Origin of the sequence: Kitasatospora sp. NPDC059648 (genome assembly GCF_042734825.1) — a bacterium.
In the GTDB taxonomy this organism is placed as follows: domain Bacteria; phylum Actinomycetota; class Actinomycetes; order Streptomycetales; family Streptomycetaceae; genus Kitasatospora.
Genome location: NZ_JBHWDU010000061.1, coordinates 1 through 49,857 on the forward strand (window position 1 = coordinate 1; position 49,857 = coordinate 49,857).

Consider the following 49,857-nt stretch of genomic DNA (forward strand, 5'->3'; position numbering starts at 1 on the left):
CGTTGGCAGTCTGAAAATCACCCGTCACGCCCCCTTCCGCAGCCACCCCCTCCACCGCCCCTCCCGCAGCGCGTCCCTCTCGCCTGGGTCGGGTGTGGGAGAGGGGGTGTGTTGGGCGCGCGGGGCGTCGCCCGCGCGCCCGTGGAGGGGGCCGTGCGTCCTGGGAGGGGGGCCGTGCGCCTGGGAGGTGGGAGGGGGTGTGGTGGGTGCGCGGGGGTGGACTGCGCCTACGGGTACGGCCCCGACGTGGGGTGTCGGGGCCGTTGGGTCAGGCGACGATCTGCCAGGAGGTGGTGGGTACCGGGGGCCTGAGGGAGACGTCGTGCCAGCGGACTCTGCGGGCGGCGGGCTGGGGTCTGGTGGCGGCTTGGGCTCTGTGGTGTTGGAGGAGGAGGACGGTGAGGGCGGCGATCTCCTCGGGGGTGAGGTCGCTGCGGTCGGTGCGGAAGAGGGGCGTTCGGTCGGTCATCCGGGGCCTCCGGGAGCGGGAACCCCGACGGCCCCGACGCGGGGCGTCGGGGCCGTCGAGGGGGGTGGTGAGAGGGGGTATCAGGCGTGCTTGACCAGCAGGAGGCGGTGCATGGGGGTGTCGAGGAGGGCGACGCGGCGCAGGCCGGCGTCGGCGAGCCACTGGTCGTAGTCCTGGACGGTGAAGGCGTCGCCGCCGCCGGTGGCGAGCATGGAGGCGGCGAAGAGGCGGAAGAAGCGGTTCTGGGTGTTGCCGTCGGTGCTGTCCTCGTCGACGATGTGGTCGGCGATGGCGATCACGCCGTCCTCGGTGAGGGCCTTGGCGGAGCGGAGCAGGAGCTCGCGGGCGGACTCCGGCGTCTGCAGGTGGAAGATGTTGACGAAGAGCGCGACGTCGACGCCGGTGCCCCAGTCGTCGGCCCAGAAGTCGACGACCTCGGGGTTGAAGCGGTCCGCCACGCCGAGGCGGTGGGCCTGGGCGTTGGCGATCGGGATGATCCGCTCGGCGTCCAGGGCCCGGGCGTTGAGGCCGCTGAACTCCTGGAGGAGGAGCTGGCTGTAGATGCCGGTTCCGCAGCCGACGTCGAGCAGGGTGCGGCCGGTGCCGTCGGTCCAGCCTTGCTCGCGCAGGGCGGTGGCCAGGGTGGCGGCGATCGGCGGGGCCCAGAAGTTGATGCCGCGGACGAGGGAGGTGTAGTCCTCCTCGGAGATCTGGTTGAGCTGCTGGGAGCCCTCGGAGTTGCGGGCGCCGGTGCGGACGTTGGTGGCGAGGTTGCGCCAGGCGTTCCAGGCGACGTTGCGGTCGTGCCGGATCTTGCCGACCAGGCTGTACAGGCCCTCGGGGGCGAAGATGTCGTGCATCTCCGGGGGCAGGGTGTAGACGGCCTGGCCGTCCGCCGCGCGGCTGCGCTCGACCACGTCGTAGGCGGCCAGTCCGTCGAGCAGGACGCGGGTGGCGCGCAGGTCGGTGCCGAGCTTGCCGGACAGCTCGCCGGCGGTGGCCGGGCCGCTGATCAGGGCAGTGAAGGCGCCGAGGTCGTGGGCGGCCTCGATGACGCCGGTGGCCCAGATGCCGATGAGGTGCTCGTACATCCGGTGGGCGGCGTTGACGCCGGTGCCGCGGCCGGGGAGCAGCTCGGTGTCGACCAGCGGGGTGTGGTTGTCGAAGGTGCGCACGGCGGGAGTGGCCATGGTCGTTTCTCCTAGTCGAGGTTGACGGTGCGTCTGGTGCGGTCGATCACAGGACGATTCCGCCGTCGATCTGCAGGACCGAGCCGGTGAGGTAGGCGGACTGCGGGCCCGCCAGGAAGGCGACCGAGTCGGCCACCTCGTCCGCCGTGCCGAAGCGGCCGAGCGGGATGTTCTTGAGGGCCTCGGCGCGCTGGGCGTCGGTGAGCACCGAGGTCATGTCGGTCTCGATCATGCCGGGGGCCACCGCGTTGACCCGGACGCCGTAGCGGCCGACCTCCTTGGCCAGGGCGCGGGTGAGCGCGATGATGCCGGCCTTGGAGGCCGCGTAGTTGCTCTGGCCGGGGTTTCCGTAGACGCCGGAGACCGAGGAGAGCGTGATGATCGAGCCGCCGCGGCGCTTGACCATCGGGAAGGCCACCGCGCGGCAGAGGTTGGCGGTGCCGGTGAGGTTGGTGTCGGTGACGGCCTGCCAGTCCTCGTCGGCCATCAGGAGGAGCGGCTTGTCGCGGGTGATCCCGGCGCTGGCGACGGCGACGGTGATCGGGCCGAGTTCCTGCTCGGTGCGGGTGACCCAGGCGCGGACGGCGGCGGCGTCGGTGACGTCCACCCGTTCGGCCAGGACGCCCACGCCGAGGGCGTCGAGCTCCTTGGTGAGGAGGTCGGCGGCCTGCTGGTCGGACTGGTAGCAGAAGCTGATCGCGTACCCCTCGGCGGCCAGCCGCAGCGCGGCCGCCTTGCCGATGCCGCGGGAGCCGCCGCTGATCAGGGCGGTGGCGGGGGCGCTCACCGGCCACCGCCGGTGAGGCGCAGGACGGCGCAGGCGGCCAGGCCCTGGTGGTCCAGCGAGGCGATCACGGCGACGCGGCCGGTGGCCGTGGGGTCGTTCTCGGCCAGGGACAGCACGGTGGTGAGGGAGAAGACGGTCCCGGCGGAGCCGGTGTCGCCGAGCAGGGCGGGGACCCGGTCGACGGCCTCGGCGCCGACCAGCGCGGCGAGCTGGTCGCCGGCCGGCTGCCCGGTGACGGCCGCGGCCCAGACCTCGTCGGGGGTCGCGTCGGCCTGGTCGAGGGCCGCGCGGACGACGTCGGCGAGGGCCTGCGCGGGGTCGTCGTCGATGTCCAGCCGGACGTCCAGGGCGAGCAGTTCGGCCAGCACCCGGCGGCCGGGCGGCACCGTCCTGGCGGTCTCCAGCAGCAGGACGACGCTGCCCTCGCCGAGGGACTGCTCGGTGTCGCCGGCCAGCCACTCGCGGGTGGTCGACTGCTCCTCCACCGCGCCGACCACGGCGCGCTCGGCGCGGTCGGCCGCCAGCAGGCGGCGGGCGTAGCCGAGGGCGAGCAGGCCGCCCGCGGCGCCGCCTGCCAGGGTGGTGTTGGGGCCCTTGAGGTCGAAGCGGATGGCGGTGGCCGCGGCCGGCCCGTTCATCAGCACGTTCGGCATCAGCTGGGCCGGCACGTCGTAGGGCTTGTCGCCCTCGAAGGAGGCCCGGCTGAACCCGGCGGAGCTGTGGGCGCTGCCGAGGGTGGTGCCGAGGACGAGGGCGGTGCCGCCGCCGGTGGCGATCGGGCTCTGCGCGGCCTCGGCCTCGTCGAGCAGCTCGCGGACGGCGGTGACGGCCAGGCCGGTGGCCCGGTCGAAGGTGCGGGTGCCGGCCTTGCCCAGCACCTTGCGGGGGTCGAAGTCGGGTACTTCGTGGGCCGGTTCCCCCCGGCCGACCCCGGCCGCGAACGCTTCGCGGCCGAGGCCGAACGGGGAGACGGCGGACCACGCGGTGATCAGCGGCGCATCCCGGTGGATGGTGCTGGGACTCATCGGGTGGGCTCCTCGTCGTGGCGCCCCAGGACGACGGAGGCGTTGTTGCCGCCGAAGGCCAGGCCGTTGTTGACCACCACCCGGAGGTCCGCGGGGACGGAGTGGTTGGGCACGCAGTCGATCTGGCACTGGGGGTCGGTGGTGCGGTGGTTGACCGTGGGCGGGACGAACCCGTGGGCCAGCGCGAGCGCCGAGGCGGCCGCGCCGAGCGCGCTCGCCGCGCCCATCGAGTGGCCGAGCATCGCCTTGAGGGCGACGGTGCGCGGCGGGGTGTCGCCGAAGACCTCGCGGATCGCCCGGGTCTCGGTGATGTCGTTGGTCGGGGTGCCGGTGCCGTGGGCGGAGACCAGGTCCACCTCGTTCGCCTTGACCCCGGCGTCGGCGAGCGCCAGCTCCATGCATCGGGCGACGCTGGCCTGGTCGGGTGCGGTCGGGTGGTGGGCGTCGCAGTTGAGCCCGTAGCCGAGCAGCTCGGCGTAGATCCGGGCGCCGCGGCGCCGGGCGGACTCCAGCGTCTCCAGGACGAGGACCCCCGCGCCCTCGGCCGTGAGCAGCCCCTCCCGGTCGGCGTCGAACGGACGGCAGAAGTCCGAGGAGACCAGGCCGAGCCTGCTGAACCCGGCGAAGGTGCGGCGGCAGATCGCGTCCGCGCCGCCGACGACGGCGATGTCCGCCTCGCCGCCGCGGACGGCGTCGAAGCCGTCGCCGATCGCGTAGTTGCCGGCCGCGCAGGCGGTCCCGAGGACGGTCGGGACCGCCCGGGGGAGCCGCAGCTCCCGGGCGATGGCCAGGGCCAGCTGGTGGGACGGCAGCCGGCCGGCCATCAGCTGGTCCGCCGGGTGCTCCGGCCCCTTCGCCACCGACTCGGCCATCATCTTGTCGAGTTCGGCGGCCTCGCCGTCGGTGGTGCCGACGGTGACCTGGGCGCGCAGCCCGGCGAGCTCCTGCTCGTCGAGGCCGGCGTCCTGGACGGCCATCCGGGCCGCCGCGACGGCGAACTGGGTGGCGCGGCCGAGCTGTTCGACCGGGAGGCGGTGGATCCACTGCTCCGGCTCGAAGCCGTCGACCTCGTGGCCGGAGGTCCGCAGGAAGCCCGTGGTGTCGAAGCTGGTGATCGGACCGGCGCCGCAGCGGCCCTCGCGCAGGGCCGAGGTGAACTCCTCGACCCCGTTGCCGATGCTCGACAGGACGCCGATGCCGGTCACCACCACGCGCTGGGGCTCGCTCATCGCGCGTTCGCCCGGGACAGGACCTCCAGCACGGCGGACAGGTTGACCATGTTGGCCAGCTCCTCCTGCGGGATGGTGACGTGGAACTCCTTCTCCAGGCGGGCGAGGACCTCGATGGCGTTCAGCGAGTCGGCGCCGTAGTGGTCGATGAAGTGGTCGGTCAGGGTCAGCTCCTCGACTTCGAGGTCGAGGCAGTCGGCGACGATCTCGCGGACCTTGGCCTCGTCGATGGCGACAGCGCTCATGGTGTGCTCCTCAGTGGTGTTGGGTGGGTGGTGCTCAGGCGGTTGCGTCGATCAGGCTCTGCGGCCGCAGGTCGGTCCAGGTGCGCTCGATGTGGTCGAGCGCCTCCTGCCGGGTGCTCGCGCCCTTGACGGTCCGCCAGCCGGCCGGGACCTCGGCGAAGGCGGGCCACAGGCTGTGCTGGTTCTCGTGGTTGGCGAGCACGAGGAAGGTGCCCTGCTCGTCGTCGAACGGGTTGCTCATGATTCTGGTCCTTTCGGAATTCCCGGGAATCGTCTTCTCGCCGGGCGCGGCGGCCCCGGGGCGGAATTGTCCGGGGCGGTCGCCGCCTGTTTTCAGTCCGACTTCCGCAGGGTGGCCGACAGGGTCTTTCCGATGAATGCGGCCGGGGTCGGTTCGAGCATCGAGTCGTGGTCGCTGTCGACCGGGTACCGGAGGATCCGGCCGGTCACGTGCTCCCGCCAGGACTCCTCGTCCGGGTCGCCGGGGGTGACGCCGCGGGTGGCCGCGAACAGGAGCAGGTCGCCCTGGTAGCGGCCGGGGCGGTGGGCGTCGCCCAGCAGGCTGTGGGTGCGGATCACCCCGAGCAGCCTGGTCAGCTCGGTCTCGTCCAGCTCCGCGAGCGCGTTGCCGGCCTCGGCGAGGCGCTGGCGTGCGGCGCCCAGGTCGACCGGGCCCTCGCCGGGGAGGCCGGCCCGCTGGAGCAGTTCGGCCAGGACGGCCCGGTCGTCCGGCGCGTCCCCGGCGGGCGAGCCGCTGCCGGGGTAGCCGTCCAGGTCGGCGAGCAGTTCGACCTGTTCGCCGCGGGCCTGCAACTGGACCGCGATCTCGTGGGCGACGAGCCCTCCGAACGACCAGCCGAGAATACGATAGGGCCCCTGCGGCTGGATTTCCAGCATTTCGCCGAGATATTTTCCGGCGATTTCCCGGACGGACTCCGGGGACTTTTCCGGGGAGCGCACCCCGCCTGCCTGGAAAGCGTACACGGGAATGTCCGCGTCAATTTCCGCGGCGAGCGTCAGGAATGGCCAGCCGAGTCCGACCGCGCCGTGCACGCAGAACACCGGACGGCGGGTGCCGGTCGGCCGGATCGCCAGGACGGGTGCGAACGGGTCCTCCGGCGCGCCGGTGCCCTCGGCGGTGCCGGCCACCAGGGCCAGCCCGGCCACGGTGCGGTGCGCGAAGACGTCGGCCGGGGTGAGCTCCAGCCCGGCCGCGCGGGCCCGGCTGACCAGCTGGATGGACTTCAGGCTGTCACCGCCCAGCTCGAAGAACCCGTCCTCGGCGCCGACCCGGTCCAGCCCGAGCACCTCGGCGAACACCCGGCTGAGCGCGAGCTCCACCGGTCCGCTGGGCGCGCGGCCGTCCGAGCGGGCCACCGCCCGGTCGTCGGCACCGGGCGCGGGCAGCGCCTTGCGGTCCACCTTGCCGTTCGGGGTGAGCGGCAGCGCCTCCAGCGGGACGTACGCGGCCGGGAGCATGTACTCCGGCAGTACGGCCGCCAAGTGGGCGCGCAGCGCGGCGGGTTCGGGCTGTTCGGGGCCGACGGGCACCAGGTAGGCGACCAGCCGGCGCTCGCCCGGGGAGTCCTCCCGGTCGGTCACCGAGGCGCGCTCGACCAGCGGATGGTCCGTCAGTACGGCCTCGATCTCGCCGAGTTCGATCCGGAAGCCGCGGATCTTCACCTGGTGGTCGATCCGGCCGAGGTAGTCGATCGAGCCGTCCGGCCGCCAGCGGGCGAGGTCCCCGGTGCGGTACATCCGCGAGCCGGGCGGCCCGTACGGGTCGGCGGTGAAGCGTTCGGCGGTCAGGCCCGGACGGTCCAGGTAGCCCCGGGCGAGGCCGGCGCCGGCCAGGTAGAGCTCGCCGACCACGCCCGGCGGCACCGGGCGCAGCGCGGAGTCCAGCAGCAGGGCCTGGTTGCCGGCCAGCGGGCGGCCGATGGCCGGAGTGCCGGTGTGGTCGGGCGCCAGGTCGACGCCGACCGAGTAGATGGTGGTCTCGGTCGGGCCGTACAGGTTGCTGACCTTCGCCGCGGCGCCGGTCAGCGCCGCCGCCAGGGCCGGGCTGAGGGCCTCGCCGCCGGTCATCACGTGCACCCCGGCCAGCGAGTCGGGCCGGGCGGTGACCAGCGCGTGCCACAGCGTCGGGGTGGCCTGCATGACGTTCGCCCCGGTGGCGAGGGTCAGCTCGGCCAGCAGCTCCGGGTCGCGGACCGTGTCGTGCGGGGCGAGCACCAGCCGGGCGCCGCTGAGCAGCGGGCCGAACAGCTCCAGGTTGGCGATGTCGAAGCCGAAGGTGGTGACGGCCAGCAGGGTGCGTCCGGGGGCCAGGCCGACCCGCTCGATGAGGTCGTACAGGTGGTTGACCAGGGCCCCGCGCGGCACCACGACCCCCTTGGGGCGGCCGGTGGAGCCCGAGGTGTAGATGACGTACCCGCCGTGCTCGGGCCTCACCGGCGCGGCCAGTTCGGCCGGGCGCAGGTGCTCCGGGGCCTGGCCGTCGACCAGTGCGCGGGTGGCCGGGTCGTCCAGCAGCAGGAGCAGGCCGTTGGCCAGGCCGGGGACGGCCGCGGCCACCCCGGTCAGGGTCACGGTCAGCACCGGCCGGGCGTCCTTGGCCATCCCGGCGATCCGGTCGGCCGGGTAGGACGGGTCGATCGGCAGATAGGCGGCCCCGGTCTTGACGACCGCGAGGGCGGCCACCACCAGGTCGACCGAGCGCGGCAGCGCGATCGCCACCAGCCGGTCCGGCGCCGCGCCCTGGGCGACCAGGGTGCGGGCGAGCCGGTTGGCCCGGCGGTGCAGCTCGGCGAAGTCGAGCCGCTGGTCGGCGTATTCGAGCGCGACGGCGTCCGGGTGGGCGTCCGCGGTGGCCTCCAGCAGGGCGGCGAGCGGCTGTCCGTCGCCCCGGGCGGGGGCGCCGGCCCCCAGGGCCAGCAGTTCCTCCTGCTCGCCGGGCAGCAGCAGCGGGGCGGCGCCGATCGGCCGGTCCGGCTGGTCGACCAGGACGCCCAGCAGGTGCACCAGCCGGTCGGCCAGCCGCTGGGCGCCGGCCGCGCTGAACAGGTCGGTGCTGTACTCCAGCCGCCCCTCCAGCCCGCCGGGTGCGCCCGGTCCGGAGACCTCGGCGAGTTCGAAGCAGAGGTCGAGCCGGGCCACGCCCAGCTCGGCCGCGCCCGCCTCGGCGGTGACGCCGGGCAGCTCCAGCCGCGCGGAGGCGTTGTTGTGCAGGGCCAGCAGGGTCTGGAAGAGGGGGTTGCGGGCCGGGGCGCGCTCGGGGCCGAGGGCGTCGACCAGCTTCTCGAACGGCAGGTCCTGGTGGGCGTACGCGGCCAGGTCGGTCGCCTTGACCCGCTCCAGCAGCTCGCGGAAGGTCGGCGCGCCGGACAGGTCGGTGCGCAGCACCAGGGTGTTGACGAACATGCCGACCAGGTCGTCCAGCGCGTCGTCGGTGCGCCCGGCGATCGGGGTGCCGAGCGGGATGTCCTCGCCCGCGCCGAGCTTGCCGTACAGGGTGGCCAGCGCGGCCTGGAGCACCATGAACAGGCTCGCCCCGCTCTGTCGCGCCAGCGCGACCGCCCGGTGGTGCAGTTCGGCCGGGACGGCGAAGCGGACGCTGTCGCCGCGGTAGCCGGCGGTCGCCCGCCGGGGGGTCTCCACCGGCAGCTGCAGCTCCTCCGGCAGACCGGCCAGCTGCTCCTTCCAGTAGGCGATCTGGCGCGCGATGACGGACTCCTGGTCGCCCTCCTCGCCGAGCAGTTCGCGCTGCCAGAGCGCGTAGTCGGCGTACTGCACGGGCAGCGGCGTCCAGGCGGGCGCGCGGCCGGCCAGCCGGGCGGCGTAGGCGGTGGAGAGGTCACGGGCGAGCGGGCCGTTGGACCAGCCGTCACCGGCGATGTGGTGGATCACCACGACCAGCAGGTGGTCCTCGGGGCCGGCCGCGAGCAGCGTGGCCCGGATCGGCGGACGGTTCGCCAGGTCGAAGCTCCGGGTCGCGAACTCCTCGGCGGCCGAGATGAGTTCGGACTCGTCGAGCTCGCGGACCGGCAGGCCGACGGCAGCCTGCCCGACCGGCAGGACCTGCTGGTGGGGCAGCCCGTCGCGGTCCGGGAAGACGGTGCGCAGGCTCTCGTGCCGCTCGACCACGTCGGTCAGCGCGGCGGTCAGTGCTGCGCGGTCCAGCGGGCCGCGCAGCCGCAGTGTCCAGGGCAGGTTGTAGGTGGCGGAGGGGCCCTCCAGCCGGTCCAGGAACCACAGCCGCTGCTGGGCGTAGGACAGCGGCAGCAGGTCCGGGCGCTCGCCGGCGGTCAGCGCGGGGCGGTCGGCGTCCTGGGTGAGCCGCCCGGCCAGCGCGGCCACGGTGGGCGCGTCGAACAGGGCGCGGATCGGCAGTTCGGCGCCGAGCAGGGTGCGCACCCGGCTGACCAGCCGGGTGGCGAGCAGCGAGTGGCCGCCGAGCTGGAAGAAGTCCTCGTCGATGCCGACCGCGGGCAGGTCCAGCACCTCGGCGAAGGCGGCGCACAGCACCTCCTCCTGCGGGGTGCGCGGGCCGCGGCCGGTCGACGCGGCGAGGTCGACCTCGGGCAGCGCCTTGCGGTCCACCTTGCCGTTGGGGGTCAGCGGCAGGGCGTCCAGCACCACCAGGGCGGAGGGCACCATGTACTCGGGCAGGATCGCGGCGGCCGCCGCCCGGCCCCAGGCCGGATCGAGGTCGCCGGTGACGTAGCCGACCAGCCGGGCGTCGCCGGCCCCGCCGTGGCGGACCACCACCACGGCGTCGCCGATCCGCTCGATCGAGCGCAGCGCGGCCTCGACCTCGCCCGGCTCGATCCGGTGGCCACGGATCTTGACCTGGTGGTCGACCCGCTCCAGGAACTCCAGCTGGCCGTCCGGCCGACGGATCACCCGGTCGCCGGTGCGGTACATCCGGGCGCCCGGCAGCGGGCTGAACGGGTCGGCGACGAACACCGAGGCGGTGCGGCCGGGCTGGTCCAGGTACCCGCGGCCGACGCCGCGCCCGCCCACGTACAGCTCGCCGGGGGCGCCGTCCGGCACCGGGCGCAGCGCGTCGTCCAGGACGTACAGGCCGGTGCCGCGCACCGCCCGGCCGATCGGGGCGCGCACCGAGTCCAGCTCCGCGGGGGAGCCGATCACGGCGTGCGTCACGTCGTCCGAGCACTCGGTGGGGCCGTACGCGTTGACCAGCGGGATCGCCGGGTAGCGGGCGAACCAGCGGTGGGCCAGGTCGGCGGGCAGCGCCTCGCCGGTGACCACCAGCCTGCGCAGGCCGTCCAGGACGGGCGGCTCGGCGCCGTCGTCCCAGCTGTCCAGTGCGGCGCGCAGCAGCGAGGGGACGACCTCCAGCACGGTGACGCCCTCGGGGGCGACCAGGCCGAACAGCGCCTGCGGGTCGGCGGCGAGCTCGCGGCCGGTGACCCGCAGCCGCCCGCCGACGACCAGCGCGGCGAGCATCTGCCAGACCGAGATGTCGAAGGTGACCGGGGCATTGTGGACCAGCACGGTGTGCCCGTCCAGCTCCAGGTCGTCGATCTTGGCGAACAGGTGGTTGACCATGCCCGCCCGGTGCACCATGGCGCCCTTGGGGCGGCCGGTGGAGCCCGAGGTGAAGATGACGTACGCCAGGTCGTCGCCCGTGCCGCGCGGGGCCGGCGGCTCCTCGGCGACGGTCGTGCCCAGCTCCAGCACCGGCACGTCCAGCCCGGCCTCGGCCAGCAGCTCGGCGGCCGTGGCGCGCTCGCCCGGGCCGACCAGCAGGGCGCTCAGGTGCGCCTCGGCGGCCAGGACGGCGCCGCGCTTGACGGGCGCGGCGACGTCCAGCGGCAGCCAGGCCGCGCCCGCGCCGAGCACGCCCAGGACGGCGGTGACGAAGCCGCAGCCGGGCCGGGCCAGCACGCCGACCGGTCCGGTCCCGGCGCCCGCGTCGAGCAGCGCCCGGGACACGGCACCGGCCCGGCCGGCCAGCTCGCGGTAGGTCAGCCGCTCGGTGCCGTCGGAGACGGCGACGGCGGCCGGGGTGGTGCGGGCGAACTCCTGGACCCGCGCCACCACGTCCGTCCACGGGTCGGTCTCGGCCGGCTCCGGGGCGGTGACGGCCAGCCGGGTGCGCTCGCCGGGCAGCAGCAGGTCCAGCTGCCCGAGCGGGCGGTCCGGCTCGGCCTGGGCGGTGCGCAGCACGTGCAGCAGCCGCTCGGCGACGACGGCGGCCTCGGCCGGGGTGAACCGGGCGGTGTCGTAGCCGATCTGGAGCCGCAGCCGCTCGCCGGGCAGGGCCATCAGGCTGAGCGGGTAGTGGTTGGCGTCGCCGGCCCGAAGGCCGGTCAGCCGCAGCCCGGCGACCTCGCCGGCCAGCGCCTTCGGATCGAGCGGGTAGTTCTCGAAGACCAGCACGCTGTCGAAGAGGTCGCCGACGCCGGCCAGGCGCTGGATGGTGTTGAGGCCCAGGTGCTGGTGCGGCAGCAGGGCGGACTGGCGGTCCTGGAGGGCGGACAGCAGCTCGGTGAAGCTCTGCGCCGGGTCCAGGTCGACCCGCACCGGGAGGGTGTTGATGAACAGCCCGACCATGCCCTCGACCCCGGGCAGCTCCGGTGGGCGGCCCGAGACGGTGCCGCCGAAGACGATGTCGCGCAGCCCGGTCAGGGTGCCCAGCACGGTCGCCCAGGCGCCCTGCACCACGGTGTTGACGGTCAGGCCGCGGCTGCGGGCCCAGCCGGTGAGCGCGGCGAACTCGCGCTCGTCCAGCTCGACGGCGTGCTCGCCGGGCATGCCGCGCCGGGTGGGCTCGGTGCCGGCGGTCGCGCCGGACAGCCGGGTGGGCTCGGTGAAGCCGTCCAGCGCGGCCGTCCAGGCCGCCTCCGCCGCCGCCTTGTCCTGCCGGGCCAGGTGGGCCAGGTAGGACTTGTACGGGGCGGGGCGCGGCAGCGAGACGCCGCGGTCGGCGTAGCAGGCGAACAGCTCGCGCACCACGATCGGCATCGACCAGCCGTCGAAGAGGATCTGGTGGGCGGTCAGCACCAGGCGGTGCTCCCGCGCACCGAGCCGCAGCAGGCTGAAGCGCAGCAGCGGCGGGCGGGCCAGGTCGAAGGGGCGCAGCCGGTCGTGCTCGGCGATCCCCTCGCCCTGCTGCTCGGCGTCCTCCTCGCCCCGGAGGTCGACCTCCCGCCAGTCGAGCGCGACCTCGCGCGGCACGACCTGCACCGGGTCGCCGTTCCTGCGGTAGCGGAAGGCCGCCCGCAGGTTGGGGTGGCGCTCCAGCAGGGCGGTGACCGCGGCGCGCAGCCGCGCCGGGTCCAGCTCTCCGGCCAGGTCCATCACCAACTGCACGGTGTACACGTCGAGTTCCTCGCGGTGGTACTGCGCGTGGAACATCAGCCCTTCCTGCAGCGGTGCCACCGGCAGGATGTCGCTCAGATTGGAGCTCCGTCCGGGTCGTCGCCCGGCACGGGGCTCGGCCGAGGCCGTGGTCACAGCTCGTCCCCCCAGTCGTCCATCTCGTCCTCGAATTCGTCGATCTCGTCCTGGCTGAGTGCCACCAGGTCGAGGTCGGACGGCGTCCAGCCGCCGGCGCCGGGCTCCCGGGTGTGCCGCACCAGGGCCCGCAGGGCCTGGAACCAGCCCTCGGCCAGGTCCTCGGCGTCGGCCTGCGGCAGCGCCTGGCCGGCCCAGGTCCAGCGGGCGCTGAGCCGCGGGCCGTCCGGGCCGTCCTCGGTCACCGCGTTGACGTCCAGGACGTGCGGCAGCGGCATCTCCGGGTCGGCCCCGGCGGCCAGGGCGGCGGACTGCTCGGTCAGCGACCAGTCCTCGCCGGTGGGCGCGGGCATCCGGCCCAGGTAGTTGAAGCCGAGCTGCGGCCGGGCCGTCCCCGACAGCGCCTCCGCCCTCGCCAGGTAGCGCAGCTGGCCCCAGCCGAGCCCGTGCCCGGGCACCATCCGCAGGTGCTCCTTGACCAGCTTGAGGCTGTGTCCGGCAGCCGGGCCGCCGGACAGCGCCTCGGCCAGGTCGACCGGGCCCGGGTGCAGCCGCAGCGGGTAGGCGGTGGTGAACCAGCCGACCGTGCGGGACAGGTCCACACCGGGGGCGAACTCCTCGCGCCCGTGGCCCTCCAGCTCGACCGGCACCGGCCCCTGCGGCCGTCCGGTGCGCCGCCGCCAGTCCGCGACGGCGAGTGCCAGGGCGGTCAGCAGCACGTCGTTCACCTCGGCGTGGAACGCCCCGGTGACCTCGGTGAGCAGCGCCGCCGTGGTGTCGCCGTCCAGGGTGCGGTGCAGCGTACGGGCGGTGGCGAAGGTGTCCACCGCCGGGTCGGCGGGCCGGTGGCCCAGCGGGGCCTCCTCGCCGGCCGCCTCGGTGCGCCACCAGTCGAGTTGGGCCTGCAGCTCGGGCGTGCCCGCGGTCCGCTCCAGCAGCCCGGACCAGTGCCGCAGCGAGGTGCCGACCGGCTGAAGCCGCACCGGCTCACCCGCCAGGACGGACGCGTGCGCCTCGGCCAGGTCCGGCAGCAGCACCCGCCAGGACACCCCGTCCACCACCAGGTGGTGCAGGGTGAGCAGCAGCTTGCCGCCCTCGCCGGGAGCGCCCGGGTGCCAGAGCGCCTGGACCGTCACGCCCTCGCCGGGCGCCAGCCGCTGCCGGGCGGCGACCGCCTCGGCGGGCCAGTCGGCGGCCGGGCCGTCGAGGATCCGCAGCAGCGCCCCGGCGTCGACCGTGCCGGGCTCGGTGATCAGCAGCGACCAGTCCGGCAGCAGCCGCATCCGCAGCCCGTCGTGGTGGTCCAGCAGCGCCTGCAGGGCCGCGGTGAGCGACTCCCGGGTGGCGTCGGCCGGGGTGCGGACCAGGACGGCCTGGTGGAAGCCGTCCACCGGTCCGCCGAGTTCGCGCAGCCAGTGCCCGATCGGCAGCTGCCCCATCGGGCCGACGCCGTCCTCGGTGCCGACCGTGGCGACGGCCCCCTCGTCCTCGCCGTCGCGGGCCACCACGGCCAGTGCCGCCGGGGTCCGGTGGGTGAAGACGTCCTGCGCGGTGACCACCAGGCCGGCCGCGCGGGCCCGGCTGACCAGCTGGATGGAGACGATGCTGTCGCCGCCGAGGTCGAAGAACCCGTCGTCGGCGCCGACCTCGGGCAGTCCGAGCACCTCGGCGAAGACCGCGCAGAACGCGGCCTCCCGGGCGTCGGCCGGGGCCCGGCCGGTGGAGGCGGCGGCGTAGTCGGGCGCGGGCAGCGCCCGGCGGTCCAGCTTGCCGTTGCCGGTCAGCGGCAGGGTCTCCAACGGGACGAACGCGGAGGGCACCAGGTAGTCGGGCAGCTCCGCCGCGAGCGCCGCCCGCAGCTCGCCGACCGGCAGGTCGGCCGGGGTCACGTAGGCGACTAGCCGCTTGTCGCCGGGGCGGTCCTCGCGGACCACCGCGGCGGCCTGCTCCACGCCCGGCCGGGCGAGCAGCGCGGTCTCGATCTCGCCGAGCTCGATCCGGAAGCCGCGCAGCTTGACCTGCTCGTCGACCCGGCCCACGTAGTCCAGCTGGCCGTCGGCCGTCCAGCGCACCAGGTCGCCGGTGCGGTACATCCTCCCTCCTTGCCCGCCATCGGGCAGGAGGGGCCCACCTCCTTGCCCGCCATCGGGCAGGAGGGGCCCGTGTCCGGGCCCGCCGTACGGGTCGGCGGTGAAGCGCTGGGCGGTGAGCTCCGGCCGGTGCAGGTAGCCCAGGGCCACCCCGGCGCCGGCCACGTACAGCTCGCCGATCACGCCGGGCGGGGTGGGCCGCAGCGCCTCGTCCAGCACGTACACCCGGGCGCCGGCCAGCGGCCGGCCGATCGGCGGCTTGACCGCTCCGGCCAGCGGCTCGCTGACGGTGGCGCAGACCGTGGTCTCGGTCGGGCCGTACGCGTTGAGCATCCGACGGCCCGCGGACCAGCGCTCCACCAGCTCGGGCGGGCAGGCCTCGCCGGCCGTGATGAGGGTCAGGCCCTCGGGCATCGGCAGCCCGACCGGCCAGGCGGCGAGCACCGTCGGCGGCAGGCAGAGCACCTCGATGCCGGCCTCGGCGACCAGCTCGGCGAGCGGCTCGCCGGGCGCCCGGTCGGCCTCGGCGGCCAGCACCAGGACGGCGCCGTTGAGCAGCGCGGTGAGCAGCTCCCAGGCGGCGGCGTCGAAGCTGAACGAGGCGAACTGCAGCAGCCGGGTGCCCTCGCCGACGCCGAAGCGGCCGTGCTCGGCGGCCAGCGCGGCCACCGCCCGGTGCGGCACCAGCACGCCCTTGGGGCGGCCGGTGGAGCCGGAGGTGTAGATCACGTACGCCGGGTGGTCCGGGCCCAGCGGGGTGACCCGCTCGGCGTCCTCCGGGTCGTGCGCGGGGGCGCCGGCGATCGCGGCGGCGGTCGCCGGGTCGTCCAGCAGCAGCACCGGCGCGCTCGCCTGCTCCGGCAGCCGTCCGGCCACCGAACTGTGGCTGAGCACCGCCAGCGGCCCGGAGTCCTCCAGCAGGTAGGCGATCCGCTCGCGCGGGTACGCCGGGTCGACGGGCAGGTAGGCGGCGCCCGTCTTGAGGACCGCGAGCACCGCGACGACCGCGTCGACCGTGCGCGGCAGCGCCAGGGCGACGATCCGTCCGGGGCCCGCGCCCAGGGCGATCAGGTGGTGGGCGAGCCGGTTGGCGCGCTCGTTCAGCTCGCCGTAGCCGACCTCGTCGCGCACCGCGCCGTCCTCGAACCAGCGCACCGCGGGCCGCTCGGGCGCGCGGTGCGCCTGCGCCTGGAACAGCGCGGGCAGCTGGACGGCGCCGACGGTGCTCGGGGTCGCGGCCCCGCTCCAGGAACCGAGCAGCAGCTCGCGCTCCTCGGGCAGCAGGGCGTCCAGCCCGCTGAGCGGCCGGTCGGGCTCGCCGGTGAGCAGGCCGATCAGGTGGGCCAGCCGGTCCGCCAGGCCGCGGGCGGTCCGCTCGGTGAACAGGTCGGTGCTGTACTCCAGGGTGCCGGTGAGGCCGTCCGGCTCGCCCGAACCGTCGTACTGCTCGACGAGTTCGAAGGCCAGGTCGAACTTGGCCGTCCCGGTGCCGACCGGGCTGACCTCGGCGGTCAGGCCGGGCAGCTCGGGGCGGGCCCCGGCGTTGTTCTGGAAGGCCAGCATCACCTGGAAGAGCGGCTGGCGGGCCAGCGAGCGGCCGGCGCCGAGCCGGTCGACCAGCTTCTCGAACGGCACGTCCTGGTGGGCCAGGGCGGCCAGGACGGTCTCCCGGGCCCGGCCGACCAGGGTGCGGAAGGACGGGTCGCCGGAGAGGTCGGTGCGCAGCACCAGGGTGTTGACGAAGAAGCCGACCAGGCTGTCCAGCGCCTGGGCGGTGCGCCCGGCCACCGGGGTGCCGAGCGGGATGTCCGTACCGGCGCCGAGCTTGCCGAGCAGCACGGCCAGCGCCGCCTGCACCACCATGAACGGGCTGGCGCCGGACTCCCGGGCCAGCGTGGCCAGGGCGCGGTGCGTCCGGGCGTCCAGCCGCAGCGGCACGGTGGCGCCGCGGTAGCTGGGCACTGCCGGGCGCGGGAAGTCGACGGGCAGCGCCAGCTCCTCCGGCAGGTCGGCCAACTGTCGTGCCCAGTAGTCGAGCTGGCGGGACATCAGCGAATCCGGGTCGTCCTGATCGCCGAGCAGTCGGCGCTGCCAGAGGGTGTAGTCGGCGTACTGGACGGGCAGTTCGGCCCATTCCGGGGCGCCGCCGGCCAGCCGGGCGCGGTAGGCGGCCTGGAGGTCCTCGACCATCGGGCGCACCGACCAGCCGTCGGCCGCGATGTGGTGCTGCACCAGCAGCAGCACGTGCTCCTCGGCGCCGGTCTCGAACAGCACCGCGCGCAGCGGCGGTTCGGCGGCCAGGTCGAAGGGCGTGCCCGCCCGGGCGGCCAGCTCGGCGTCCAGCTCCTCGGCCGGGCGGCCGGCGAACGGGACGACCGGCAGCTCCGGCCCGGCCTCGCCGACCGGCAGCACCCGCTGGTGCGGGCGCCCGTCCTCGGCGGGGAAGACCGTGCGCAGGCTCTCGTGCCGGGCCACCACGTCGGCCAGCGCCTCGGCGAGTGCCGCCCGCTCCAGGGCGCCGGTCAGCCGGACCGCGTGCGAGAGGTGGTAGGTGGCACCGGCGGCGTCCAACTGGGAGAGGAACCACAGCCGTTGCTGCCCGGGGGAGAGCGGGATCCGCTCCGGTCGCGGGCCGGCCACCAGCTCCTCGCGGGCCGGCTCGGCGCCGTCCAGGGCGAGCGCCAGGGCGAACGGGGTGGGCGCCTCGAACAGGGTGCGGATCGGCAGCTCGACGCCGAGCCGGGCGCGCAGTCCGGTGACCACCCGGCCGGCCAGCAGCGAGTGCCCGCCGAGCGCGAAGAAGTCCTCGTCGGCGCCGACCTCGTCCAGCTCCAGGACCTCGGCGAACAGCGTGCACAGCAGGGCCTCGCGCTCGGTGGCCGGGGCCCGCCGCTCACGGCGCAGTGCGCTGAGGTCCGGCACGGGCAGGGCCTTGCGGTCCACCTTGCCGTTGGGGGTCAGCGGCAGCGCCGCCATCGGCACCAGCACGGCCGGGACCATGTAGTCGGGCAGCGTCCGGGTCAGTTCGGCGCGGACGGCGGCCGGGTCGGCGTCACCGGCGAGGTGGGCGACCAGCCGGGCGCCGCCGGAAGGGTCCCGGGCGACGGTGACCACCGCGTCGGCCACGCCGGGGACGGCGCGCAGCGCGGCCTCGACCTCGCCGGGCTCGATCCGGTGGCCACGGATCTTGACCTGGTGGTCGACCCGCTCCAGGAACTCCAGCTGCCCGTCCGCCCGGTGCACCACCCGGTCGCCGGTGCGGTACATCCGGGCGCCCGGCAGCGGGCTGAACGGGTCGGCGACGAAGGCCCCGGCGGTGCGCCGCGGGTCGTTCAGGTAGCCGCGGCCGACGCCGCGCCCGCCGACGTACAGCTCGCCGGGCCGGCCGGCCGGGACGGGCTGCAGCGAGTCGCCGAGGACGTAGAGCCGGGTGTCGCGGACCGGGCGGCCGATCGGGGCGCGCACCGAGTCCAGCTCCGCGGGGGAGCCGATCAGGGCGTGGGTGACGTCGTCCGAGCACTCGGTCGGCCCGAAGGCGTTGACCAGCGGGATGCCGGGGCGCAGCGCGAACCAGCGGCGGCCCAGGTCGGCGGGCATCGCCTCGCCGGTGACCACCAGCCTGCGCAGCGCGGACAGCGGGGGCATCGGAGCGCCGGCCTCCCAGGAGTCCAGGGCGGCGCGCAGCAGCGAGGGGACGACCTCCAGCACGGTGACGCCCTCGGCGTCGGCGAGCGCGAACAGCGCGCCCGGGTCGGCGGCGGTCTCGCGGGAGACCACCCGCAGCCGCCCGCCCGCGACCAGCGGGCTGAGCATCTGCCAGACCGAGATGTCGAAGGTCACCGGGGCGTTGTGCACCACGGTGTCGGCCTCGGACAGCTCCAGGTCGGCGTGCTTGGCGAGCAGGTGGTTGACCATGCCGTCGCGGTGCACCATGGCGCCCTTGGGGCGGCCGGTGGAGCCAGAGGTGTAGATGACGTACGCCAGCTCCGCGGGGCCGCCGGCGGTCGGCAGCAGCTCCTCGTCGCGGGCGTCGTCGAGGACCAGGACGGATGGGGCCGGCCCGCCCCCGGGCAGCGCGCCGAGCAGGGTGTCGACGTACGGCCGCTGGTCCTCGCCGTGCAGCAGGACGACGGCGCCCGCCGCCTCGGCCAGCGCCGCGCCGCGGGCGGGCGGGGCCTGGACGTCCAGTGGCAGCCAGGCCGCGCCCGCGCCGAGCACGCCGAGGACGGCGGTCACGAAGCCGGTGCCGGGGGCGGCGGCGACGGCCACCAGCCGGTCCGGCCCGGCGCCCGCGGCGACCAGCCGGCGGGACAGGGCGCTGGCCCGGGCGACCAGCTCGGCGTAGTCGAGCCGGCTGGCGTCGTCCTGGACGGCGGTCGCTCCGGGCCGCGCCAGGGCGAGTTCGCGGATCCGGGGCAGCACGTCGGTGAAGACCTCGGGCTGCTGCCCGTAGCCGTTCCCCGCGGCCAGGACGCGCTCGCGCTCGGCCGCCGGCAGGGCGGCGATCCGGCCGACCGGCAGCTCGGTGGAGACGGCGGCGAACTCGGTGAGGTAGCCGAGCAGGGCGTCGCGGAAGAGGTCCAGGCGCTCCTGCGGGTAGCGGTCGGCGTCGCCGTCGATCCGCAGCTCGCAGCCCTCCTCGCCGCTGTCCAGGAACAGGATCTGCAGGTCCGGGACGGGGCCGGTGGACAGGTTGCGGACCCGGGCGCGGCACTCGCCGAGGGCGAACTCGCCGCCGGTCTGCAGCACGTTGACGGTCGGGCCGAAGGTCCGGCCGGCGTCGCCGGTCAGTCCGAGCTCGCGGCGGATCTCGTCGTGGCGGTGGCGCTGGTGGCGCAGCGTGCCGCGCAGGGTGGCCGCGACCTGGGTGAGCAGGCCGTCGCGACCGAGCGCGGGGTGGGCGGCGACCGGCAGGGGCAGGAAGTTGGCGCGCATGCCGGGGACGGACTGCGCCAGCGGGGTGGTCCGGGCGGCGACCGGGAGGGTCAGCACGACCCGGTCGGTTCCGGCCAGCTGGGCCAGGCAGCCGGCGGTGGCGCCGATCAGCAGGGTCTGCCAGGTGACCCGCTCGGCCCAGGCGGCGTCCTGCAGCCTGGTGACGGTGTCGGCCGGGATCAGGCCGGTGCTGCGCAGGGTGCTGCGGGCGGGCGCGCCGAGGTGGGCGGAGAGCACGGTGGGCTCGATGCCGTCGGCCAACCGCTCGGCCCAGTAGGCGCGGTCGCGCTGGTGGGCGGGGGAGGCGAGGTACTCGGCCTCCTCGGCGAGCAGCTCGGCGAGGGTCGGGTCGGCGGCCGGCGCGGCGTCGGGCAGGTCGTACTCGGCGGCGAGACGCGCGTAGACGAGGGAGCGGCTGAAGCCGTCCACCAGGATGTGGTTGGCCTTCACGTGCAGCCAGGCGAGCTCGGGGCCGATCAGCAGCAGCGTGGCGGCGAAGGCGTCGGGGCCGAGCGTGGACGGGAGCTGCCGGTCGGCGTCCAGGAACGCCTTGGCGGCGGCGAGCGGGTCCGGTTCGCCGGTCAGGTCGAGCACCGGGAGGGGGCGCTCGTGGGGCGGCTCGACGAGCTGCACCGGCTGCCCGTCGCGCTCGACGAAGCGCACCCGCAGCGCCTCGGTGCGGTTCCGCACGCGCTGCCAGGCGGCCCGCAGCCGTTCGTGGTCCAGCGGGCCGGTCAGCTCCAGGCAGTCCGCCATGGTGAACACCGGGTTGCCCGGGTCGAGCTGCTGGGCGAACCACATCTCGCGCTGGGCGGCGGACAGCGGCAGTTCTTCGGGACGCGCTGTCTCAAACGGACGCGCATCGTGACGCATCGTCATCTTACCCCCGTGACAATGGCATTGGGCGGCGTGAGGCGCTCGACCGCATCCAGTGCGTCGGCTCCGTAGATGTCGCGCACCCAGGCGCTCTGATAGATGGTGTCGAGGTAGCGGTCGCCCAGGTCGGGCGAGACCGCGACGGCGACGACGTCCTTGCCACCGCGGTGCTTCGCCAGCCAGGCCGCGGCGCCGCTGACCACCGTGCCGGTGGAGCCGCCGAACAGGAAGCCGCCGCGGGCGAGTCGGTGACAGGTGCGGACGGTGTCGATCTCGGGCACGTGCACCACGTCGTCGACGAAGTCCTCGTCCAGCAGGGCCGGCCGGACGCCGGCGCCCAGGCCGGGGATCATCCGCGGGCCGGGCTCACCGCCGAAGGTGACGGAGCCGACGCTGTCCACCGCGACGATCCGGGTGTCCGGCCGGTGCTCCTTGAAGTAACGGGCGCAGCCCATCAGCGTTCCGGTGGTCCCGGCGCCGACGAACAGCACGTCCACGTCGGGGAACTGGCGGTGGATCGACGGGCCGGTGGTGCGGTAGTGCGCCCGCCAGTTGTCCGGGTTGGCGTGCTGGTTGAGCCACACGTACCGCGGGGAGGAGGCGCACAGCTCGCGGACGTAGTCCAACCGGGCGCCCAGGAAGCCGGTTTCCGGGGACGGCTCGGTGATCATGTGAACATGGCCGCCGAGGGTTTCGATGAGCTGGCGGGTGGACAGATTGGTACGTGGGTCGACAACGCATATGAACTGGTAACCCCGGACGGAGGCGATCATGCTGAGCGCCATCCCCAGGTTGCCCGAGGAGGACTCCACCAGGATGGAGTCGCGGTTCAGCCGCCCGTCGCGCTCGGCGGCGTCGACCATGCTGAGGGCGGCTTTGAGCTTGACGGATCCGGCGAAGTTGAAGCCCTCGCACTTGAGGTACAGCGGGTAGTCGAACATCGCCCGCAGGTCGACGAAGAGTTCGTCCTCGTTGAACTCCTGCGGTGTTCTGATGATGGGCATCGGCCCGTCCCCCTTCGCGTCGAGTGACGGGACGTCAGTCCCAGATGATGTCGTCGCCGTGCACGGTGGCGGTGTGGGCGCCGGCCGGGGCGGCGGCGATGGTGGCGGCGCCGACGGCCGGCGCGGCGAGGGTGAAGCCGGCGGCCAGCAGGCCGAGGAGGGCGGCGGCGCGGCCGGCGTAAACGGTGATGCTGCTCATGGTGAACCCCCGGTGGCAAAGACGTCGCGGGCCGCGGAATAGGCGGCGGCGAAACAGCTGAAACGGATGAGTGCTCCGCCGGGTTCGAATCCTGCGCTGAATGGCTAGGCGAGCCCGGCTCTCTAATCCTGCGGGAAGGGGGTTCCGGCCCCCTTCCGCATGACCAAGTCTGTCTCGCACACACGTTCCGTGCCATGGTTCGCCGCTGTCAGGGTCCTGCTATGGCAGCACCCTGCACAGCCTCCGTCCCCGGCGTCACTCATCCAGCAACGGGAGCCGGTCGTCACTGAATTGGGCCGCCAGCCGCCATCCGCGCAGTTCGGGCGCGTCGCGCAGGCAGCGGCTGGTGATTCCCCGCGCAGCGGAATCCAGGTCTCCGGATTTCGGTGGTCCGAGAAAGAAGACGAGATCGGCACCGAGGGGATCGATCTCGACGTACACGTGCTCAAGACGCTCGTCCGGAAGGGCGGCTTTCCGGAGCAGTTCGACGAGTTTGTCGGGCGTGACCTGTTCCGGCCCGACCATACCCCGAACCAGACGTCCGACAGTGATATACATGTCAAATCCTCTCGTGGGTGGACCCGCTCGAAGCCCGCAGGAAAGGGCCCTGTCCTGAAACCTCGGGTGGCTCCGGGCCAGGTGTCGTAGCATGCCCCCGAGATCCGGCAATGACGTGGCGCTTTCAACAGGTTCGAAATATCGGGGGGCAGGCGGTGCTGTCAGTGTTAGGACTGGATCCCGACGCCGAGGCCGTGTACCGGACGGTGCTGGCCCGGCCGGAGCTCGGGATCGCGGGCGTCGCACAGGATCTCAACTGGCCGGAACAACGCGTCCGGAACGCCCTGGACGGGCTCGCCCGGCTCACCCTGATCAGACACTCCGAGCTGGAGCCCGGGCACCTCCTCCTGGTGAACCCGGAGGTGAGCCTGGCGATGCTGATCGGCCGGCAGGAGGCCGAACTCGCCGAGCGGCAGCGCCAGATCGCGCAGAGCCGGCTGGAGGCCGCCAAGCTCGTCGCCCAGTACGCCGAGAACCGCAAGGGCGAACGCGGTCTGGGCGTCGAACAGTTGGAGGGTGTCGACCAGATCCGGCTGCGGCTGGAGGAGCTCTCGCACTCCTGCACCAGCGAGATCATGGGCTTCGCGACCGGCGGCGGGCAGTCCCAGGCCGCCCGGAGGGCGAGCCAGGCCGCCGACCAGGCGGTCTTCGACCGCGGCGTGCAGATGCGCAGCATCTACCTGGAGAGCGCGGCCAACGACGGCGGCACCATCGCCCACCTGGACTGGCTCACGGAGAAGGGCGCCCGGGTGCGGATCGCGCCCGCGCTCCCGATGCGCCTGGTGATCTTCGACCGCACGGTGGCGGTCGTCCCGACCGATCCGGACGACACCAGCGTGGGGGCTCTGGTGCTGTCCGGTCCCGGACTGGTCTCCGCGCTCTGCGCGCTGTTCGAGTACGTCTGGGAGAACGCCGCCCCGTACGGAAAGACCCCGGCCAGGGGGGCCGAGGGCCTCAACCCGCAGACGATGGCGGTGCTCAGCCTGCTCGCGCAGGGCCACACCGACGAGGTCGTGGCCCGCAAGCTCGGTGTCTCGGTGCGCACCTCGCGCCGGATCACCGCGGAGCTGATGGCCTGGCTCGGCGGCCGGAGCCGCTTCCAGGCCGGGGTGATCGCCGGCGAGCGCGGTCTGCTGCAGGGCGGCGCGTCGGCGCGCGAGGGCCGGGGCCTGTCCGGCTCCTGAGCCCACGCGCCCACGCGAACGGCCGGTCCGGGCGGGACACCTACTGCCTCGCCCGAACCGGCCTGCCCCGTGCTCCATCAACGCGTCACCGCGGTGCGGTAGACCCGCAGGTTCACCGGGACCAGGACCGCGAGCAGGGCGGCCACCACGATCACCGAGAGCAGCACCGGGTGCCGGTCCGGCAGGCTGGACCCGACCACCGCCGGGGCGTTGCCCCACAGCTCGCGGCAGGCCGCGGCCACCAGGCTCACCGGGTTCCACTCGGCCACCGCGCGCAGCCAGGCGGGCAGTCCGGACAGCGGCATGAACGAGTTGGACAGGAACGACAGCACGACCAGGAACAGCGCCGAGATGCCGTTGATCGCCTCGGCGTTGCGCATCAGCATGCCGACCAGCGCGCCCAGCCAGAGCATCGCGTAGGCGAAGGCCAGCACCAGCACGAAGCCCAGCACCGCCGAGCCGGCGTCCTTGTGGATCCGCCAGCCGACGCCGAGGCCGGCCAGGGTGACCGCGAAGGTGGCGGCCGCGGCGGTCAGCAGGTCGGCCGCGGTGTGGCTGACCAGCACGGCGGAGCGGCCCATGGGCAGCGAGCGGAAGCGGTCGATCAGGCCGGTGCGCAGGTCGGTGGCCACACCCAGCGCGGCCACGCCGACGCAGGTCAGGCCCACCTGGGCGAACACCCCGGCCATCACGTAGTCGTGGTACTCCCCGGAGCCGGCCACGGTCACCACGCTGGCGAACAGGTAGCCCAGCACGACCACCATGGTCACCGGGGTCAGGGTGATCGCGATGACCTTCTCGGGGGTGCGGCGCAGGTGCCGCAGGTGGCGGCCGATCAGCGCGGCCGTGTCGCCGAGGGCCGTGCCGAGGCCGGCCGAGGCGCCGATGTCACTCACTGCTCGTCTCCCGTCCGTGCGGTGGCGGCGGCCACCGGCTCCCGCTCGGCCGTCCCGGTCTGCCCGGTCTGCCCGGTCTGCCCGGCCTGCCCGGCCTGCCCGGCCACGCCCTCCGCGCCCGGTGCGAGCTGCTGGGTGTCCTCCTCCGGGGCCCGGCCCACCTGGGTGCCGCGCCCGGTCAGGTGGAAGAACACGTCGTCCAGCGACGGGCGGCGCAGTGCGAAGTCGGTCACCGGCACGCCGGCCGTCTCCAGCGCGACCGCCGCGGCGGCGATCGTGCCGATGCCGTCGGCCAGGTGGACGGTGATCCGGCGCCCGGTGCGGTCCACCTCGGGCCGGGTGGAGGCCACGGGGGCGAGCACGGCCAGGGCCTGCGGCAGGGCCGCGTCGGTGGCGACGCCCACTTCCAGCCACTCCTCGCCGACCTTGCGCTTGAGCTCGTCGGGGGTGCCCTCGGCGATCACCCGGCCGGTGTCGACCACCAGGATCCGGTCGGCCAGGAAGTCGGCCTCCTCCAGGTACTGGGTGGTGAGCAGCACGGTCACCCCCTGGGCGACCTGCTCGCGGACCATCTCCCAGAGCACCAGGCGGCTCGCCGGGTCCAGCCCGGTGGTCGGCTCGTCCAGGAAGAGCACCTCGGGCCGTCCGATCAGCGCGGCGGCCAGGTCCAGCCGGCGGCGCATGCCGCCGGAGTAGGTCTGGGCGGGCTTCTCGGCGGCGCCCTCCAGCTCGAACCGGGCGAGCAGTTCGGCCGCCCGCTCGCGGGCGCCCTTGCGGCCCAGGTGCAGGAGCCGGCCGAGGAGTTCGAGGTTCTCGCGGCCGGTGAGCAGTCCGTCCACGGCGGCGTACTGGCCGGCCAGGCCGATCCGGCGGCGCACCTGGCGCTGCTGGCGGACCACGTCGAAACCGGCCACCTCGGCCCGCCCCTGGTCCGGCTCCAGCAGGGTCGCCAGCAGCCGGACGGTGGTGGTCTTGCCGGCGCCGTTGGGCCCGAGCAGGCCGAGCACGGTTCCGGCCGCCACCTCCAGGTCCACGCCTCGCAGCGCGTGGTGCTCCCCGTATCTCTTGCCGAGACCGGTCGCCCGAATAGCGGTGTCCATCATTCATTCCCCCTTTCACGGAGGTAGGTGGATCGTTCGGAAAGCAGACGCCGGAGCGCATTCCGGCGCGGAATCAGGGAATTCGGTGGAATAGTTCGGCGGCCGCTGGGCGTTCCCGCGTCTTCGGCCCGGCTTCACTCGAAGGTGGCCCGCTCGAATGGTCGTCCCTCAACGGGAACCGACCGTAGCACCGGGGAAACGGGCGCGGTAAGGGGCTTCGGCCGGGCTCGGCTGGCAGCAGCTTGCCACCGCAGGTTGCTGCAACTCCCGGAGGCGCCACGGGGGTTCGGGAGGGCCTACGGTCGTTGTATTCCTCCGGTCCCCCTCATGCCGGTGAGGACACATCCGAACCCGACTGTCGCCACTGCGGCTTGATCATGCCGCCTATCGCAGGAGAGGTAATGGCACGTCAAAGCAACTTCGCGGCCAGGCTGGGCGAGTGGAGTGCCCACCACCGCAAGACCGCCGTCATCGGCTGGGTCGTCCTGGTCGTCCTGGTCACCGTGCTCGGTGGCATGGCCGGCCAGAAGAGCCTGACCCAGGCCGACTACGGGACCGGGGACTCCGGCCGCGCCGCCCAGGTGCTCAAGGACGCCGGGATCAACGACCCGGTCAACGAACTGATCCTGATCCACAGCGACGGTCTGACCGCGGACTCCCCCGAGTTCCGCGGCGCCGTCCAGGCCACCTCCGACGCGGTCAACAAGACCGGCCTCGCGGAGAACCTGCGCGACCCGTACGCCACCCAGGCCTTCTCGGCCGACAAGCACTCCGCGCTGATCATGTTCGCCGTCACCGGCGACCCGGACACCGCCGCCGACCGGATCGACCCGGTGATCACGGCGGTGAAGGACACCGCCAAGGCCCACCCCCAGGTGACCATCGGCGAGTTCGGCGGCGCGACCGCCCTCAAGGGCATCAACGACAGCCTCGGCGACGACTTCACGCGCGCCGAACTCACCGCCCTGCCGGTCGCGTTGGGCATCCTGCTGGTGGTCTTCGGTGCCTTCGTGGCGGCCGTTCTGCCGGTCGCCCTGGCGGTCACCGCCTGCATCGGCGCGCTCGGCCTGCTCTCGCTGAGCAGCCAGCTGGTGCCGGTGGACGCCATGACCAACTCGGTGATGTTCCTGATGGGTCTGGCCGTCGGCGTCGACTACTGCCTGTTCTACCTGCGCCGTGAGCGCGAGGAGCGGGCGGCCGGCCGGGACAAGGCGACCGCGCTGCGGATCGCCGCCCACACCTCCGGCCACTCGGTGATGGTCTCCGGCCTCACCGTCATGGTCGCGATGGCCGGCATGTTCCTCTCCGGGCTGACCGTCTTCGAGGGCTTCGCGATGGCCACCATCGAGGTCGTCGCGGTCGCGGTGGTCGGCTCGATGACCGTGCTGCCGGCCCTGATGTCGATGCTCGGCGACAAGGTCGCGGCCGGCCGGATCCCGTGGATCAGCAAGCGCCGCCAGGCCGCCACCGCCAACCCCAAGCCCGCCAACGCGCTGCTGCGCGGCGTGCTCGCCCGTCCCGGCATCTTCGCCGTGCTGTCCGCCGCGGTGCTGGTGGCGCTGGCCGTTCCGGCGCTCGGCATGAAGACCGAGAAGCTCGGCATGGACAAGCTGCTGCCCTCGGACAACCCGCTGGTCTCGGTCTCGCAGCAGATCGACCGGGAGTTCCCCGGCTCGCCCTCGCCCGCCACCGTGGTGGTCAAGGCCGACGACATCGCCTCGCCGCAGGTCGCCAAGAGCATCGACGACTTCAAGCAGGCCGCACTGGCTTCCGGCAAGACCGGCAACCAGATCGACGTGCGGTACTGGAAGGACAAGAACATCGCGGAGATCAACGTTCCGCTGGCCGGCAACGGCACCGACGCCACCTCCAAGGCGGCCCTGGCGGCGCTGCGCGGGCAGCTGGTGCCGCAGACGCTGAAGACCGTCCCGGGCACCACCGCGCTGGTCGCCGGTGACCTTGCCTTCTCGGTCGACTACAACGACCAGCTGCACCGCAGCATCGTGCCGGTGTTCGCCTTCGTCATGGGCGTCACCTTCCTGCTGATGCTGTTCTCCTTCCGCTCGCTGACCATCTCGATCACCTCGATCCTGCTCAACCTGCTCTCCGTGGCGGCCGCCTACGGCGTGATGACCGCGGTGTTCGTGCACGGCTGGGGCGCCTCGATCGTCGGCACCAAGGCGCCGGGCGCGATCGAGTCCTGGATGCCGCTGTTCGTCTTCGTAGTGCTCTTCGGCCTCTCGATGGACTACCACGTGTTCGTGGTCTCCCGGATCCGCGAGGCGTACCTGGCGGGCAAGCCGAGCCGGGAGGCGGTCGGCCTCGGCATCCGCAACACCGCCGGGGTGGTCACCAGCGCCGGTCTGATCATGGTCGCGGTGTTCGCGGTCTTCGGCACCCTGGGCATGCAGGACTTCAAGCAGCTCGGCATCGGCCTGGCGGTCGCGGTCCTGCTGGACGCCACCCTGGTCCGCGCGGTGCTGCTGCCCGCGGTGATGGCCCTGCTCGGCGACCGCAACTGGTACCTGCCGCGCTGGCTGGGCGGCGGCCGCGGCACCCGCGCCCACGCCGGTGGGGCGCACGCCGCCAGCAGCCACCACGAGCCGGCCGGCAACGCCTACGTCGGCTGATCACCTCGTCCTCACATCCCGTTCCCGCCCGCACCGGGCGGCCTCGACTGGAGCCACCACCGTGTTCGAGTTCAGAGTCATCGACGGCACCACCGCCCGCGAGGTCATCGCGGGAGCCCGCCGACGCATCGTCCAGGAGGTCCGGGAGACCTACCTGACCCACGGCGCGGGCGAGTCGGTCAACCCCGACAGCTACTTCCTGCGGTTCCCGGCCAAGCCGGACGCCCGGATCATCGCCCTGCCGGCCTACCTCGGCGGCGGCGTCGGCCTGGCCGGCATCAAGTGGATCAGCAGCTTCCCGGCCAACATCGAGCGGGGCTTCCCGCGCGCCTCGGCCGCCCTGCTGCTGAACGACTACGAGACCGGCTACCCGTTCGCCGTCCTGGAGGCCTCGCAGATCAGCGCGGCCCGCACCGCGGCCTCCGCGGTGCTCGCCGCCGAGGTGCTCAGCGGCGGCCGTACGGCGGGCCGGCTCGCGGTGGTCGGCGCCGGCATCATCGCCCGCAACATCCTTGAGTTCTTCGGCGCCCAGGAGTGGGCGATCGACGAGCTGGTGGTGCACGACCGCGAGGCGAAGTACGCCCAGGCGCTGGTCGACCACGCCGACGCCCAGCTGGGCTACCCGGCGCGCGTGGCCGAGGACCTCGGCGAGGCGCTCAAGGGCGCCGACGTGGTGGTGCTGGCCACCACCGCGGGCGAGCCGTACATCCTCGACCCGGAGACCTTCGCCCCCGGCCAGCTGGTGCTCAACATCTCACTGCGCGACCTCGCCCCGGAGATCATCGGCGGCGCGTACAACGTGCTCGACGACGTGGAGCACTGCATGAAGGCGAACACCTCGCCGCACCTGGCCGAACAGCTCTACGGCAACCGGGAGTTCGTCACCGGCACGCTCGCCCAGGTGATCGAGGGCGAGGTCGCCGTCGGCACCGACCGCCCGGTGGTCTTCTCGCCCTTCGGCCTCGGCGTGCTCGACCTGGCGGTCGGCGCGCTGGTGCACGACGAGGCGGTGGCCGCCGGCAGGGCGACCGAGATCCCCGGCTTCTTCGCGGAGACCACCCGCTGGTAGTCCCGAGCACCGGCCCGCCCCACCGGGCCGGCTGAGGGGCGTGTCCGACACGCCCCGGGGCCCGCCCCCCACGGCCCCGTCACCACCGACGAGGGCCCCGACCGTGGCGGTCGGGGCCCTTGCGGTGTTCCGTCGGCCGGCTCAGCCCTCGGCGCCGCCGAAGCGGGCCGTCCAGGCCGCCAGGTCCTCGTCCGTGATCTTCGCGAACAGCACCGGCGGCACGGTGAACGGCGTCCCGGCCGGCACCAGGCACAGCGCCCGGGCCTCGTCCCCGGTGATCCAGGTGCGCTCGTCCGAGGGCAGCGCGAAGGCGCCGCGCATCGCCGCCGCCGCGGTCGGGATGAACGGCTCGGACACCACCGCGTACAGGTGGATCAGGTTCATCGCCGTCCGCAGGGTCAGCGCCGCCGCCTCCGGGTCGGTCTTCACCTGCTGCCAGGGCGCCTTCTCGTCCAGGTACGCGTTGCCCGCGCTCCACAGCGCACGCAGCGCCTGCGCCGCCTTGCGGAAGTTGAGCGCGTCCAGCTGGGCCTCGTAGTCGGCCAGCAGCCCGGCGATCTGCTCGCCGAGCCGCGCCTCGGCCTCGCCGGCCGCGGCCCCGGCGGGGACGTCGTCGCCGAAGCGCTTGCGGCTGAAGGACAGCACCCGGTTGACGAAGTTGCCGAGGGTGTCCGCGAGGTCCTTGTTGACCACCGAGGCGAAGAGGTCCCAGGTGAAGCTGGAGTCGTCCGACTCGGGGGCGTGCGCGATCAGGAAGTAGCGCCAGTAGTCGGCCGGCAGCAGCTCCAGCGCGACGTCCGTGAACACGCCGCGCTTCTGGCTGGTGGAGAACTTCCCGCCGTAGTACGTCAGCCAGTTGAAGGCCTTGACGTAGTCGACCTTCTTCCACGGGCGGCGCGAGCCGAGGATGGTCGCCGGGAACATCACGGTGTGGAACGGGACGTTGTCCTTGGCCATGAACTCGGTGTAGCGGACGCTCTCGTCGGCCTCGTACCACCAGGACTTCCAGTCCCGCCGCTCGGCCGGGGCGGCGTCCGCCCACTCCTTGGTGGCGCCGATGTACTCGATCGGGGCGTCGAACCAGACGTAGAACACCTTGCCCTCGGCGGCCAGTTCGGGCCACACGTCGGCCGGCACCGGGACGCCCCACTCCAGGTCACGGGTGATCGAACGGTCCTGGAGGCCCTCGGTCAGCCACTTGCGGGCGATCGAGGAGGCCAGCACCGGCCAGTCGTCGGCGTGGTCGGCGATCCAGCGCTCGACCTCCTCGGTCAGCTTCGACTGGAGCAGGAACAGGTGCCGGGTCTCCCGGACCTCCAGGTCGGCGCTGCCGCTGATCGCCGAGCGCGGCTCCAGCAGGTCGGTCGGGTCCAGCACCCGGGTGCAGTTCTCGCACTGGTCGCCGCGCGCCTTGTCGTAGCCGCAGTGCGGGCAGGTGCCGACGATGTAGCGGTCCGGCAGGAAGCGGCCGTCGGCGTTGGAGTACACCTGGCGGATCGAGCGCTCCTCGATGAAGCCGTTGCGCTGCAGCTCGCGGGCGATCTCCTGGGTGATCTCCCGGTTCTGCGGCGAGGAGCTGCGGCCGAAGTGGTCGAAGGACAGCCCGAAGCCGTCGTACACCGCCTTCTGGGCCCCGTGCGCCTGGGCGCAGAACTCGGCGACCGGCAGCCCGGCCTCCTGGGCGGCCAGCTCGGCGGGCGTGCCGTGCTCGTCGGTGGCGCAGATGTACAGCACCTCGTGGCCGGTCTGGCGCAGGTAGCGGGAGTAGACGTCCGCCGGGAGCATCGACCCGACCATGTTGCCCAGGTGCTTGATCCCGTTGATGTACGGAAGGGCGCTGGTGATCAGGTGCCGAGCCATCCTCGGATGCTCCGATTTCTCCCGCACGCGCACCCCGACCCGGAGTGCTGTGCCAGGCGCAGGGGTCCACTGTGGGCTGCCAAGCCTACCGCTGCGGGGAGGGGCGTCGGCTTCCTCGGCTCGCGGCCGGATTCACATCCGGGTTCACATCCGGGCTCGCGGCCGGATTCACAGCCGGCTGAAGTCGGCGTACCGGTCGAACTCGCCGGCCTTCACCCCGCGGACGAACGCCGCCCACTTGCGGGGCGTCGTCCGCACCACCACCTCGGGCAGGTCCGACTCCCGGATCTCCACCAGCCCGCCGGCGGCTCTGACCTCCACGCAGTCGGTGCTCTCACCGCTGGCTGACGCCTTGCGCCACATACTCATGAGAAGTCTTTCAGTAAGGCCCGGATGAAGTCCCGGGACTCGGCCGTCCCGAGCGCGATCGCCGCGGTCTTCTCCTTGATCCGGCGGTAGGAGGCCAATTCCGCCTCCGAATGCACGAACTTCGGCCCGTGCGTCAGGTCGATCTGTACGGTGTCGAGCTCCGGGACCGGCCCTCGGGCGAGATACAGGCTCTCCCCGGAGCCCGTGTAGGTGGGCACGCTGAACGGGATCACCCGGATCTCCACCCCCGGCCGCTCCGAATTCCCCAGCAGGCTCCGCAACTGCTCGCGCAGCACTTCCGGGCCGCCGAACTGCATCCGCAGCGCGGATTCGTGCAGGATTGCGCTGTACGGCTTCGGGTGGTCGACGAAGATCTGCTGGCGCCGAATCCGGAATGACATCCGGATCTCGGCCTCCTGCCGGTGCTGCGCGGGGAGGCGCTCGAACACCGCGGCGGCGTAGGCCGGGGTCTGCAGCAGCCCGGGGATGAAGGTGCTGTTGAGGATCGACAGCGACGCCGCGTGGTGCTCCATCTCCGCGATGTCGATGATCCCGCTGGGCATCCGGCCCCGGTAGCCGTCCCACCAGTACTTCCGGCGGTCCTGCGTCATCGCGAGCAGCGCGTCGAGGTACGGGCCGTCGGGGCAGCCGCAGGTGCGCGCCCAGACCCGGAGCCGCTCGGCGCTGATGCCCGACTTCCCGTTCTCCATCTGGGAGATCTTCGGCAGGTCGGTGCCGATCGTGGCGGCCAGGCTCTTGGGCGTCACGCCCACGCGCTCGCGCATCTTGCGCAGTTCGATCCCCAGGCGCTGCTGGCGCACGGTCGGCGACAAGCGGGGTGGCATGACTCTCTTCTCCGGATCGCGGCTACGGTCGATGCTTCCGGTGAAGTGTGCCGTGGACACCGGGCACTAGCTAGCGAAATGGGGGATACCCCACGATGGAGTGAACGTCCAGTCCCTCGGTAGCAACTCTGGCACCCTGACTCTATGGTCGTCCGTGTCACTCGCTGACTTGTTGCCCCGTAAACAGTCGCCAAGTCGCCACTCAGCCGTAAATACACACCGGATGCATGGTCAGGGCGTTCGACATCACCGACCGGAGACAGCCGTGCCCCTTCCGCCGCCCCTCCGCCTTCCTCCCCGCATTTTCCCGTCCTGGTGAACGCCCTTCTCGTCGCCGGATTGTCCGCCCTCCTCCTCGCCGTCCTTTTCGTCGGCTGGCTGGTCTGGCTGGTCAACGGCCAGCCCCGGGAACTCCGCCCCCTGAAACGCGAGTTCACCCCCCGCCACCCCACCCCCGCCGACCGCGAATAGTGATCGGCAGCCACGGCAAAGCGGTGTGGGCCGCGGCCGAGTCGGCCGACCGGTGACGACGACGAGTGCTCAGCCGCGCGAAAGGCGTTCCGCCAGCCGGGACTTGGCGGCCGGCCACTCGTCGGCGAGCATCGAGAAGTAGGCGCTGTCGCGCCAGGTGCCGGTGGGGCGGAGGCGGTGGCGGCGGAAGGTGCCCTCGTACTGGGCGCCGAGGCGCTGGATGGCGTTGCGGGAGCGCTCGTTGAGGGCGTCGGTCTTCCAGAAGACGCGGCCCATGCCCAGGTCCTCGAAGGCGTGGGTGAGCAGCAGCAGCTTGGCCTCGGTGTTGACCGCGGTGCGCCAGACCGAGCGGGCGTACAGGGTGCCGCCGATCTCCATGTACTCGTCCTTGGCGTTGAGGTCGTAGTAGCCGGTGACGCCGACGGCGGTGCCGCTCGCGAGGTCGACGGCGGCGAACTGTACCGACTCGCCCCTCTCGGCCTCGGCGGTGCGGGCGTCGAGGATCCGGCCGAGCTCCTCCTGCGTGGCGGGCGGGAGGTTCATGGTCCAGCGCCAGACCTCGGGCTCGGAGCCGACGGTGGTCCAGAGGTCGGCGAGGTGGCGGCGGTCCAGCGGCTCCAGGCGGATGTGGCGGCCGGTGAGGGTGACGGGTGCGGGCAGCTTCGCGGTCATGGTCCGAACGTAGCGCGGTTCTGCACTAGAGGCAATGGATGTATGAACTAGTTCAAACTGCAGAGCCGAAGCGAAGGGCCCCGTGGGACGCAACCGTCCCGCGGGGCCCTCCAAGGAGCTCAGGCTCAGATGAACGAGTTGATCTGGATCGTCTCGTCGCGGCCCGGGCCGACGCCGATGGCGGAGATCGGCGCGCCGGACATCTCCTCCAGCGCCTTCACGTAGGCCTGGGCGTTCTTCGGCAGTTCGGCGAAGGTCTTCGCCTTGCTGATGTCCTCGGTCCAGCCGGGCAGCGTCTCGTAGATCGGCTTGGCGTGGTGGAAGTCCGACTGGTTGTAGGGGAGTTCCTCGACCCGGCGGCCGTCGATCTCGTAGGCGACGCAGACCGGGATCTGCTCCCAGCCGGTGAGCACGTCGAGCTTGGTGAGGAAGAAGTCGGTGAGGCCGTTGACCCGGGTCGCGTAGCGCGCGATGACGGCGTCGAACCAGCCGCAGCGGCGGTCGCGGCCGGTGGTGACACCGCGCTCGCCGCCGATCCGGCGCAGCGCCTCGCCGTCCTCGTCGAGCAGCTCGGTCGGGAACGGACCCGAGCCGACGCGGGTGGTGTAGGCCTTGAGGATGCCGATGACCCGGTCGATCTTGGTGGGGCCGATGCCGGCGCCGGTGCAGGCGCCGCCCGCGGTCGGGTTCGACGAGGTCACGAAGGGGTACGTGCCGTGGTCGACGTCGAGCAGGGTGCCCTGGCCGCCCTCCAGCAGGACGACCTTGTCCGCCTTGAGCGCCTCGTCCAGGACGAGGGTGGTGTCGGCGAGGAAGGGCTTGATCTTCTCCGCGTAGCCCAGGTACTCCTCGACCACCAGGTCGGCCGGGATGGCGCGGCGGTTGTAGAGCTTGACCAGGATCTGGTTCTTGTCGTGCAGCGCCGCCTCGATCTTCTGGCGCAGGATCGACTCGTCGAACAGGTCCTGGACCCGGATGCCGACGCGGTTGATCTTGTCCGCGTAGGTCGGGCCGATGCCGCGGCCGGTGGTGCCGATCCGGCGCTTGCCGAGGAAGCGCTCGGTGACCTTGTCGATGGTGCGGTGGTACGGGGTGATCAGGTGGGCGTTGCCCGAGATCAGCAGCTTGGAGGTGTCGATGCCGCGCTCGTTCAGGCCGTTGAGCTCGGAGAGCAGCACGCCCGGGTCGATGACGACGCCGTTGCCGATCACCGGCGTCACGTTCGGGCTGAGGATGCCGGAGGGGAGCAGGTGCAGGGCGTACTTCTGGTCGCCGATGACCACCGTGTGACCGGCGTTGTTGCCGCCCTGGTAGCGGACGACGTAGTCGACGGAGCCGCCGAGGAGGTCGGTGGCCTTCCCCTTGCCCTCGTCCCCCCACTGAGCGCCAACGAGCACGAGTGCCGGCACAGGCGTACACCCCTTCCGGTTGGGGCATCCTGCGTAGGCCGCAGTCTGCCCCGAGATAGACGAAGCCCCTGGCGCAACGGCGCAAGGGGCTCTTGCACCGAGAGATTACCTGAGGAAGGACCGGTCGTGTCGTCCCTGTCCACGCCTGGAACCGGCGGTCCCGAGCCCCTTCTACTACTGCTCGACCCGGCGGCCCGGCAGGCCGACGGGGAGTCGGTGCGGATCGCGAAGGACGTGCTGTGCGGGGGTGCGGACGTCAAGGTGGCCTATCCGGAGAGCCCGTCGGAACTCGACCGGATGCTTTCGCACCGGGGTCGTCGGCGACCGGTGGTGATCGGTTCCGATCTGGCCCTGCAGCGGGTGCTCCAGGCGCTGCACCGGCAGCGTGAGCTGGGCGCCGATCCGGTGGGCATGGTTCCGGTCGGCCGGGCGGAGGAGCTGGCGACGGCCCGCGCGCTCGGCGTGCCGGGCGAACCGGTACGGGCGGCGCGGGCCGTGCTGTCGGGCGCGCCGCGCACCTTCGACCTGCTGGTGGACGACGGCGGCGGGGTGGCGCTGGGCGGGGTGCGGATCACCGGCGGCGGTGCGCGGCGGCCGGTGGGCCGGACGGGCGGCTGGCGTTCGCTATGGGCGAAACTGGCTGCGGCCGAGCAGGCGAACGCACTCATCCCGGAGACCGCGGACCACAGCCCCCGGGTCCGGGTCGAGGCGGACGGCCGGCTGCTCGCCGACGTGCACCGTCCGGTCCGGCTGGTGCAGCTGACCCTCCAGGGCGCCGGGCGGACCGACCCGGCCGGCGCGGGGGTGCTCGAAGTGGTGGTCAGCGCGCCGGGCGCGCTGGTGCGGGCGCGGGCGGCGAGCGTCTCGGTGGTCGGGCGCGGCTTCGGCTACGAGGCGGACGGCCATGCGGTCGGACCGGTCCGCGCCAGGACCTGGACGGTCCACCCGGGCGCCTGGGGCCTGTTGCTGCCCGCGGCGTGACCTCCCGGTGAAGCCCGGGTGAGCAGGCTCACGTTCGCGCCGCCCCGGCAACCGCCGTTCCGCACACGGAAGGCCCCAACAGGCGCGAACCGCAAGGCCAACCGCCGTCCGCCGGAATTCCCCCACCCGAATTCCCGGCCCCGTAAGGGGTTTTGTCTACGCGCGTTACTCCGGGATCGCCGATCGAACCGGACGTCCCGGGTTCCGGAAGCCCTGGTCAACTGCCCTAGACTCGAAGGCGTGCCACGTGGTGACGGAAGACTCAACCACGATCTTCTTCCCGGCGAGAAAGGCCCCCAGGACGCGTGTGGCGTCTTCGGTGTCTGGGCTCCCGGCGAGGAGGTCGCCAAGCTCACGTTCTTCGGCCTTTACGCCCTGCAGCACCGCGGTCAGGAATCCGCGGGTATCGCAGTGAGCAACGGCTCCCAGATTCTCGTCTTCAAGGACATGGGACTCGTCTCCCAGGTCTTCGACGAGGCCTCGCTGGGGTCGTTGCACGGGCATATCGCCGTCGGACACGCCCGCTACTCGACCACCGGGTCCTCGGTCTGGGAGAACGCCCAGCCGACCTTCCGGGCGACCGTGCACGGTTCGCTGGCCCTCGGGCACAACGGAAACCTGGTGAACACCGCCGAACTGGCGGCGATGGTCGCCGAACTGCCCGGCGAGGAGCACGTCTCGCGCTCCGGCCGGACCGCCGCGACCAACGACACCGACCTGGTGACCGCCCTGCTGGCCGGCCACCCGGACCTCTCCATCGAGGAGACGGCCAAGGTCGTGCTGCCCAAGGTCAAGGGCGCCTTCTCGCTCGTCTTCATGGACGAGCACACCCTCTACGCCGCCCGTGACCCCCAGGGCATCCGCCCGCTGGTGCTCGGCCGGCTGGAGCGCGGCTGGGTGGTCGCCTCCGAGACGGCGGCGCTGGACATCTGCGGCGCCTCCTTCATCCGCGAGGTCGAGCCCGGCGAGCTCATCGCCATCGACGAGAACGGCATCCGCACCTCCCGCTTCGCCGAGGCGAAGCCCAAGGGCTGCGTGTTCGAGTACGTCTACCTGGCCCGCCCCGACACCTCCATCGCCGGCCGCAACGTGCACCTCTCCCGGGTGGAGATGGGCCGCCGGCTGGCGCAGGAGGCCCCCGTCGAGGCCGACCTGGTGATAGCCACGCCCGAGTCCGGCACCCCCGCCGCGATCGGCTACGCCGAGGCCAGCGGCATCCCGTACGGCTCCGGCCTGGTGAAGAACGCCTACGTGGGCCGCACCTTCATCCAGCCCAGCCAGACCATCCGCCAGCTCGGCATCCGGCTCAAGCTCAACCCGCTGCGCGAGGTCATCGCCGGCAAGCGCCTGGTGGTCGTGGACGACTCGATCGTGCGCGGCAACACCCAGCGCGCGCTGGTGAAGATGCTGCGCGAGGCGGGCGCCGCAGAGGTGCACATCCGCATCTCCTCGCCGCCGGTGAAGTGGCCCTGCTTCTTCGGCATCGACTTCGCCACCCGCGCGGAGCTGATCGCCAACGGCATGACCATCGAGGAGATCGGCCGCACGCTCGGCGCCGACTCGCTCGCGTACATCTCGATCGACGGCATGATCGAGGCCACCAAGCAGCCCAAGGACAAGCTCTGCCGGGCCTGCTTCGACGGCGAGTACCCGATGGAGCTGCCGGACCCGGCGCTGCTCGGCAAGCTCCTGCTGGAGGCCGAGATCAAGGGCGGCCAGCAGCAGCCGGCCGTCCGCGGCAAGCCGACCAGCGGCAGCGACCTGGACGGCGTCCAGTCGCTGCTCGGCGGGGCGGGCGCGGCCGACGCGCTGCGCCGCCCGTAACGAACGCACGGTGGGGTCCCGCGAACCGGGGCCCCACCGCTGTTTCCGAACCACCCCCACCTGACCCGAAAGGGCCGCACGCAGTGACCAGCTCCCACCCGTCGCCCACCACCACCCCCAACGGAGACGCTCCGCGTCGCCCCTCCGATGGCGCCACCTACGCCGCCGCCGGTGTCGACATCGAGGCGGGCGACCGCGCCGTCGAGCTCATGAAGCAGTGGGTGAAGAAGGCCAACCGCCCCGAGGTGGTCGGCGGTCTCGGCGGCTTCGCCGGCCTCTTCGACGTGTCCGCCTTCAAGGACTACGAGCGGCCGCTGCTGGCCTCGGCCACCGACGGCGTGGGGACCAAGGTGGCCATCGCGGCCGCCATGGACAAGCACGACACCATCGGCCACGACCTGGTCGGCATGGTCGTGGACGACATCGTGGTGTGCGGCGCCGAGCCGCTGTTCATGACCGACTACATCTGCGTCGGCAAGGTCGTCCCGGAGCGGGTCGCCTCGATCGTCAAGGGCATCGCCGAGGGCTGCGCGCTGGCCGGCTGCGCCCTGGTCGGCGGCGAGACCGCCGAGCACCCGGGCCTGCTCGGCCCGGACGAGTACGACGTCGCGGGCGCCGGCACCGGTGTGGTCGAGGCCGACGCGCTGCTGGGCTCCGAGCGGGTCCGGGCCGGCGACGTGGTGATCGCGATGGCCGCCTCCGGCCTGCACTCCAACGGCTACTCGCTGGTCCGCCACGTGCTGCTGAACCAGGCCGGCTGGAAGCTGGACCGCAAGGTCGAGGAGTTCGGCCGCACCCTCGGCGAGGAGCTGCTGGAGCCCACCCGGATCTACTCGCTGGACTGCCTGGCGCTCACCCGGGCGACCGAGGTGCACGCCTTCTCGCACGTGACCGGCGGCGGCCTGGCGGCCAACCTGGCCCGGGTCATCCCGGACGGCCTGCACGCCCGCCTGGACCGCGGCACCTGGACCCCGCTGCCGGTCTTCCGGACCGTCGCCGAGGTCGGCAAGGTGGCCACCCTGGAGCTGGAGAAGACGCTCAACATGGGCGTCGGCATGGTCGCCGTCGTCCCGCCGCACTCGGTGGACGTGGTGCTGTCGATCCTGGAGGACCGCGGCGTCGAGGCCTGGCTGCTCGGTGACATCGTCGAGCGCACCGACGAGCACGCGGAGGGCGCGGCGCTCTACAACGCCTACGAGGGCTTCACGGCGGGCTGACCGGCCCCGACGGTCCCGTCGACGGCGAGAGGGGCCCCTCCGGCGCACCGGAGGGGCCCCTCTCGCCCGTCCGCGGCGGTCAGCCGTCGGCCGGGAGCGAGCGCGTACGGCCGTCGGCCGGGGCCGGGTGCGGCCGGCCACGACGGCACCCGATCCGCCCGGGGAACGCCGAAAACCGGTCCGGCGCCCAGGGGCGCCCGGACCGGTCCGGCGAAGCTGTGGGTTACGAGCGGCGGGAGGCCTGCGACGGCCCGGTGCCCGGCTCGTTGTCGTCCTCGTCGTCGAGGTCGGCGTAGCGGGCGGCGTACTCCGCGTACGGGTCGTCGTCCTCCTCCTCCTCGATCGGCTCCGGGTCGATCGAAGCGGTGGACGGCGATACGCCCAGCTCGTTGGACAGACGGTTAGCGTCGAACCCGCCGCTGTTGTACTTCAGCTCGCGGGCGACCTTCGTCTGCTTGGCCTTGGCCCGGCCGCGCCCCATGGGTCGACCCCCTCAACGATGGGGCTCACGGCCCCGAGTCTGACACGTGTTCATGATCAGGACCGGCCTGCCCGAATGGGAGGACCGTCCCTTGGAGCATTAACGGTACCTGTTTCCGCCGCTGGACGGTACGTCGTCGGTGTGACGTGGCGCGCACCGGCCGCACCCGCGACCAGGTCTTCCCAGGTCAGGGGAGGTTTTGCGGCGATTTGCACGCTGTCCGGAGGTGTTCGGGGTCCGTCGTTCCAGGACCGATTATCCCCCCAAGGGGGACCTCGGATCACCCGTTCGGGCGGAGAAGTGAGAATCCGGTTCCACATCGTGATGCGCGGGGGGCCGAAGGTGACGGCCCCCCGCGCATCAGCTCACCGGAGCGGCGGCGGTCAGCCGCGGCGGGCGCCCGGCAGCAGCACCGTGCGCAGCGCGCTGATCTCGCGCATCCGCTTCTCGGCCAGGCGGTCGGCGGCGACCGCCGGCGGGACGCCGTCGGCGGCGGCCCGGGTGAAGATCTCCAGGGTGGTGTCGAAGATCTTGGTGGCCTTGTTCTTGGCCCGCTCGAAGTTGAAGCCGTCGATCTCGTCGGCGACCTGGATCACGCCGCCGGAGTTCACCAGGTAGTCGGGGGCGTAGAGGATGCCGCGGTCGGCCAGGTCCTTCTCGACGCCCGCGTGGGCCAGCTGGTTGTTGGCCGCGCCGCAGACGATCGAGGTGCCGAACTCGCCGAGCGCCGCGACCACCGGGTCGGTCAGCGCGCCGCCGAGGGCGCAGGGGGCGTAGACGTCCAGCTTGGCCTGGAGCAGGGCGGTGGTGTCGGCGACGACCTCCACCTCCGGGTGAGCGGCGCGCACGCGGTTGACGGCGGCCTCGAAGGGGTCGGTGACGACGACGGTGGCGCCGTCCGCGACCAGGTGGCCGACCAGGTAGTGGCCGACCTTGCCGACGCCCGCGACGCCGACCCGCTTGCCGCGCAGGGTGGGCTGGCCCCAGCGGGCCTGGGCGGTGGCGCGCATGCCCTGGAAGACGCCGAAGGCGGTCAGGATGGACGAGTCGCCGGCGCCGCCGTGCTCGGGCGAGCGGCCGGTCACGAACTCGGTCTCGCGGGCGATGACGTCCATGTCCTGGACGTAGGTGCCGACGTCGCAGGCGGTGATGTAGCGGCCGCGCAGGGACTCGACGAAGCGGCCGTAGGCCCGGAGCATCGCCTCGTTCTTGTCCTTGTTCGGGTCGCCGATGATGACGGCCTTGCCGCCGCCGAGGTCGAGGCCGGCCAGCGCGTTCTTGTAGGACATTCCGCGGGACAGGTTCAGCGCGTCCTCCAGGGCCGCCTCCTCGGAGGCGTACGGGAAGAAGCGGGTGCCGCCGAGGGCGGGGCCGAGGGCGGTGGAGTGGATGGCGATGATCGCCTTGAGCCCGGAGCTGCGGTCGTGGCAGAGGACGACCTGCTCGTGGCCGTCGCCGGGGGCGCCGTCCTGCTCGGTACGGAAGATCCTGCTGAGCACGCCGGGTGCGGGGTGCGTGGCCGGGGTCTGTACGTCGGTCACTGTGGTGACTCCAGTATGGAAAGGCCCGCTGCTGTGGTGCGGGCGCCTAGGGCGAAGAGTAGTCGGGAGCGGGCCGCCGATCCGCCGTCTTGTCCGAGCTTGTGCCGGTTGTCCGAAGGGTGAGACGGCGAGGGGTGCGCGGTGCGGGCGCGAACGGTTCGGGGGCGCGCCCTCCCGGGGCCGCGCGGCGCGTGCGACCATGCAGGACGTGACCGTCGTACGCACCTCCGTACTGCCGCCCTACGCCGCCCACCTGCGGGTCTACGAGCCGCTGGCGGCCTACCCGGAGCCCGAGCGGGCGGGCTGGCGGGCCTATGCGGCGGAGCACGGGCCGGACGCGGCGGTGGCCGAGCAGTCGGTGGCCGCGGCGGTGCTGGAGGAGCAGCGGGAGGCGCTCGCGGAGCTGGCCGCCCGCACGCCCAGGGCGTTGCCGGAGAAGGAGAGCCGGCGGGCGTACCTGCGGATCGTGGACGGCGTACTGTACGTGTGCCCGTGGGCGACCAGGCTGCGCAGCTGGCAGGCGCTGGAGGAGCTGCGGGCGGGGGCCCCGGTGGCGCTGCTGGACACCGCGGTGCCGCCGGTGACCCGGGCGGCCGCCGAGGCGGACCGGGAACGCTGGCTGGCCGGGCACCCGGACGCCCGGCCGTGGATCCTCACCAGCCGGTGGGAGGTGCCGGTGCACTGGTTCCTCCCGTTCGGGGACGAGGACCGGTGCTTCGTGCCGGGGGGCACGGACGGGGAAGGGACGGACGGGGAAGGGACTGAGGGGGAACGGGGGAGGGCGGCGGCGCTGTTCTACCTGGTGCCGATGGCACAGGCGCGGCGCCGGGTGGCGCGGGCCCTCCGGGCGCTGCGCGAGGCGGCGCCGGAGGGGGAGCTGGTGCGCGGGGCGGAGCAGGTCGGGCGGTGGCTGGAGGAGTTCCACCCGCGCTCGCTGGTGGAGCTGGACTACGGGGGGCTGGTGCACCTGCTGGGGCCGGAGCGGCTGTTGGCGGACCGTTCGGCGGGGGAGCTGGAGGACGGGCTGCGGGCGCTGCGGGCGGGGGACACCGCCGAGGCGCTGCGCGCGTACGGGGAACTGACGCTGCGGTGGCGGCGGGTGCTCGCGCTGCGGCAGGCGAACTGACGTCCGACCGCCCGTGTATGACTGTCAGGGGTCTTTGGTCCACGACGGGGCCGACGAAGGTCCTGGTTCGGGTCAATAGCTGTCGAACGTGACACTACTCACCGTTGACGCGAACTTACCCCTATGTGCAAAAATGGGACAACCAGCCCAACTTCACGTGAGCGTGCCCACTTTTGGGTGGTTCTGGAGTCGATGCGTGCTTTGCGGGGAAACGGAGGGTCTGGTCCCCTCGTAACCGGACGTCACTGTGGCGTGACTGTCCGTTATGGGGTGGTCCATCGCCATCCGTCGGCCTTGAACCCGTGAGGGGTCAATTTTGGCGGTTTGGTCGATAGGGCTGGACGGATGGTGTAGTTGTAGACACCAGGACAAGCCGTTCGTCCTATAACCGACTCGGCCCGTCTATGCCATTTCGGGCATCGCGGGCCAAGGTGCAGAATTTGAAGGATAGAACCGCCCTGGTTCGGTTCTCCCGAGGAGGCCGCTCATGACCGCTCGTACCCCTGATGCTGAGCCGCTGCTGACGCCGGCAGAGGTTGCCACCATGTTCCGCGTTGACCCGAAGACGGTCACCCGCTGGGCCAAGGCGGGCAAGCTGACGTCGATCCGCACGCTCGGTGGTCACCGTCGTTACCGTGAGGCGGAGGTGCGCGCCCTGCTGGCCGGGATTCCCGCCCAGCGCACTGAGGCCTGATAGGCCAAAGGCTCTTTGAAAGGGGCCGCTAACCGGACTCCGCCGGGTCCGGTTGGCGGCCCCTTTGTCGTGCCCGGCGCCGCGCTTCCCACGGGTCGGAATGCTGAACTCCGGATAACGATTTGGTGCGCATGATGCGGGGGGGATTTACAGTGAATAAAAGTGCAATTTTACATATTAAATTAGTGGGGTCTTGAACGGGCCGTTCCGGTGACGGTTTCCGGAGGGGGTGAGTGGCGACGATCACACGGCCTGCCGCTTGTGGTCCGTACCTGGTCGCGGTAAAAGCCGGACGGCCAAAAGCGAAAGGCCCGGAACCTGACGGTTCCGGGCCTTTCGCGCTGCGGCGATCCCGACGGGACTTGAACCCGCGACCTCCACCTTGACAGGGTGGCGAGCTAACCAACTGCTCCACGGGACCAGAGTTTTCTGATCTCGTTCACTCGCTTGCCGCGCTGCGAACAAGACAGATCGTAGCCCATGGTGGGCCTCCAGGTCGAACTGGCTCCTGAAGGCCCATCGCGCACCCGCAGCTCAGGGCACCACCCGGGGCGCGGGGGGCGCCCGGGCCGGGCCTCACAGCGACGCCCGGGCCGCCTCCATCGCCTTCATGATCCGCTTCTCCGAGACCGGGCTCGGCGTGCCCAGCGACTGGGCGAAGAAGCTGACCCGCAGCTCCTCGATCATCCAGCGGACCGCCCGCACCTCCTCGGAGGGCTGCCGCCCGGCCGGCACCGCCGCCAGCAGCTCCCCGTACGCCTGCTGCACCTGCTGGACCTTCAGCAGCTGCTGGGCGTCCCGCTGCGGGTGGTTGGGCAGCGCCTCCAGCCTGCGGTCCACCGCCAGCAGGTAGCGCTTGAGGTCGGGCAGCCGCCGCCAGCCGGTGGCCGTCACGAAGCCCGGGTGCACCAGCGAGGCCAGGTGCAGCCGGACGTCGTTCACCGCGTTCAGCAGCACCGGGCTGCTGACCGACTTCAGCCGGGTCGAGGCCTTGTGGAAGGCGATCAGGGCCGTGGCCGTCTTCAGCGTGGTGTCCGCGGACAGGTCGTACAGGTCCGCCCGCACCTTGTCGTGCAGCTTGCCGAAGGCCGCCTCGTCCCAGGCCGGGCCGCCGGCCAGGGACATCAGCCGGTCCGTCGCGGCCGAGACGACGTCCTCGAACAGGGCGTTGATCGAGCCGTGCGGGCTGTGCGAGAGCGCCAGTTTCGCCTGGTTGCCCAGCCGCCCCTGGATCGACTTGGCCGGGGAGGTCGTCGTCAGCATCAGCAGCCGGCGCGTCCCCTCCCACATCGCCTGGGCCTGCGCCTCCGGGGTGTCGAACAGCTTCACGCCGACCGAGGCGCCCTCGTCCACCAGCGCCGGGTAGGCGCGCAGCGAGTGGCCGCGCGAGCGCTGCTCGAAGGTGCGCTGGAGCACCGGCAGCCCGGCCGGCCAGGCGGTCAGCCCGCCCTGCTCGATGCCCTTGCCGGACGCCGCCGAGGAGAGCGTCTCCTTGAGCTTCGGCTTGAGCTTCAGCCGCAGCTCCTCCAGGTCCTTGGACTCGGCGAGCCTGCGCTTGCCGTCCATCACCCGGAAGGTCACCTTGAGGTGATCCGGCACCCGCTCGTCGTCCCAGGCCTCCGGCGGCACCGTGACGGCCGTCAGGCGCTTCAGGGCGTGCTCCAGGGACGGCAGCAAGGGCTCCTGGCGGTCCTTCACCTGGCGCAGGGCCGCCCTGGCGAAGTCCGGGGCCGGCACGAAGTTGCGCCGGATCGCCTTGGGCAGCGACTTGATGTACGCGGTGACCAGCTCCTCCCGCAGACCGGGGATCTGCCAGTCGAAGCCCTCCGCGGTGACCTGGTTGAGCACCGGCAGCGGGATGTGGACGGTCACGCCGTCCGCGTCGCTGCCCGGCTCGAACTGGTAGGTCAGCTTGAAGCGCAGCTTGCCCTGCTGCCAGTAGTCCGGGTAGTCGGCCTCGGTGACGCCGTCCGCGGCGTCGTTGATCAGCATCGACTTCTCGAAGTTCAGCAGGTCCGGCTGTTCGTGCCGGGCCTTCTTCCACCAGGAGTCGAAGTGCCGGGCGGAGACGACCTCCTCGGGCAGCCGGGCGTCGTAGAAGTCGAACAGGGTCTGGTCGTCCACCAGGATGTCCCGGCGGCGGGCCCGGTTCTCCAGCTCCTCCACCTCGCCGAGCAGCTTGCGGTTCTCCGCGAAGAACCTGTGGTGGGTCTCCCAGTCGCCCTCGACCAGCGCGTTGCGGATGAACAGCTCGCGGCAGAGCTCCGGGTCGATCCGGCCGTAGTTGACCTTGCGCTGGGCGACGATCGGCATCCCGTAGAGGGTCACCTTCTCGTACGCCAGGACGGCCCCGGCCTTCTTCTCCCAGTGCGGCTCGCTGTAGCTGCGCTTGATCAGGTGCCCGGCCAGCGGCTCGACCCATTCGGGCTCGATCTTCGCGTTGATCCGGGCCCACAGCCGGGAGGTCTCCACCAGCTCGGCGGACATCACCCAGCGCGGGGGCTTCTTGAACAGGCCGGAGCCCGGGAAGACCGCGAAGCGGGCGCCGCGGGCGCCGCCGTACTCGCGCTTCTCCACGTCGAACAGGCCGATGTGGGAGAGCAGCCCGGCCAGCAGCGACTGGTGGATCCGGTCGGCGTCCGGCTCGGCGTCGGGACGGGGCTCCTCGATGGTCACGCCCAACTGCTTGGCGACCGTGCGCAGCTGGGTGTAGACGTCCTGCCACTCCCGTATCCGCAGGTAGTTGAGGAACTCGGACTTGCACATCCGGCGGAACGCCGAGGAGGAGAGCTCCTTCTGCTGCTCCCGGACGTAGCGCCACATCGCCAGGTAGGAGAGGAAGTCGGAGGTCTCCGAGGAGAACCGGCGGTGCCGCTCGTCGGCGGCCTGGCGCTTCTCGGCGGGGCGCTCGCGCGGGTCCTGGATGGACAGCGCGGCGGCGATCACCATGACGTCGCGCACGCAGCCGTTGCGGTCCGCCTCCAGCACCATGCGGGCCATCCGCGGGTCCACCGGGAGCTGGGCGAGCTTGCGGCCGAGCGGGGTCAGGCGCTTGCGCGGGTCCTTCTCGTCCGGGTCCAGCGCGCCCAGCTCGTGCAGCAGGTGGACGCCGTCCTTGATGTTGCGCGAGTCCGGCGGGTCCAGGAACGGGAAGGCCGAGATGTCGCCCAGACCGGCCGCGGTCATCTGGAGGATCACCGAGGCCAGGTTGGTGCGCAGGATCTCGGCGTCGGTGAACTCGGGGCGGGAGAGGAAGTCCTCCTCCGAGTACAGCCGGATGCAGATGCCGTCCGAGGTGCGGCCGCAGCGGCCCTTGCGCTGGTTGGCGCTGGCCTGGCTGATCGCCTCGATCGGCAGCCGCTGCACCTTGGTGCGGTGGCTGTAGCGGGAGATCCGGGCGGTGCCCGGGTCGATCACGTACTTGATGCCGGGGACGGTCAGCGAGGTCTCGGCCACGTTGGTGGCCAGCACGATCCGGCGCAGGTTGGAGCGCTGGAACACCCGGTGCTGCTCGGCCGAGCTGAGCCGGGCGTAGAGCGGGAGGACCTCGGTGTTCCTGAGCTTCAGCCTGGTCAGCGCGTCGGCGGTGTCGCGGATCTCGCGCTCGCCGGAGAGGAAGACCAGGATGTCGCCCGGGCCCTCGTCCTGCAGCTCCTGGGCGGCGTCGCAGATCGCCTGGATCTGGTCCCGGTCGCGGTCCGCCTCGTCGGCCTCGTCCTCGCCGTCGTCGATCACCGGGCGGTAGCGGACCTCGACGGGGTACGTCCGGCCGGAGACCTCGATGATCGGGGCGTCGCCGAAGTGCCGGGAGAAGCGCTCGGGGTCGATGGTCGCGGAGGTGATCACGACCTTGAGGTCGGGGCGGCGCGGGAGCAGCTGCTTGAGGTAGCCGAGCAGGAAGTCGATGTTGAGGCTGCGCTCGTGCGCCTCGTCGATGATCAGGGTGTCGTACTGGCGCAGGTCGCGGTCGGTCTGGATCTCCGCGAGCAGGATGCCGTCCGTCATCAGCTTGACCAGGGTGTCCTGGCCGACCTGGTCGGTGAACCGGACCTTCCAGCCGACGGCCTCGCCGAGCGGGGTGTCCAGCTCCTCCGCGACGCGCTCGGCCACCGTACGGGCGGCGATCCGGCGCGGCTGGGTGTGGCCGACCAGGCCGCGCACGCCGCGGCCCAGTTCCAGGCAGATCTTCGGGATCTGGGTGGTCTTCCCGGAGCCGGTCTCGCCTGCGACGATCACCACCTGGTGGTCCCGGATCGCCTCCAGGATGTCGTCCTTCTTCTGGCTGACCGGAAGCTCGGCCGGATACGTGATCTTCGGCACCGCGTTGCGGCGCTGCTCGACCAGCAGCTGGGCGCGGTCGACGTCGGCGGCGATCTCGGCGGTGATCTTCTGCCGGGCCTCGGGTTTGCGGACCCGGCGGGCCCCCTCCAGCCGGCGCCCGATCCGCACCTCGTCGCGCAGGGTCAGCTCGGGCAGGCGGGCGGCCAGCTCACCGATTCCGGGACCCTCGGCGGGTACGGGGGCGGACTGGACTGCGGGAGAACTCACTGCGGGCATCCCTCTAGGTTCGCAAGGAGGCACGGCGGAGCGCACCTCGGTTTTCGAGCCCCTCCAGTGTCACAGCCGCCGGTGGCGAATCGCGAACGGCGAATCGCGGGCGCCGGGCAACGGTCGGCCTCGGTTCCGGGCTCTGGGGGTTCGAGGAGGTGCTCATGGGAGCCCAGAAGACCGCCCGGGACGACGAGTTCCGGGCGTTCGCCGGCGGCGCGTGGTCACGGCTGCTGCGGACGGCGTACCTGCTGGCGGGGGACCGCCACGGCGCCGAGGACCTGGTCCAGCAGGCTCTGGAGCGGGCCTACGTCCACTGGAACAAGGTCCGCGCCGCGGACGACCCGAACGCCTACGTGCGCCGGATCCTGGTCAACGAGCACGCCCGGCGGTTCCGGCGCAGACCGGCCGAGTACCTGGTCGAGGCCTTCCCCGACCGGCCCGCCCCGACCGCGCCCGACCCGGACGCCCGGGCCGTGCTGCTCGCCGCGCTCGCCGCCCTGCCGCCCCGCCAGCGCGAGGCCGTCGTCCTGCGGTACTGGGAGGACCTCAGCGAGTCCCAGACCGCCGCGGCCATGGGCTGCTCGGTCGGCACGGTCAAGAGCCAGGCGGCCAGGGGGCTGGCCAAGCTCCGGGAGATCTCCTCACTCAGCGAGCTGGCGACCATCGGAGGCGCAGGATGAGCAACGAGGACATGGCCGCGGCCGAGGCCGCGGCGTCGTACGGGCTGAGCGAGGTGGCCGGGAGCATCGAGATCGGTGCCGTCCCGTACGACCGGCTGCTGGCCGGGGGGCGGCGCAGGCTGCGGCGCCGGCGGCTGCTGACCGGCGGCGCGGCGGCGGTACTGGTGGCGGCGGTGGCCGGGGCGGGGACGGTGATCGGCGGCTGGGGGCGGGAGGCCGGCGGTGCCTCGGTGGCGGCCGTCTCCTCCGCGGCCGCGCTCGCTTCGGGCAGGTCGTCGGGGGCGGGCACACCGGTGGCCCCGGCGTCCGTGTCGCCGGCTGCCTCGGCGTCGGTGTCGCCGGCGGCCCCGGCGTCCCGGGTGGCCGCCCCGGCGGGAGTGGCCACCGTGACGCCCGTGCCGACGGCCTCGGCCGCCTCGTCCGGCGGTACGTCCGGGACCGCGCGGGACCCGTTCATCCCGGTGCGGGCCAAGATCGGCACGGGCACCGTCAACGGCCACGCCATGGAGGTCTGGGTCGCCCTGTGGCCGGCGGCCCCGACCATGGAGGACGGCCTCAAACAGGGCCGGCTGATCTGGACCGAGCGGCGCGCCGCCGACCCGACGCTGCCGCCCACCCCCGAGCCGGGCGACAACCCGGTCTGGGACACGCAGGCGGACCGGGCCGACGTCTACCTGATCGCGGACGGCAAGCGGCAGCCCGGGGACTTCGTGGAGGCGACCACCGCCCCGGGTGGGACGGTCACGGGTGTCCCGGGCCCCACCAGGGGCGTGATGCTCAACCGGGTGACCGGGGACGCGAGCCGCCCGGACATGGTGGCCGTCCCGGTCGGGCCGGAGGTCGCCAAGGTCGTGGTCACCTGGAAGTCCGGCGGCTCCGTGGGGGCGGTGCCGGTCACGGTCGGGGACTCCCCGGTCCACTGGTACGCCGTCGTCCGCAGGCTGGGTTCCCCCGACAACACCGTCACCTCCTTCGCCGCGGACGGGTCGGTGCTGGGCACCCAGAAGACCTGGTGGTGACCGCCGGCCGCCTCGCGGGCTCCCGACTCGCCCGTGTGGCGCCCTTTCCTGGCCGTCGCGCGCGGTTCACGGCTGGAGGGCGGCCTCGTCGGCGTCCGGGAGCCAGTCCCGGGACGGGTCGTACTCCAGCCACCGGCTGCGGGCGGCCTCGGCAGTGAACGCCCCCAGCAGACGGTCCAGTTGACCGCTGTTCTCGGCATCGCCGCCGGTTCGCCAGAGCAGTGACCAGGCGTACAGCGGGGTCGGTTCGGCCAGCGGGACGGTGCGCACGCCCGGGCGGTCCGGCAGCGGGCCGTCGGCGGGGACGAGGGAGAAGCAGCTCGGGTCGGCGGCGACCTGGTCGAGGAAGTGCTCCAGGCCCAGGTTGGTCGAGCCGACCCGGGCGGTGATGTCGAACCTCGCGGCGAAGCGGGTCAGGAAGTCCAGCCGGTCCACCGCCGCCGGATAGCGGAGCACGCTGCTGCGCAGCTCCGCCGGGCTCAGGGTGTCCCGGCCGGCCAGCGGATGGTCCGCGCTGAGCAGCGCGTCCACCGGCTCCAGCCGGACCAGCCGGTGCGTCAGCCCGGTGTCGGCGCCGTCCGGCAGCGCGTGCACCCGGCCGAAACCGGCATCCGCCTCCCCGCGCAGCAGCGCCGCCGCCACGGACGGCAGGTCCCGCCCCGGTACCGGCTCCACCTCCAGGCCGGCTGCCGCGTCCACGGCCTGTGCGAGGGTGCGCATCGGGGCGTAGAGGTGGCCCCACACGTCGATCCGCAGCGGCCGTCCGGTTTGCTGCACGGCGGCCACTGCCAGGTCTCCCTGGATGAGCACTCGCCGTGCCGGGTCCAGGAAGCGGGTGCCGGCTGCGGTCAGGCTGACGCCGCGGGCGTCGCGTTCCAGCAGGCGCAGGCCGAGGGTTGCCTCCAGGCGGGCGATGCGTTTGGAGAGGCCTTGTTGGCTGATGGCGAGGCGGGTGGCGGCTCGGCCGAAGTGGAGTTCTTCGGCGGTGGTCACGAAGGCTCGTACCTGTCCTAGATCCAGATCCACCCGGGGAACCCTAGCGGGGGGTTGGTGTTCGGGGGGTGGGCTCTCGGGAGGGTGGGTGCCGGGGCGGTTGCGGGGGGGGGCGCGCCGGGGGGGGGGTGGTTTTTGGACTGGCGACAAGGC

34 protein-coding genes and 1 tRNA gene are annotated in these 49,857 nt (G+C 72.9%); 11 read left to right on the forward strand and 24 right to left on the reverse strand.

Annotation, left to right across the window (positions count from 1 at the left end; genetic code table 11):
- Nucleotides 1-268 precede the first annotated feature (268 nt).
- From ACFV1W_RS28470 to ACFV1W_RS28525, 12 genes are all read right to left on the reverse strand, one after another.
- The gene (locus ACFV1W_RS28470) at nt 269-469 is read right to left on the reverse strand and encodes an acyl-CoA carboxylase subunit epsilon (RefSeq protein ID WP_380420103.1); all 201 of its coding nucleotides are present in this window, start codon (nt 467-469) and stop codon (nt 269-271) included.
- A gap of 80 nt (nt 470-549) precedes the next feature.
- Entirely contained in the window at nt 550-1,659 is a 1,110-nt protein-coding gene (locus ACFV1W_RS28475; protein ID WP_380420104.1) for a methyltransferase, read from the reverse strand.
- A gap of 46 nt (nt 1,660-1,705) precedes the next feature.
- Nucleotides 1,706-2,446: a 3-oxoacyl-ACP reductase FabG gene (fabG, locus tag ACFV1W_RS28480; RefSeq protein ID WP_380420105.1), complete on the reverse strand. Its 741-nt coding sequence runs from the start codon at nt 2,444-2,446 to the stop codon at nt 1,706-1,708.
- Nucleotides 2,443-3,471 carry a beta-ketoacyl synthase N-terminal-like domain-containing protein gene (locus ACFV1W_RS28485; protein ID WP_380420106.1) on the reverse strand — a complete coding sequence of 343 codons (1,029 nt, stop codon included), beginning with the start codon at nt 3,469-3,471 and terminating at the stop codon, nt 2,443-2,445. Before ACFV1W_RS28485 ends, fabG begins: the two co-directional genes overlap by 4 nt.
- Nucleotides 3,468-4,700 (reverse strand): beta-ketoacyl-[acyl-carrier-protein] synthase family protein, encoded by a 1,233-nt coding sequence (locus ACFV1W_RS28490; protein WP_380420107.1) that lies wholly within the window; start codon nt 4,698-4,700, stop codon nt 3,468-3,470. Before ACFV1W_RS28490 ends, ACFV1W_RS28485 begins: the two co-directional genes overlap by 4 nt.
- The gene (locus tag ACFV1W_RS28495) at nt 4,697-4,945 is read right to left on the reverse strand and encodes an acyl carrier protein (RefSeq protein WP_030289534.1); all 249 of its coding nucleotides are present in this window, start codon (nt 4,943-4,945) and stop codon (nt 4,697-4,699) included. The genes ACFV1W_RS28490 and ACFV1W_RS28495 overlap by 4 nt, the downstream gene beginning before the upstream one ends.
- 34 nt (nt 4,946-4,979) lie before the next feature.
- Nucleotides 4,980-5,186 carry an MbtH family protein gene (locus tag ACFV1W_RS28500; RefSeq protein ID WP_030289532.1) on the reverse strand — a complete coding sequence of 69 codons (207 nt, stop codon included), beginning with the start codon at nt 5,184-5,186 and terminating at the stop codon, nt 4,980-4,982.
- Nucleotides 5,187-5,278: 92 nt separating this feature from the next.
- Nucleotides 5,279-12,430 carry an amino acid adenylation domain-containing protein gene (locus ACFV1W_RS28505; protein WP_380420108.1) on the reverse strand — a complete coding sequence of 2,384 codons (7,152 nt, stop codon included), beginning with the start codon at nt 12,428-12,430 and terminating at the stop codon, nt 5,279-5,281.
- On the reverse strand, nt 12,427-20,328 hold the full coding sequence (locus ACFV1W_RS28510; RefSeq protein WP_380420109.1) for an amino acid adenylation domain-containing protein: 7,902 nt from the start codon (nt 20,326-20,328) through the stop codon (nt 12,427-12,429). Before ACFV1W_RS28510 ends, ACFV1W_RS28505 begins: the two co-directional genes overlap by 4 nt.
- A 2-nt stretch (nt 20,329-20,330) precedes the next feature.
- Nucleotides 20,331-21,335 carry a 2,3-diaminopropionate biosynthesis protein SbnA gene (gene sbnA / locus ACFV1W_RS28515; protein ID WP_380420110.1) on the reverse strand — a complete coding sequence of 335 codons (1,005 nt, stop codon included), beginning with the start codon at nt 21,333-21,335 and terminating at the stop codon, nt 20,331-20,333.
- A 34-nt stretch (nt 21,336-21,369) separates the two neighbouring features.
- Nucleotides 21,370-21,534 carry a hypothetical protein gene (locus ACFV1W_RS28520; RefSeq protein WP_380420111.1) on the reverse strand — a complete coding sequence of 55 codons (165 nt, stop codon included), beginning with the start codon at nt 21,532-21,534 and terminating at the stop codon, nt 21,370-21,372.
- A 255-nt stretch (nt 21,535-21,789) separates the two neighbouring features.
- Complete coding sequence (locus ACFV1W_RS28525; RefSeq protein WP_380420112.1) at nt 21,790-22,092, reverse strand: hypothetical protein; 303 nt, start codon at nt 22,090-22,092, stop codon at nt 21,790-21,792.
- A gap of 164 nt (nt 22,093-22,256) precedes the next feature.
- Here ACFV1W_RS28525 and ACFV1W_RS28530 point away from each other — a divergent pair, with 164 nt between their 5' ends.
- Nucleotides 22,257-23,276 (forward strand): LuxR family transcriptional regulator, encoded by a 1,020-nt coding sequence (locus ACFV1W_RS28530; RefSeq protein WP_380420113.1) that lies wholly within the window; start codon nt 22,257-22,259, stop codon nt 23,274-23,276.
- Nucleotides 23,277-23,353: 77 nt separating this feature from the next.
- Here ACFV1W_RS28530 and ACFV1W_RS28535 read toward each other — a convergent pair whose 3' ends face one another.
- The gene (locus ACFV1W_RS28535; RefSeq protein ID WP_380420114.1) at nt 23,354-24,172 is read right to left on the reverse strand and encodes an ABC transporter permease; all 819 of its coding nucleotides are present in this window, start codon (nt 24,170-24,172) and stop codon (nt 23,354-23,356) included.
- Nucleotides 24,169-25,272 carry an ATP-binding cassette domain-containing protein gene (locus tag ACFV1W_RS28540; RefSeq protein WP_380420132.1) on the reverse strand — a complete coding sequence of 368 codons (1,104 nt, stop codon included), beginning with the start codon at nt 25,270-25,272 and terminating at the stop codon, nt 24,169-24,171. Before ACFV1W_RS28540 ends, ACFV1W_RS28535 begins: the two co-directional genes overlap by 4 nt.
- Before the next feature lie 401 nt (nt 25,273-25,673).
- Between ACFV1W_RS28540 and ACFV1W_RS28545 the strand changes: the two genes are divergently transcribed.
- Both ACFV1W_RS28545 and sbnB read left to right on the forward strand, forming a co-directional pair.
- The gene (locus ACFV1W_RS28545) at nt 25,674-27,902 is read left to right on the forward strand and encodes an MMPL family transporter (RefSeq protein ID WP_380420115.1); all 2,229 of its coding nucleotides are present in this window, start codon (nt 25,674-25,676) and stop codon (nt 27,900-27,902) included.
- Nucleotides 27,903-27,963: 61 nt separating this feature from the next.
- Nucleotides 27,964-28,971, forward strand: coding sequence for a 2,3-diaminopropionate biosynthesis protein SbnB (sbnB, locus tag ACFV1W_RS28550; RefSeq protein WP_380420116.1), 1,008 nt, complete (start codon nt 27,964-27,966; stop codon nt 28,969-28,971).
- Nucleotides 28,972-29,112: 141 nt separating this feature from the next.
- On the opposite strand, the gene metG is transcribed toward sbnB, so the two are convergent.
- The 3 genes from metG to ACFV1W_RS28565 form a co-directional block, all read right to left on the reverse strand.
- Complete coding sequence (metG, locus tag ACFV1W_RS28555) at nt 29,113-30,831, reverse strand: methionine--tRNA ligase (RefSeq protein WP_380420117.1); 1,719 nt, start codon at nt 30,829-30,831, stop codon at nt 29,113-29,115.
- Nucleotides 30,832-30,999: 168 nt separating this feature from the next.
- Nucleotides 31,000-31,200 carry a DUF397 domain-containing protein gene (locus ACFV1W_RS28560; RefSeq protein ID WP_380420118.1) on the reverse strand — a complete coding sequence of 67 codons (201 nt, stop codon included), beginning with the start codon at nt 31,198-31,200 and terminating at the stop codon, nt 31,000-31,002.
- A complete protein-coding gene (locus ACFV1W_RS28565) occupies nt 31,197-32,045 on the reverse strand; it encodes a helix-turn-helix domain-containing protein (protein WP_380420119.1) in 849 nt (282 codons plus the stop codon). Before ACFV1W_RS28565 ends, ACFV1W_RS28560 begins: the two co-directional genes overlap by 4 nt.
- A gap of 315 nt (nt 32,046-32,360) precedes the next feature.
- On the opposite strand from ACFV1W_RS28565, the gene ACFV1W_RS28570 reads away from it, so the two are divergent.
- On the forward strand, nt 32,361-32,516 hold the full coding sequence (locus tag ACFV1W_RS28570) for a hypothetical protein (RefSeq protein WP_380420120.1): 156 nt from the start codon (nt 32,361-32,363) through the stop codon (nt 32,514-32,516).
- 69 nt (nt 32,517-32,585) lie between these two features.
- Here the strand turns inward: ACFV1W_RS28570 and ACFV1W_RS28575 are convergent, their stop codons facing one another.
- A complete protein-coding gene (locus ACFV1W_RS28575) occupies nt 32,586-33,188 on the reverse strand; it encodes a GNAT family N-acetyltransferase (RefSeq protein WP_380420121.1) in 603 nt (200 codons plus the stop codon).
- A gap of 125 nt (nt 33,189-33,313) precedes the next feature.
- A complete protein-coding gene (locus ACFV1W_RS28580) occupies nt 33,314-34,597 on the reverse strand; it encodes an adenylosuccinate synthase (protein ID WP_270145300.1) in 1,284 nt (427 codons plus the stop codon).
- 126 nt (nt 34,598-34,723) lie between these two features.
- On the opposite strand from ACFV1W_RS28580, the gene ACFV1W_RS28585 reads away from it, so the two are divergent.
- From ACFV1W_RS28585 to purM, 3 genes are all read left to right on the forward strand, one after another.
- The gene (locus ACFV1W_RS28585) at nt 34,724-35,578 is read left to right on the forward strand and encodes a diacylglycerol kinase (protein WP_380420122.1); all 855 of its coding nucleotides are present in this window, start codon (nt 34,724-34,726) and stop codon (nt 35,576-35,578) included.
- A 240-nt stretch (nt 35,579-35,818) separates the two neighbouring features.
- Nucleotides 35,819-37,402 (forward strand): amidophosphoribosyltransferase, encoded by a 1,584-nt coding sequence (gene purF / locus ACFV1W_RS28590; protein WP_380420123.1) that lies wholly within the window; start codon nt 35,819-35,821, stop codon nt 37,400-37,402.
- Between the two features lie 83 nt (nt 37,403-37,485).
- Nucleotides 37,486-38,619, forward strand: a complete 1,134-nt coding sequence (gene purM, locus ACFV1W_RS28595) for a phosphoribosylformylglycinamidine cyclo-ligase (RefSeq protein ID WP_380420124.1) — start codon at nt 37,486-37,488, stop codon at nt 38,617-38,619.
- Nucleotides 38,620-38,842: 223 nt separating this feature from the next.
- Here purM and ACFV1W_RS28600 read toward each other — a convergent pair whose 3' ends face one another.
- Entirely contained in the window at nt 38,843-39,100 is a 258-nt protein-coding gene (locus tag ACFV1W_RS28600; RefSeq protein ID WP_380420125.1) for a DUF3073 domain-containing protein, read from the reverse strand.
- A 383-nt stretch (nt 39,101-39,483) separates the two neighbouring features.
- Nucleotides 39,484-40,641, reverse strand: coding sequence for a Glu/Leu/Phe/Val dehydrogenase dimerization domain-containing protein (locus tag ACFV1W_RS28605; protein ID WP_380420126.1), 1,158 nt, complete (start codon nt 40,639-40,641; stop codon nt 39,484-39,486).
- Nucleotides 40,642-40,840: 199 nt separating this feature from the next.
- Between ACFV1W_RS28605 and ACFV1W_RS28610 the strand changes: the two genes are divergently transcribed.
- The gene (locus ACFV1W_RS28610) at nt 40,841-41,767 is read left to right on the forward strand and encodes a hypothetical protein (RefSeq protein ID WP_380420127.1); all 927 of its coding nucleotides are present in this window, start codon (nt 40,841-40,843) and stop codon (nt 41,765-41,767) included.
- Between the two features lie 487 nt (nt 41,768-42,254).
- A complete protein-coding gene (gene bldC / locus ACFV1W_RS28615) occupies nt 42,255-42,461 on the forward strand; it encodes a developmental transcriptional regulator BldC (protein WP_014137253.1) in 207 nt (68 codons plus the stop codon).
- Between the two features lie 347 nt (nt 42,462-42,808).
- Here bldC and ACFV1W_RS28620 read toward each other — a convergent pair.
- Both ACFV1W_RS28620 and hrpA read right to left on the reverse strand, forming a co-directional pair.
- Nucleotides 42,809-42,882: transfer RNA gene (locus ACFV1W_RS28620), tRNA-Asp, on the reverse strand.
- Nucleotides 42,883-43,037: 155 nt separating this feature from the next.
- The gene (hrpA, locus tag ACFV1W_RS28625; protein WP_380420128.1) at nt 43,038-47,018 is read right to left on the reverse strand and encodes an ATP-dependent RNA helicase HrpA; all 3,981 of its coding nucleotides are present in this window, start codon (nt 47,016-47,018) and stop codon (nt 43,038-43,040) included.
- Between the two features lie 155 nt (nt 47,019-47,173).
- On the opposite strand from hrpA, the gene ACFV1W_RS28630 reads away from it, so the two are divergent.
- Both ACFV1W_RS28630 and ACFV1W_RS28635 read left to right on the forward strand, forming a co-directional pair.
- Nucleotides 47,174-47,692: a SigE family RNA polymerase sigma factor gene (locus ACFV1W_RS28630; protein ID WP_380420129.1), complete on the forward strand. Its 519-nt coding sequence runs from the start codon at nt 47,174-47,176 to the stop codon at nt 47,690-47,692.
- Nucleotides 47,689-48,711: a hypothetical protein gene (locus ACFV1W_RS28635; RefSeq protein WP_380420130.1), complete on the forward strand. Its 1,023-nt coding sequence runs from the start codon at nt 47,689-47,691 to the stop codon at nt 48,709-48,711. Before ACFV1W_RS28630 ends, ACFV1W_RS28635 begins: the two co-directional genes overlap by 4 nt.
- 66 nt (nt 48,712-48,777) lie before the next feature.
- Here ACFV1W_RS28635 and ACFV1W_RS28640 read toward each other — a convergent pair whose 3' ends face one another.
- A complete protein-coding gene (locus ACFV1W_RS28640) occupies nt 48,778-49,737 on the reverse strand; it encodes a LysR family transcriptional regulator (RefSeq protein WP_380420131.1) in 960 nt (319 codons plus the stop codon).
- Nucleotides 49,738-49,857 lie beyond the last annotated feature (120 nt).

Coding starts and splice junctions, on each gene's coding strand:
- ACFV1W_RS28470 (WP_380420103.1), bottom strand. CDS start 469: ATGACCGACCGAACGCCCCTCTTCCGCACCGACCGCAGCGACCTCACC.
- ACFV1W_RS28475 (WP_380420104.1), bottom strand. CDS start 1,659: ATGGCCACTCCCGCCGTGCGCACCTTCGACAACCACACCCCGCTGGTC.
- ACFV1W_RS28485 (WP_380420106.1), bottom strand. CDS start 3,471: ATGAGTCCCAGCACCATCCACCGGGATGCGCCGCTGATCACCGCGTGG.
- ACFV1W_RS28490 (WP_380420107.1), bottom strand. CDS start 4,700: ATGAGCGAGCCCCAGCGCGTGGTGGTGACCGGCATCGGCGTCCTGTCG.
- ACFV1W_RS28495 (WP_030289534.1), bottom strand. CDS start 4,945: ATGAGCGCTGTCGCCATCGACGAGGCCAAGGTCCGCGAGATCGTCGCC.
- ACFV1W_RS28500 (WP_030289532.1), bottom strand. CDS start 5,186: ATGAGCAACCCGTTCGACGACGAGCAGGGCACCTTCCTCGTGCTCGCC.
- ACFV1W_RS28510 (WP_380420109.1), bottom strand. CDS start 20,328: ATGCGTCACGATGCGCGTCCGTTTGAGACAGCGCGTCCCGAAGAACTG.
- sbnA (WP_380420110.1), bottom strand. CDS start 21,335: ATGCCCATCATCAGAACACCGCAGGAGTTCAACGAGGACGAACTCTTC.
- ACFV1W_RS28520 (WP_380420111.1), bottom strand. CDS start 21,534: ATGAGCAGCATCACCGTTTACGCCGGCCGCGCCGCCGCCCTCCTCGGC.
- ACFV1W_RS28525 (WP_380420112.1), bottom strand. CDS start 22,092: ATGTATATCACTGTCGGACGTCTGGTTCGGGGTATGGTCGGGCCGGAA.
- ACFV1W_RS28540 (WP_380420132.1), bottom strand. CDS start 25,272: ATGGACACCGCTATTCGGGCGACCGGTCTCGGCAAGAGATACGGGGAG.
- ACFV1W_RS28545 (WP_380420115.1), top strand. CDS start 25,674: ATGGCACGTCAAAGCAACTTCGCGGCCAGGCTGGGCGAGTGGAGTGCC.
- metG (WP_380420117.1), bottom strand. CDS start 30,831: ATGGCTCGGCACCTGATCACCAGCGCCCTTCCGTACATCAACGGGATC.
- ACFV1W_RS28560 (WP_380420118.1), bottom strand. CDS start 31,200: ATGAGTATGTGGCGCAAGGCGTCAGCCAGCGGTGAGAGCACCGACTGC.
- ACFV1W_RS28565 (WP_380420119.1), bottom strand. CDS start 32,045: ATGCCACCCCGCTTGTCGCCGACCGTGCGCCAGCAGCGCCTGGGGATC.
- ACFV1W_RS28575 (WP_380420121.1), bottom strand. CDS start 33,188: ATGACCGCGAAGCTGCCCGCACCCGTCACCCTCACCGGCCGCCACATC.
- ACFV1W_RS28600 (WP_380420125.1), bottom strand. CDS start 39,100: ATGGGGCGCGGCCGGGCCAAGGCCAAGCAGACGAAGGTCGCCCGCGAG.
- ACFV1W_RS28610 (WP_380420127.1), top strand. CDS start 40,841: ATGCAGGACGTGACCGTCGTACGCACCTCCGTACTGCCGCCCTACGCC.
- bldC (WP_014137253.1), top strand. CDS start 42,255: ATGACCGCTCGTACCCCTGATGCTGAGCCGCTGCTGACGCCGGCAGAG.
- hrpA (WP_380420128.1), bottom strand. CDS start 47,018: ATGCCCGCAGTGAGTTCTCCCGCAGTCCAGTCCGCCCCCGTACCCGCC.
- ACFV1W_RS28630 (WP_380420129.1), top strand. CDS start 47,174: ATGGGAGCCCAGAAGACCGCCCGGGACGACGAGTTCCGGGCGTTCGCC.
- ACFV1W_RS28635 (WP_380420130.1), top strand. CDS start 47,689: ATGAGCAACGAGGACATGGCCGCGGCCGAGGCCGCGGCGTCGTACGGG.